We start from the raw sequence: 55,510 nt of genomic DNA, 5'->3' as shown, positions 1-55,510 counted from the left end.
AGCGCGATGCCGACGCTTGCGGCCATGATGAGGGCCAAGGCAATGACGATGCCGCTGGCAGCATTGTTGCGGCTGGCAAAGAACACGAGATAGCAGGACAAGGCCGCTTCGGGCACCTGTTGGCTCATGGAGAGCACCACGACGATCACGCAGCAGAGCGCGGTGCGCAGGGACGCGCCAAGCCGCCCTTGATGGGGGCGCAGTTCTTCGATCAAGACGTCGCGAAGCTTGGGCCTAGGGCTGACGGGGAGCATCGCGGCGATCCGAAGGTCTGTCCACGACGACAACTGCCGACGCCCCGACGCGCAGCAGTGAGGAGGGTGGCTCATGCATTTCCAGATAAACCGGGAAACGCTTGGCCACCTTTACCCAGTTGAGTGAATTGGCCAGCACGGGTAGCCCCAGAATGGTGGTTTCATCGGTGGAGCGGACGCCCCAACCGATCGCCGTGACCGTGGCGCGCACACTCAACTCGGCATCGGCCATGATGTAGACATCGGCCTCATCGCCGAGGGAGATATTGGGCAGTTCGGTTTCGCGGAAAAACGCCACCGCTTCCCATTTGGAGGTGTCGATCATGGCAAAGGCGGGCACGCCGGTCAGCACATATTCGCCCGGCGCCATGGTGAGGCCCGAGATGATGCCGTCGATGGGCGCGCGCACGGTGGTGTTGGCGAGGTCCCGTTCCGCCAGGGCCACGGTGGCGGTGGCGGTTTCGACCTGGGCTTGCCGCGTTTCCACCGTGCCGATCACCTCGGTGGCGCCTTGGGATTGCTGAAGTGCCTGCTCGAGGCTCACCAGGGAATCGTTGTAGGCGGTGCGGGCTTCATCGACCTGCTGGGCCGTGACAAAGCCGCGCTTGAGCAGGGGCTCGAGCCGGTCAAGGGTCTGCTTGGCGAGGTCCGAATTGTACTGGGCGCGTTCGATCTGTTTTTGGGTGACATCGGCATTGGCTTGTTCGGCCGAAATGTTGCGCTCGCCCTGGGCGAGTTCGGATTGAGTGGCGCGCAGCTCGGCCTGGGCTTGTTCAAGTCGCAACCGGTAAGGCTCCGGATCGATCTGGAACAGGGTATCGCCTTTGCTGACGGCGGCGTTGTTGCTGACCGGGATCTCGATGATGCGGCCCGGCACATTGGGGGAAATCTGCACGAGGGGCGCATCGATCTCGGCGAAATCCGAGCTTGGATTGGCGGCGCCCTCGCTCCAGGCCAGATAAATCATCCCGGCGGTGAGGATGAAGATGGCATAGCCTACCAATCTGCCGAAGATCTTTGCCAGCATCACAGATATCCCGACCAGAGGAGCCAGCAGCCGATGCCGGCGCTGATCGACAAGCAGAGATAAACCAGGGGCGGGGCGGGCAGGTTTTGATCAATGTGGAGAAGAATGAAGAGGGCGCGCACGACCACCGCAATGATGATGCCGGCTACGGCGCAGATCACCCAGGCGGGAAAATAGGAGCCGAATATGGGCACGGATGGGGCGTGAGGGACGCGGGCGCAGCCGGGGAGGGCAACGGCTAAAATGACAGCTGTGCCCCACCCCCTCGATTGCACCCCAAGCTCCCGTGTTCCGCTCGCGGTGAGGACGGCCGGAAGCGGCCGGACCACGCCAATTGCAGTTCATTTCTAGCAATAGGGCGAGCGGCGCGGCTGACGGAAATCAAGCGCCGTAGCGAATGCGGGTGCGAGCTGGGTGGCGTAGCGGGGTGGTGTGGCGCTGCTTTGCCCGCGGTAACCAACCGCGCGGCGCTACGCTTGACAGGGTCCGCCAGCAATAATAGCTGACTGTTCAGGAATTAATCGGGGTTGGTCATGGCGCGCCACAGGACTATCGAGGAAAACACCATCCTCGACGCGGCCGAGCGCGTCATCGCCCAGAATGGCGCGGCCAATTTCACCCTTGAGGACGTCGCGGTGGAGGCGGGGATCAGCAAGGGCAGCGTCGTGCGCGATTGCGGCAGCAAGCAGGACCTGATCCGCCTCATTGTCAAACGCCGTTTCAACGAATGGCAGCGCATGCTCGACCAAGCCGAACTGGATCAGCCGGTCCAGGGCGCCTCAGGGCGCATTGCCGCCCATGTGGAACTGACAATGGCCGCCCTGCCGCAAGAACAGCGAGCCGTGGCGCGCAATCTTTGCGCCTCGCTGACCAATGATCTGGAGCTCACCAAGGTCATCAGCGAACACTATGAACGCGAGATCCAGGCGGTTTCAGCCCCCGGCGCCACGGCGGGCGCGCGGCTGGCATTCCTCGCGCTTGAGGGCATGCGCTCGCTCGAATGGTTTGGCACCCATAGCTGGCCCGATGGCGAGCGGCAGGAGCTGCTCGCCGAGATCGGCAAGCTGGCGCAGCTGGACGATCTCGACCCCCACTGAACCCACCACCATCTTCTGACCAACCAGGACTACAACTCCCGTGAACTTTGTGAAACGCGTATCCGGGGCCGCCTTGGCCATCGGGCTGGTAGCCGTTCTTGCCGCTTGCAGCGATGCTGATGGACAATCTGAAGCGGCGGCTCCACCGGCGATGCCGCCGGCCGGGGTGAGCGTTTTGACGGTCAAGCCCGAGCGGGTGGCGCTGGTCAACGAGTTGCCGGGCCGCATCGTGCCCACCCGGATCGCCGAGGTGCGGCCGCGGGTGTCGGGCATCGTGGTGGAGCGGGTGTTCGAGCAGGGCAGCCAGGTGGAGCGGGGCGATGTGCTGTACCGCATCGATCCGGCCAGCTTTGCGGTGCAGGTCGCGAGTGCCGAGGCCAACCTGGCCAGCGCCAAGGCGGGGCAGTTGCAGGCGAGCCAGCAGGCCGAGCGGCAAAATACGCTGCGCGAGCGAAATGTGGCCAGCCAGCAGGTGCTGGAAAGCGCAACGGCTGCCCTGGCGCAGGCCAATGCCAATGTGGCGGCGGCCGAAGCCAATCTGGCGGGGGCGCGCCTCAACCTGGAATATACCGAAGTGCGGGCGCCGATCAGCGGGCGCATCGGGCGGGCCTTGATCACCGAAGGGGCGCTGGTCACGGCGAACAGCCCCGAGAGCCTCGCGACCATTCAGCAGTTCGACCCGGTTTATGCCGATTTCACCCAGTCCTCGGGCGAACTCATCGCCCTGCGCCGCGCGCTGGAAGATGGCACGCTGGTCAGCGCCGGCGAGGACGCAGCCAGGGTCACGCTCAAGCTCGATGATGGCAGCCAATATCCCCATGAGGGCAAGCTGCTGTTCCAGGAAGCGGCTGTCGATGCCAGCACCGGCCAGGTCACGATGCGGGCCGAAATTCCCAATCCCGATGGCGACCTGCTGCCGGGGCTTTATGTGCGGGTGCTGATCGAGCAGGCCTTTGACCAGGACGCGATCACCGTGCCGCAGCAATCGCTGCTGCGCGATGCCGGTGGCAATTCGCAGGTTTACGTGGTGGGCGAAGACAATGTTGCGCAACTGCGGGTGGTGCAGGTCGGCCGCTCGCTGGGCAACCGCTACCTCATCGCGCAGGGTCTTGAGGTCGGCGACAAGGTCGTAGTGGAGGGTTTCCAGAAGATCGGGCCGGGCGCGACGGTCAATCCGCAAGAATGGCAAGCGCCGGTGGCTGACGCCGCCAAGGCGAACTGAGGACTGATATGGCTGGGTTTTTTATTGAGCGGCCGGTTTTCGCCTGGGTCGTCGCGATTTTCATCGTGGTGGCCGGCGTGCTCGCCATCCCCAATCTGCCAGTGGCGCAATATCCCAATGTGGCGCCGCCCCAAGTCTCGGTTTACGCCACCTATCCCGGCGCTTCGCCCGAGGAAATCTACCAGAGCGTAACGCGCCCGCTCGAGGACGAGCTCAACGGCGTCGAGGGGCTGATCTATTTTGAATCGACGTCCGATGCGTCGGGCATGATCACGATCAATGCCACTTTCGAGACCGGCACCGAGCTGGCCAACGCGTCGATTGACGTGCAGAACGCGGTGCGGCGGGTGGAATCCCGGCTGCCCCAGATCGTGACCCGGCTGGGCGTGCAGGTGCAGGAAGCCAGTTCGGGCTTTTTGATGATGGTGGCGCTCGTGTCCACCGACGGCAAGATGGATGCCGTGGGGCTGGGCGATTATCTCAGCCGCAATGTGACCAGCGAAATCGCCCGCATCGAAGGCGTTGGCCGGGCGCAGGTGTTTGCCTCGCAGCGCGCCATGCGCGTTTGGCTCGACCCCGACAAGATGCTGGGGTTGAACCTGACCTCGGCCGATGTGACCGCGGCGATTGCCAGCCAGAACGCCCAGGTGGCCGCCGGCCGGATCGGGGCGCAGCCCAATCCGCTGACGCAGCAGATTTCCGCCAGCGTCCTGGTGAGCGGGCAATTATCGACGCCCGAGGCTTTTGGCTCGATCGTGTTGCGCGCCAATCCTGATGGCTCCTCGGTGCGGCTGCGCGATGTGGCGCGGATCGAGATCGGGGCGGAAAGCTATGGCTTTTCCACCCGTATCAACGGCCAGCAGGCGGCGGCCTTTGCCGTGCAGTTGGCCCCCAGCGGCAATGCCATGGCGACCGCCGAAGCGGTGGAACACAAGATGGAGGAACTCGCCCAGTTCTTCCCGCCGGGGGTCGAATACCGCATTCCCTACAACACCGCGCCCTTTGTGGAAGTCTCGATCGAGAAGGTGATCCACACCCTGATCGAGGCCATGGCGCTGGTCTTTGTGGTGATGTTCATTTTCCTGCAAAGCTTCCGCTACACGCTGATCCCGACCCTGGTGGTGCCGGTGGCGCTGGCGGGCACCTGCGCGGTGATGCTGGCGGCGGGCTTTTCCATCAATGTGCTGACGATGTTTGCCATGGTGCTCGCCATCGGCATTCTCGTGGACGACGCGATCGTCGTGGTGGAAAATGTCGAGCGCATCATGGCCGAGGAAGGGCTGCCGCCCCTCCAGGCCACGCGCAAGGCGATGAAGCAGATCTCGGGTGCCATTATCGGCATCACGCTGGTGCTGTCGGCCGTGTTCGTGCCGCTGGCGTTTACGTCAGGCGCGGTGGGCGTGATCTACCAGCAGTTCAGCCTGACCATGGTGATCTCGATCGTCTTTTCGGGCATTCTGGCCTTGTCGCTCACCCCGGCGCTGTGCGCGACGCTGCTCAAGCCGATCAAGCCGGGCCACCACGAAAAACGCGGACCCTTTGGCTGGTTCAACCGCACCTTTAATCGCGCAACGGGCGGTTATTCCAAGGGCGTGGGCTGGATGGTGCGCCGCACCGGCCGGTTCATGGTGATCTACCTGGCGCTGATTGTCGGGCTGGGCTGGGCCTATATGCAATTGCCCACCTCGTTTTTGCCCAGTGAAGACCAGGGCTTTTTGATCGCCGACATGCAGGCGCCTCCAGGGGCCAGCAATAACCGCATGGCCGAGATCACCAAGCAGGTGGAAGGCATTTTCCTCGCCGAAGACGCGGTGGAAGACATTATCGCCATCAACGGCTTCAGCTTTTCGGGCGCCGGCGACAATGCGGGCCTGGCTTTCATCACGCTCAAGGACTGGAAGGAGCGCGACGAAAACAACTCCGCCGACGCCATCGCCAATCGGGTCAACGGCCAGTTGTTCGGCCTGCGCGACTCCATCTCGTTTGCGCTGTCGCCCCCGCCCATTGCCGGGCTCGGGACCTCCAACGGGTTCACCTTCCGCCTGCAGGATCGTGGATCGCAGGGACAGGCGGCGCTTGCCGCCGCCGGTCAGCAACTTATGGGGCTGGCGTCGCAAAGCCCGGTGCTGCGGGGATTGCGCGTCGAGGGCATGCCCAACACGGCGCAGATCAATTTGATCGTGGATCGTGAAAAGGCCAATACCTTTGGCGTGAGCTTTGCCGATATCAGCTCGACCATCTCCACCAATCTGGGGTCGGCCTATGTCAACGATTTCCCCAATGCGGGGCGCATGCAGCGCGTGACGGTGCAGGCCGATGCCGGGCAGCGCATGGATGTGAGCGATCTGCTCAACCTCACCGTGCGCAATTCCAACGGGGGCATGGTGCCGCTGTCGACCTTTGCCAAGGCCGATTGGCGGCTGGGGCCGGCGCAAATCGTTGGCTATAATGGCTATCCGGCGGTGCGCATCGCGGGCTCGGCGGCCCCGGGCTTTACCTCGGGCGCTGCCATCGCCGAGATGGAGCGGCTTGCCGCCCAGTTGCCGGCCGGCTTTGGTTTTGAATGGACGGGCCAGACCCTTCAGGAAATCCAGTCGGGCTCGCAAAGCATGTTCCTCATGGCCCTGACCGTGGCCTTTGTGTTCCTGCTGCTGGCCGCACTCTATGAGAGCTGGTCGATCCCGCTGTCGGTGATGCTGGTGGTGCCGCTGGGGGTGATCGGGTCGGTGCTTGCCGTGATGCTGCGCGGCATGGCGAGCGACGTGTATTTCACCGTGGGCCTCATCACCATTATCGGCCTTTCCGCCAAGAACGCGATCCTGATCATCGAGTTCGCCAAGGATAGCTGGGCCGAGGGCAAGCCGTTGCTGGAGGCCACGATCGAGGCGGCCCATCTGCGGTTCCGGCCGATCATCATGACCTCGCTGGCCTTTACCCTTGGCGTGGTACCGCTGGCGATCGCCACGGGCGCCAGCTCCTCGAGCCAAAACGCTATCGGCACGACGGTGCTGGGCGGCATGATCGCCGCCACGCTGCTGGCCGTGCTGTTTGTGCCGGTGTTGTTTGTGTTCATCATGAAGCTGGTGCGGGCCAAGCCCAAGCGCATCGGGGTTGATGAGCCCATTACGCCCGCCGCCGCCAGCGCGCCGGCTGTTGCGGCCGAATAAGACAGGAAGGGGCAGGCAAGACCTGCCCCTTTGTTGTTGCGATGGGCTGCTAGGGCTGGTTGCGCAGCTCGCGGAAGGTGAGGGAAAACCGGGTTTGCTCCACGGGTGGAATGGAGTGCTCCCATTCGGTCCGGGCCGCGCCCGAGAGCAGATAGGCCGAGCCGGGCTCGGCCGTGATCGAGACGCGCTCCCATTTGGCGCCCGCCTTGCGCCGGAGCCTGAAGGTGCAGGCCGACAGCAACGATACCCCCACGATCGATCCGAAGACGGCCTTGTCCTTGTGCCAGCCGATGGGTGCACCCGGCCCATATTCGGTGACGAGAACCTGTTGCAGCCGGTCCGGCTCGATGCCGGCAAAGGCCGCCGCCTGATCGCGCAGCGGCAAAAGGAAAGGGGGAATAGGGTCAGTCCGCGCCAGCCGCTCGGTCGAGAAATCATAGCGCCAGCCAAAGGAAACCACCCGGCGCTTGCCCTCAAAGCCATGGAAGTCGAAGGCCTGGAACGGCAGTTGCCGCACCTGCCCGAGGACCTCCTCCTGCATGGCAGGCGGGATGGCCTCGGGGAAATAGCGGAAGCCCTCAGGGAGAACCGGCCCAGGCGAGCCGAAAAGGTCGGGTTGCGAGATCATGGGCGGAGGCTACCCGGAACGGCGGTGTGCGTCCATTGCAGGCACAATGAGGGCGCGCGAGCTCGGCCCGCGCCCAGGTCGCGGTGAAGGACCTCAACTGCTGGGGATCGAAGCTGGCGCTTCGCGGGTTCAGTACGCACGCTCTTGGCAGCAGCTGCGGAAGGCGAACCGAAAAGGGCTCCATCGATGTCGAGACAAGGCATTCAAAACATCAGCTTCGTGGCATTGGTGGTCGCGATCACTGCAGCCTTTGTTTGGCTGCTCCTGCCTTATTACAGCGCCATTTTGTGGGCGGTGATCCTCGCCATTCTGTTTAATCCGCTGCAGCGGCGCTTGACCGTTTGGTTTGATGGCCGGCGCAGCCTTGCGGCCGTGGTCAGCGTACTGGCCTGTATATGCGTGGTTTTGATCCCGGCCAGCCTGGTCATTGCGTCCTTCTCGATTGAAGTCTCATCCTTGATCCGGCGGCTCCGAGAAAGCGATTTTAGCCTCGCCGATGCCTTGGCCCAGGTACAGGCGGTTTTGCCGGATTTTGCCAACAAGGCCCTGGCCGACATGAATCTGGGCAATCTGCGCGAGATCCAGGACGGCGTGCTTTCAGCCCTTTCCAACACCGGCCAAACCATTGCCAGCGGCGCCCTTGGCATCGGGCAAGGCACGCTACAGTTCGTTATTGGCCTGGCGATCATGCTCTACCTGTTGTTCTTTTTGTTCCGGGATGGCCCGTCCCTGGTGCTGATGATCCGCAACTCAGTTCCCCTTGACCGCACCCGGACCGACGACATTGCCGCCAAGTTCGTTTCGGTGGTCAAGGCGACGGTGCGGGGCAATGTGCTGATCGCCCTTGCCCAAGGTGGGATTGGTGGGGTTACGTTCTGGTTGCTTGGCATCGAAGCGCCGCTGCTTTGGGGCGTGGTGATGGCGGTGCTGTCGCTGCTGCCGGCGGTTGGCGCCTTTCTGGTTTGGGCGCCGTTTGCTGTTTATCTCGGCCTGACCGGCGAGATCACCAAGGCGATCATCCTCGTTCTTGTTGGTGCGCTGGTGATCAGCATGATCGACAACTTCCTGCGGCCCGTGCTTGTGGGCCGCGAAACCAGGCTGCCCGACTATGTGGTGCTGATTTCCACGATCGGGGGTTTGTCCTTGTTCGGGGCAAACGGCTTTGTGCTGGGACCGCTGGTTGCGGCGCTGTTCATGGCCGTGTGGTCGCAGTTCACCGATGATCGGCTGAGCGAGAGCAGCGAGGACACAGCCGAGACGGTTTGAGCGGTGGCGACATGGACGACCCCAGGACGGGGTTGCCGCCCTTAGCTGCCGAGCTTGTGGAAGGAACGATCCCAGTGGATCAGTGCGGGTGCAGGAGCGGTGGTGCTGGCGAGCACGCGGCCAATGACCAGCACATGGCCATGGCGTTCGATGGCTTCCTCGAGAACGCAATGCACCGAGGCGATTGCGCCTTCAAGGGCAAAGCCTGCGCCGGGGTATCGACGCCAGGCTGCACCGGCAAAGCGGTCGCTGCCGTGAGCCTGGGTGCGGCCCGCAAAAACCTCAGCCAAATGCGCTTGATCATGGGCCAGCAGATTGACCGAGAAGCCCTTGTTGCTTTGCAGCAGTGGCCAGGTCTTGGAGCGGTTGTCGACCGAAACGAGAAGCCGGGGCGGATCCACGGAAAGCGAAATCACCGAGGTGGCCGTGAAGCCACCCCGTTCTTTGTCGTCGCCGGCGGTGACGATGCTGATGCCCGCCGCCAACTGCCGCATGGCCAGCCGGAAATCCTCTTCAACCGTGCCGGCGCTGACTTCGAGACGATCCAACATCACGCAGCCTTCGGGGCTGGAACTGGTTCGCCCAGCGACAGCATCAACCGGTTCGCCCAGTTGAAAAAGGCGGCGGTGGAAATCACGTCGGTGATCTCGAAGTCGTCGAGCCCGGCTGCGCGCAGCCGCGCAATCTCGCCATCGCCAAAAGCGGTGGGTGTATCGGTCAAGGCTACGGCGGCCGCAGTTACCGCGTTCCAGCGCTCGCCCAGATCGGCGCCGGTGCCGTCATCAAGCAGGCGCTGCACGTCGTCCCGGCGCTTGGAATGGGTCGACGCGAAGCGGGAATGGACGGACGCGCAAAAGATGCAGCCATTATGGCGAGAGGTTGCCGTGGCGGACAATTCCCGTTCCGCCCGCGGCAAGCCGCCATTGGGATTATAAAAGATGTCCTTGTCGGCCTTGGTGCGGGCGCCCAGCACCTCGGGGTCATGGGCGAGCAGCATGAAGTAGGAGGACTTGGCGCGCGAGGCATCGACAAGGCCCGTCCAATGGCGGTCGGTGAGGGCGGCCTCATCGAGCGGCTCGAGCCATGGGGCCCAGCCCAGCTCGTCCTGGGTGAAGGCGTTGACGGCGGCAGGTTGGGCAGTGGGTTCGGTGATCTGGCTCATGGCAGCCTCAAGGGTTGGAGCCGGCCGCAACGGCCGCGGTGAAACTAGTGATGGTGGTGTCATTGGCCGGCTCGATTGCCGCGGCACCGGCCAGCGCCGAAAGCCCTTCGACGAGGCGCAGCTGGAAGGCGAGATAGGAAACCAGCTGGGACAAGGTCACGACCCCGGCCGTGCTCCAGCCGGCGGCGAGGAGGGCCTGCAGCGCTTCCTTGCTGGAATCGCGGGGGCGGAACACCAGAAGATGGGCATGGTCGAGTGCCGCGGCGAGCCGTTCGCCGAGCAGGCGGCGGACCTCAGGCGAGACGGCGAAATGGAGCCCCACCTTGTTTTCGCTGGACAGGGGCCCGGCCGGGTAGATGCCATAGGGCCCGGTGGTCGCGCCGCGCTCGACCTCGTTGTTGATCGCCGCGGCGATGGCGGGGCCGCCATCGAGCTGGGTGAGCTTATGGGCATAGTGGTCGGCCAGCACGGGCTGGCCTTGCAGGCCCGACACAAAGCTGGCGACGGCGAAACGCTCAAGCAGCGATACCTGGCTGGCATCGGTCGGCTCAAACAGGGCGACATAGGCCTGCTGGACATTGTCCCGGGCCACTTCGCGGTGCCGCCGCAGGGCGTCGAGATGGGAGCCCGGGATAATGGACAGCACCTGGTCGATCAGGTCCGGCGCGGGGTTGCTCATGGTGTTCTCCTCAAGAAGGGGTCAGCGGGCGATGGCGATGCGGGGCGCTGCCTGGGGTTCGGCACGCCAGCCAAGGGCGGGCGCCACCACCTCGGCGGTGAGTTCAAGCGAGCGCAGGATCAGAGGATGAGGGGGATCGACCGAGTGCACCTGGAAGGAGATGTCGGTGGCGCGATCGAGCACCGGGTCCTGGGCCAGGCTATCGATCACCTCGGCAGTATTGCCGACATGGGTGTCAAAGGCGCGGATCAGTTCGGGAAGTGTTTGGCCGGGCTGGGCGTGGCCCGAGGCCACAAACCGCTCGGCAATGCGCCGCAGCCCGATATCGGCCCATTCCAGAGCCGTGGCCTGCTCATCGGCGACAAACAAGGTGCGTGAGGCCAGGATGCGCGGCTCAGCGCCAGGAGGCAGGGCCGCAAGATAGGCATCGATGATGGGCTGCTGCAGCTCGGCCAGGCTCGCTTCGGGATTGTCCTTGGGCCGCGGCTGGGTGCGCGACAGCATGAGCCCGTCGCCCGCGGCGCCAGCGCGCTGCCCGCCCTCCACCGAGAAGGTTGCCTGCCAGATGCGCCCGGCCAGCGAGCCGCCGCCGGGGTAAAGCTGGTTGCCGCCCTCCAGTGCCTCGCCGGCCAGCGCCTTGCGCAACAACGTAAGGTTGGCGCCATGCACCGGGCCGCGCTGGGCGCTGTCGAGGCCAAAGGGAGCAAAGGAGCTTGGGGTGCCGCCGCTGCCGACCCCAAGCTCAAGCCGCCCATCGCTGAGCAGGTCCAGCACCGCGGCGTCTTCGGCAACGCGGATCGGCGCTTCGAGCGGCAGCGTGATGATGCCGGTACCCAGGCGGATGCGGCTGGTGTGCGCGGCGACATGAGTCAGGAACACGAAAGGCGAGGGCAGGCCCCCTTCATCATGGCTGAAATGATGCTGAGCGACCCAGGCCGAGTCAAAGCCGTGGCGTTCCGCCGTCTGGATCTGCTCAGTTGCCAGGCGGTAGCGTTCGAAGGGCGGTGCATCGTCGAGAAGTCGGGAGAAAAAGCCCAGACGTTTGATTTTGCTCATTCTGCAGCTCGCTTGTAGAGGGTGGAAAATGAAGCGGCGGGTGCCAGGCCGCGGCCCGGGATCGCGGCAAGGAGGTCGCGGGTGTAAGCGGCCTGCGGGTGGGCGAAGACATCGAGGACGGCGCCGCTTTCCACGGCGCGGCCGGCCTGCATCACCGTCACCGAATGGGCGATCTGGCGCACCACCGCGAGATCGTGAGTGACGAACAGATAGGTCAAGCCGAACTGCCCCTGCAGCTCTTCGAGGAGGCGCAGGATCTGGGCCTGCACCGTGACATCGAGAGCGGAAACGGCTTCATCGAGCACGAGGACACGCGGCTGCAGGATCAGCGCGCGGGCAATGGCCACGCGCTGGCGCTGCCCACCCGAGAGGGCCCGGGCAGTGCGGCCGATACTGTCGGCGGGCAGGCCGACCTGTTCGAGCATGCCCTCGACGCGCTCGATGCGCTCGCCCTTGCTGACCCGTTCAAAGTTGCGCAACGGCTCGCCGACAATCTCGCCGATGGTTTGGCGTGGATCGAGTGAGGCGAACGGGTTCTGGTACACGAGTTGCACGTCCCGGCGGAAGCGGCGCAGCGCTTCGCCACTCAGGTCGGACAGGTTGGTGCCGCCGATCTCGATTTCTCCCGCGGTTGGGCGCTGCAGGCCAACGACACAGCGCGCCGTGGTTGTCTTGCCTGAACCCGATTCGCCAACCAAGGCATGGGTGGTGCCAGCCGCGATGCTGAAGGAAACGTCGTCGACGGCGAGGAAGGGCCGCCCGCCGATGTTGAATTGCTGCCGCAAACCCTCAACGGTCAGCAGTGCCGGCGCAAGGCTGGGGGCCGAACGGGGTTGGGCCGGGCGCAGCGAAGGGGCGTCGCCGAGCAGTTGCCTTGCATAGGCGCTTTGTGGGCTGGCCAGCAGGGACCTCGCGGGGCCCTGCTCCTGCACCATGCCGCCCTGGAGGACGATGATGTGATCGGCGCGGTCGGCCGCGACGCCGAGATCGTGGGTGACGAGGAGGACGCCGGTGCCGGTTTCCTGGCGCAGCTCGTCGAGCAGATCGAGGATGCGGCGCTGCACCGTGACGTCGAGCGCACTGGTCGGTTCATCGGCGATGATCAGCGCGGGGCGCAGTGCCACGGCAATGGCGATCAAAACGCGCTGCTTCATCCCGCCCGAGAGTTCGTGCGGATATTGGTGGACCCGCAACGCCGGCTCGCTGAGGCCGACCCGCGTCAGCAGCTCGAGGACACGCTCCTGGCGTTCCCGCCGGTCGCGCATGCCGTGGAGCTTGAGGATTTCGCCGACCTGCGCGCCGATGGTGCGCACCGGATTGAGCGAGGTGCCGGGGTCCTGGGGCACCAGACTCATCACCTTGCCGCGAATGGCGTCGAGCCGCCGGCCGGACCAATGGGTGATTTCGGTGCCGTTGAGTCGGATGGAGCCGGCATCGATCCGACCATTGTCGGGCAAGAGGCCAATCACAGCCTGGGCTGTCGTGGTCTTGCCCGAGCCCGATTCCCCGACCAGCGCCACCACCTCGCCGCTGTGCAGGGTCAGCGACAGGTTCTGGACCACGCGGCGCCAACCATTGGCAAGCCGGTAGGAGAGGCTGAGCCCTTCGACGTTGAGCACTGGCGTTTCATGCTGTCCCGCAAAGCTGATCGTGCTCATGGCGTCCTCTGCAGCGATTGGCTGATGCGGTTGGCGGCAAGCACGACCAGGATCACCGCAAGGCCGGGAAAGGTGGTGAGCCACCAGGAGGTCGTGAGATATTTGCGGCCCTCGGAGATCAACAGGCCCCATTCAGGGGTGGGCGGGGGCGCGCCATAGCCGAGAAAGCCCAGCGTCGAAATCGCGAGGATGGCGCTGCCGAACTGAAGCGCGGCATAGGCAATCACCGTACCCATGGCATTGGGAAGGACATGGCGCCACAACACGCTCCAGAACCGGCCACCACTGCCAAAGGCGGCTTCGACATAATCGGCGTGGCGCACCCGGATGACCTCTGACCGCATCAGCCGGGCAAAACCGGCAATTGTGGTTGCACCGACCGCCGCGGCCACGTTCACCGTGCCAAAGCCCAGGATGATGATGATGGAGAGCTGGAGCAGCAGGCCGGGCACGGAGAGGAGGACATCCACCAGCCGCATGATCACGGCGTCGACCCGGCCACCGGTCGATCCGGCGACCAGCCCCAGCGTCGTGCCGCCAACCAGGCCGACGAAAACGGCGACCAGGGCGCCCGATAGTGAATTGACCGAGCCGTAGATGATCCGGGCCAGCACGTCGCGGCCGATCTCGTCCGTGCCGAACCAGTGGGAGGCATCGGGTGCCCGCAGCTGGTTGCCGGCGTTGCCGATCGTGCCGCTATGGTGGGTGAACAGTGTCGGAGCAACGGCCCAGGCGATGGCAATGGCGATGATCGCCCAGGCCAGGAGGAGGGTGGGCTGCAGTTGCAGCCGGTGCTGGCGCGGGGTTGCGGCGCCAAGAGTGAACAGGTCGAGCGTGGTCATGCAGTTGCTCCCACGGGACGGTTGAGCCTGGGGTCGATCAGCGGCGCCACGAGGTCAACGAGGAGGTTGATCAGCACAAAGCCGAGCGCCGCGAGCACGACGATGGCCTGCAGCACGGCGGTATCCTGGTTGCTGACCGCTTGTTCGGTCACCCGCCCCAGCCCATTGATGCCGAACACGGTTTCAGTGACTACGGCGCCCGCGAGCAGTTCCCCGAACAGCACGCCGGCAATGGTCAGCACCGGCAGCAGGGCATTGCGCAGCACGTGGTGCCAGAGAACAAAGCGGCGGCTGGCGCCCTTGGCCCTCGCGACGGCGACAAAGGGCTGGGTTTCGATCTCATCGAGGCTGCGGATCAGGATCTGCGCCAAGGGGGCGGCGATGGGCACGGCCAGCGTCGCCACCGGCAAGATCAAGGCCTGGAATTCGGAGGGATTGATGATCGGCACCAGCCGCAAGCGGAACGAGAACAGCTGGATCAGCATGATGCCGAGCCAAAATACCGGCACCGAGATCATCAGCGAGGGCACCATCTGCAGTGCGTTGCGCAGCCAGTTGAACGGCGCCAGCGTCGCAGCAAAAGCTACAAGGCCAGCAAGCAGAACGGCACAGACGAGAGCGAGGCTGGCCAGTTTCAGTGTCGGCCAGGCATTGGCGGCAAGGACCGTGTTGACCGGCACGCCGGCCTGTACGGAATAGCCGAAACTGCCCTGGAGGAAGTTGACCAGGGTGTTGCCATATTGGGCCCAGATGGGGGCGTCGGCACCGTAGCGCAAACGGATTTGAGCGATCTGCTCGGGCGACAGACCCATTTCGGGGTTCTGGTACTTGATCAGGATCGCATCGCCCGGCAGCGCCTGCAGCAGCAGGAACGAGGCGGTGAAGGCAAGCAGGAGAACCAGGACGGCCTGGCCGAAGCGCGTTGCAATCATGGTGGTCATGGGGACCTCCGGGCTGATGAAAAACGCCGCCCCGGCCAGGGAACAACCGGGGCAGCGAGGGGGATCAACGAGGCGCCAGCCAGACGTTGTAAAAGCTGGGGCGGGCGACTGCGTCAAAGCCGATGCCCCGGACATAGGGCGCTCCGGCAAAGACCTGCGGCTCTTCAAAGATCGGGATCACATAGGCCTGGTCGAGCAGATAGGCCTGGACATCGGCAGTCAGGTCCAGCCGCCTTTTCGTGTCCGGCTCGGCGGCAATGGCGAGCAGCAACTCGTTGAGCGCGGGATCCTCCCAAGTGGCATTGGGGTTGGTGCCGCCCTTTTGCAGCAGGGAGTCCCGGTTGGTGGGGTAAAAGTTCGACTTGATCACGTCCGGATCGGCACGACCCACCATAGCGGGACGGAGCGGGGTCTTAAGGGGATCAAGATTGTCCTGGGTGGCGCTGCCGGAGTCGCCCGCCAGAACATTGAGTTTGGCACCCACGCCGGCCCATTGCTGGCTGAGGAGCTGGAGGGTGGCGCGGTTCTGCGGCTGGGGCAGCGACTCATAGGCGCTGAGTTCGAGCTTGACCCCGTCCTTTTCGCGAATGCCATCGGCACCCACAACCCAGCCGGCCTCATCGAGCAGGGCCTTGGCCTTTTCCGGGTCAAAGGCGAGCTTGTCGGAGAGGTCCACATAGCCCGCGGCAGTCGAGGCGATCACCGAGGTGGCCTGCGGGTAATGGGAGGAAAACAGGGTGGAAACGATCTCGCCGGCATTGGTGGCGGCGGTCAGCGCCTGACGCACCTTGATGTCCGCCACGATCGGGTTCTCGGGGCGGAAAGTGACGTTGTTGTTGACGCCGCGCGTTGGGGCGGAGTGGATCAGATAACCCTGAGCTTCCACCTGGGCTTCATCATAGGCCTGGATCTGGCGAATGAAATCGGCCTGCCCGGACAGTAGCGCGCCGATACGCACGCTGTCCTCGGGCGTGACGATGAGCTGAATTGCATCGAGATAGGCGCGGCCGGTGTGCCCGATATCGGGTGGGCCCCAGGCATAATCCTCGCGCACCTTGAGGGTGAGGCTTTGGCCCAGCACTTCGCTTTCCACCACGAAGGGGCCCGAGCCGATGATCTTGGTGGCGTCGCCCAGTTCGTCATAGGGTTGCTCGAGAACGGAAGGGGCGACGATGCCCGAGCCGATCACCGAGGTCGCCTGCAGGAAGCCTGGCGCAGAGGCCCTGAAGGTGAACTTGACGGTCAGCGGGTCGATGACCTCGCTGCTTCGATAATTGTTGATGGCTTCGGCCACCGGATAGCCTAGGTCCTTGTTGCCCAAGCCGAAGGTGTCAAAGTTCTTGGCAACTGCGGCAGCATCCAATGGCGTGCCGTCCGAGAAGGTGACGCCCGGGCGCAGCTTGAATGTATATTCGGTGGCGTCCGCGTTGATCTGCCAACTCTCGGCCAGCCAGGGTTCGATCTCGAGCGTTGCCGGGTTCTGCCAAGTCAGCTTGTCGGTGATCTGGTTGAGGATGCCGCTATTGGGATAAAAACCGCCGGCGGGCGGGTAGAGATTGGTGTGCGCCTGTTGTTCCAGATAGACCAGCGTTCCGCCCTGCACGGGCGCGTCTTGCGCGAGGGCAGCACCGGTCGAAACGCTGCCCAGCAACAGGGCCACAAGTCCCCACCCAAGGGGACGCTGCAACAGTGCTAAAGGTTGAAGAGACACGTTGGCTTCCTTCTCAACACGGGCTCTACAAGGATCCCCCATGTCTCTAGCCTGCGCCGATCGGGGCTTTGTCTCAACAATCCCTAGGAACTCAGTCGTCTATTTTGCGCTGGTGTTGAGCAACGGTTTTTCGTGCGGCCCGCGCCCCCTTAGAATTGCCGCGACGAGCAGGAAGTGGCGGCCCTGCTTAGAATTGGGATGGTAACGCTATGCTGGACACGGAACTTTGGATCGCGAGCGCGCAGCAAGAGGGAAGCTCGCTGGAGGCTGCGCTCGACCAGTTTGACCGCCTGCCTTCGCCAAACCTGGTGGAGATCATCGGCAGGTGGAGGGGCGCTTCAATACCAACGGGCCATGTTCTCGATGGCATGCTGGAAGCCTTTCAGTGGTACGGCAAGGCGTTTCTGGACGAAGAACGGGTGTTTCCGCTGCTGTTTGGAACCAGCTCGCCTGTCGCGCTGAATCCGCGCTTTTTGCCGCTTAACAATGCTACAGCCCGCCTGCAACGGCTGGGCCCCGTCCGGTTGCTGTTCCGGCTGGGCTATCGCGCCATGGCGACGGATAAACCCACTGCGCGCTTGCGGACGCTTACCTGCCGGGGTGTGCCTACCATGTCGATGATCTATGACCGGCAGCCCATTATTGACTCCTTCCGGAGGGTCACCCCTGACCTCCTGCTCGGCATGATGGATTGCCGGGGCTTTGAGCCGCTGTTTTTTGCGTTGCACCGGGACAAGGGCGGCAGGGTCGGGGCCCGGTAAAACCGGGGTTACCCCGTTACCTCCTCGATAGGCCACACCCCATGTGCAACTCGCGCGGGGTCAGGCGGAACTTGCACTCGAGCGGTCGTAGGTTGCTTCGAGTTCCATGGAGCTTACTAAGTGCCTGACGTAATAGGGCACGCGCTCCGCGGCCATCGGCCTTGCCAACAAATATCCCTGAGCAACATCACAGCTGTTGGTGCGCAGGATGTCCCAGTGCTCAGTCGTTTCCACGCCTTCGGCAACGACCTTGATGCCAAGCGCATGGGCCAAGCCGATGACTGCCTTGACGATGGCCGTTGCGTTGGGATCCACGCCGAGATTTTTGACAAAGGACTGGTCGATCTTGAGCCAGCTCACCGGGAACTTGTTCAGATGGGTCAGGGACGCGTATCCGGTGCCGAAATCGTCCAGAGAAATGCTCACGCCGCCTTCCTGCAGACGCTGCAGGGAACGAGCGACTGTCCCTGAGTCGTCTTCGAGGAACACCGTTTCGGTCACTTCGATCTCAAAGCAACTCGCCGGAAGTCCAGCTGTCTGGAGCGATTTCAGAATGGTGGTCGCCAGGTCCATCCGGAAGAATTGCTGGGCCGAAACATTGATGGCGACGCTGCTAAAATCGATGCCTTGATCCCGCCAGAGCTTCATATCGGCAACGACCCGTTGGAGCATGCGCTTGCCCAAGGCGACCGAAAGCAGCGGATCGTCGAAGGCTTCCTTGATCAGGCCCGGTGGCTGGACGCCGTGGCGGGGCGAACTCCAGCGCAGAAGGGCTTCAAACCCGCACAACTCGCCGGTACTCAGCGACACCTTGGGTTGATAAAAAGGGAAGACGGCGTCGCGCTCAAGCGCGTCTCGGGCGCATGACAGCGCCGACACACGCTGTTGGAGCCGGTGCCTGGCGGCTGGGTTGAAAAAAGCCAGACGGTTGCCGCCGGAATTTTTCGCGTCATACAAGGCCATGTCGGCGTTCTTCATCAGCTCGGCCGGCTGCGGGTCGCTCTGGGGATACATGGCAATGCCGAAGCTGGCTTTGCATGATAGCTCGGCGCCCAGGTAGGAAACGGGCTCTGCCAGCACGTCCCGCATCCTCAAGGTCAACTCAGCCAGGGTAGTTTCGCTGACATCGGCGGTTTGCAGAACGGCAAATTCGTCCCCACCGATACGAGCCACGCATCCTGGGACAACGGCTTCAAGCCGTTTAGCCACGGTCGTGAGCAGAGCGTCGCCCGCGGCATGCCCAAGGGTGTCGTTGATGTCCTTGAAGTCGTCCAGATCTAGATAAACCACAGCCACGCTTCCGCCGTTGCGGACAGCAGCATCGAGGTCGCTGTCGAGGCGCTGCAGGAAATGCGCCCGGTTCGACAATCCAGTGAGGGCGTCGTGGTGGGCGAGATGGGCGATCCTGTCTCTCGCCGTCCTCACCTCGGTGATGTCCCGGAAGAAGATCGACAGTCCGTCCCCATAGGGGCTGACATAAACCTCGAACCAGACATCGAGCCCTGGAACGAAGGTCTCGAATTCCGCCGGCTGTCTGATCTCGGCTACGGCTTGCAGGCGCTCGCGAAACTCGCTGTCGGGATCAAGCGTCAGCGCCTTCCACAGGGTTTGGCCGAGCCGCAAGTTTTCCGGTTTACCCGTGGCATTGAGCGCCCGCTGGTTGCGATAGGTCACGCGCCAGTTCTCGTCGACAACGACCACACAGTTGCCGGTACTTTCAAGCAATGCTGCGAGACGCGCTTCGCTCTCCTTGAGTGCGCTGGCCGCCGCCTTGTAGGCCTGGACATCTTCGGCGGTACCATACCAACGCACCACGCGACCTTCCGAGTCGCGCCGAGCGGCAGCCCGGACGCGGATCCAGGTGTGGTTGCCATCGCGGCGGCGGACGCGATACTCGATGTCGAGCGGTTGCCCTGAGGTTACTGCGGACTGCCAGGATGCCACCGCTGCGTCCACGTCGTCCGGGTGAAGTGCCCTGGACCAGCCTTTCCCCAGCGTTTCTTCGCGGGTCATGCCAATGAGTCTGGGCCAGCGGGGGCCGATTTCCAGCAGGTTGCCGTCAACGTCGGCGGTCCAGGGGATTTGCGGGCTCAGTTCAATCGCATGGCGGTAATGGTCCTCGCTTTCGCGCAGGGCAGCCTCGGCGAGCACCCGGGCAGTGACGTCCTGGCAGATCCCCTTGACCTCGATGACCTCTCCGTTGGTGCCCAGGACAGGTTGGGTCCTGGACCACAAGTGCAGGAACTGACCGTCACCCAGAACAACCCGTGCCTGGGTGCTGTGCGGCTGCCGTTTGTCGATTGTTGCCCGCAGGTTCTCCCGGACGGCCTCCCGGTCATCGGGATGGATGCACTCCAAACTGCTTTGCAGCGTGACCTGGAACGTGGCGGGGTCACGTCCCAGCAGGTGAAAAACCTCCTCCGAGCAGGAGAACTTGCCGGTGTGAGGCTCCCAGGACCAAAAGCCCAGCTTGGCCATCCTTTGTGCTTCGGCAATTTCGGACAGCTCAGCGTTCAACTCAGTCGACATGGTCATCGCCTATAGGGGAGGTGCCGTTTCCAATCGGAGACTGCTGTCCCAGTAGGCTCCATGTACGAACAAAACGTACATTTTATCGGTAATTTTGTTGATTGCCCGTGTCACCTTGTTGCTGTTTCACGTGAACAATTCAGGACCAACACTGCTGATACAGGTGCTGATGTCCGCAAAAGGGAACCATGCGGGGAAGCCGCCGGACGGCTTGGCCCTATCAAGGAAGCAAGTATCCGGCAATCGAGTAGATTTGCTTGCCGGCGATTATGAGTGGTCAAACGGCACGGGTGTAATGAACCGGCTCCATCTGTGGGGAGGCCAGCATGTGCACGCGGTTTGTTTATCTGGGGGGAGACGATCAGGTCGTGACCGGACGCTCCATGGACTGGAAAACCGATATCGCCACCGATCTTTGGGCGTTCCCGCAGGCAATGCAGCGCTCGGGCCAGGCAGGGCCCAATTCGATCCAGTGGACCTCCCGCTATGGCAGCGTTGTCGCTTCGGCCCATGACAACTCGACTACGGACGGGATGAACGAGGCGGGCCTCGTTGCCAATCTGCTGTGGCTGGCCGAATCCACCTATCCCGATTATGACGGCACGCGGCCAGGCCTGACTATCGCCGCCTGGACGCAGTATGTGCTCGACAATTTTGCGTCGGTGCAGGTAGCGGTCGAGGCGCTGGCGCAAGAGCCCTTTGTCATCGTCACGGACAAAGTGCCGGGCGACGACAGGATGGCCACCCTGCACCTGGCCTTGTCGGATGCCAGTGGAGACAGCGCGATCATCGAATATGTCGGTGGCAAGCAGGTCATCCACCACAGCCGCGATTATCAGGTGATGACCAATTCACCGATCTTCGAAAAGCAGCTGGCGATGGAGGAATATTGGGAGCAGATCGGCGGCACCGTGTTTCTGCCCGGCACGAACCGGGCGTCGGACCGCTTCGCGCGCGCTTCCTTTTACGTGCAGGCCATTCCCAAGACCGACGATCCGGTGCAAACCATCGCGGCTGCCTTCAGCGTGATCCGCAATGTGTCGGTGCCCTTTGGCATCAGCACGCCCGATCAGCCCAATATTTCCTCGACGCGCTGGCGCACGGTTTCGGACCACAAGCGCAAGCGCTACTTCTTTGAATCGGCAATGACGCCCAATATCTTCTGGGTCGATATAGCCAAGCTCGATCTTTCAGCCAGTGGCAAGGTGATGAAGCTTGATCTGGGCCCCAACGAGATGAACATCTATTCGGACAGGGCCAACAATCAATTCCAGCCCGCCGAACCGTTTCAGTTCGCTGGCCTTCCCTAGCCCCTTGCGAGGGGGCTGGGTACAGGGCGCCTGATCAGTCTGCGGCCGGCGAGTCGATGACCCAGGTGACACCAAAGCGATCCATCGTCATGCCAAAGCCCGGTGACCATGGCTGCGGCTCGAAGGGCATGAGCGACGTTCCTCCCTCGGACAGCGCCCCAAAGATGCGGCGGGCTTGCTCGACGGAATCGGCGGCAATGGTGACGCTGTAGCCGCTGCGGTCTGAAAAATCCTGCAGGTCCTGGCCCATCAGAGCCTGATCGCCGATATCGATCCATGCATGCACGATCCGGTCAAGACGGTCCTCGGAGATGCCCGGCGCAAGTTCGGGCATGTCGCGGTGACTGATCATGGCGCGGATCTCGCCACCAAGAATGCTCGCATAGGCGGTGAAGGCTTCTCGGCAATTCCCGTCGAAATCAATGTTGGCAACGACTTTCATGGCATGTTCCTCCTTTCGGTGACGACCTTAGCAAGGCCATCTGAACACGGATGTGACTGTGCTGTCCGCGATGGTCTGCTCATGCAATCCACGACGAACGAGGCCGGCCAGTTGCTACGGGCAAGGAACGGGATGCAGTTTCACTTGTTAGTGTGGGACCCCCCAAGGAGAATAATATGCAGTTGCCCCATGGCACGATTGTTGCCGTTGCTGACGGCGAGAAACTAAACCTGTTCCGGAACACAGGAGATGAAGGCCGCCTGCAGCTGGCCGCCGAGCCAAAGGCGCCCGTGGATGCAAGCGGCTCCGGCTCGGGTGGACATCAAAGCAGCTCGTCCAACCCAGACAACGGTCAGCAGGCAGAAGACGGATTTTCCGCCGGCGTTGTCGACGTGCTCAACGGCATGGCGCTGAGTGGCGCCGCCAAAAACATGGTTATTGTTGCGGCTCCCCGTTCCTTGGGCGAGTTCCGCAAGCGATACCACAAGTCCCTGTCAGCCATCCTGCTCGGCGAGCTCGACAAGGACCTGACCGGACACAGTCTGGCAGAAGTAGAAGCGGCTGTGGGCGCTCACTAGACCCCGGGACGCCTGGTTCAGCTTCGGCATTAATGGTTGGCAGGCGAGCCGAAGTTAGACGGAGTGGCTGGAGCGGAGTTCTTTGAGGCTCCTGAAGGGGTGCGTGCCGAGGTGCGCGCCCCATGTGCTCGCCGTCAGCGCCGGGCTCGTTGCCCGATTGGTTCAGGGTGAAAATGCTACGGCCGGGCGGACGCTGCAGACGAGTTTTTCCATTGAATCCATGGAGCAGGCCCACAGGCTCCTCCGGAGCTAGCGGCCCACGTCGAGGACCTCAACTCTGCCGATTGGTCATGGAGTCTCATGCCCCTTCAGAACCGCGTTACGCCCTATGGGGAAATCGTCGTTGATCCATCAAGGGGTGCTTTGATGGGAAACCGTGGAATACTGCACAAGGACGGCAGGGAACTCGGGACTGCACGATGGCGTCACCCCAATTGGGTCACCTGTGTGCTTTGCTTTGGCACTCGGCGCCGTCAGCTGATGGCCCCCGACAGCTATACCGAGCTCTTTTTCCTGGATGAGGCGACCGCCTTGTCGGCCGGGCATCGACCTTGTGCGCAATGCCGCAACAAAGACTATAAGCGCTTCCTTGCAGCTTGGGCGAAGGGGCATGGCCTTGACCAGCCGCCTACCGCAAAGGAACTGGACGCCAAACTCCATGCCGAACGGGTTTCGCCCAAGCGGCAAAAGCTTACACGCAGGGCGCCGGCTGCGTCACTGCCGCAAGGAACAATGATAACCCTCGAGGGGCAGCCGTTCCTGATCTGGGGTGCCGGAATGAAATCCTGGTCTTTTCTGGGCTACGGCGACACCCACAGCCTGCCTCGCGACAGCGTCGAGGTCTTGACGCCATGGGGAACGGTGCTTGCCTTGGCCGCCGGGTTTGTTCCCATGGTTGATGAGAGCGCTGGTCACAGAGGGGACGAGCTTGGCAGCAGTCCTCCCCGAGACTGGGGAGACGACGAGTTTGAGGGCAATCAAGGTCACCCTCCTGGCCGGCTTTGACGAGCCGATCTCATTCTGCCGGGATTTCGGCCTGGACTGGAACGGCCCCAAACGCGCAGGCGGACTGGCTTGCTTGGACCAGCCAGCCCGGGATGTCGATCAGTTCTTGTTTGCGCGCCAATCACGCAGGCGATCGACGCCGGCGAGGATGGTTTGCGGCGTCTTGGCAAAGCACAGGCGCAAGAGGCCGCTGGAGCGGCCGTCGCTGTGGAAGGCCGATAAGGGGATGGCGGCGACGCCGGCTTCCCGCACCAGCCGTTGCGCGAATGCGACATCGTCCCCGGCGGGATCATAGGCCGAAATATCGATGTTGAGGAAATAAGTGCCCTGGGCATCCAGCACGGTGAACCCGGCTTGCCGGAGCGATCCGGCCATCAGGTCGCGCCGCTGCTGCAGCTTGCTACGCAATCCGTCGAAATAGTCAGCGTCCAGCCGCAGGCCGTAAGCAACCGCCGTCTGCAAAGCAGGCGGGGTGGTGAAGGTCAGGTATTGATGGGCGTTGGCAATGGGGCCGAGCAGGCGAGCATCGGCGGTGACATAGCCGACCTTCCAGCCGGTGACGGAAAACGACTTGCCGGCCGAGCCGATGCGCACGCAACGCGCACGGGCCTCCGGCAGGCTCATCAGCGGAGTATGCCGGCGGCCGTCGAAGGTCAGGTGTTCGTAGACCTCGTCACAGATCGCAACCAGATCGTGCCGGTTGATCAGCTCGCTGATGAATTGGAGGTCATCGAGCCCCATGAGGTGGCCGGTCGGGTTCATCGGCGTGTTGAGTACAATGGCGCGGGTTTTGGCGGTTACGGCGGCTTCAAGCGCCTCGCGCGGCAAGGTCCAGTGCGGCGCTTCGAGGGTGACCGGCACCACATTGGCGCCGGCGCGCTGCACCAGCGGGCGGTAGGAGTCGTAGGCGGGCTCCAGCAGGATGACTTCGTCGCCGGGGTTAAGCAGCGCCAGAAAGGCGGCGGCCAGGGCCTCGGTAGCGCCAGAAGTGACGATCACCTCGGCCTGCCAATCGACCTCGAGCCCGAAGTGCCGCTGAGCGTTCTCGGCCACGGCCTGGCGCAGCGCCGGGAGCCCGCGCATGGGCGGGTATTGGTGCGGGCCGGCCAGCATGGCCTGGGCGGCGACCTCGACCACTTCACGCGGCTCCAGGTCTTCGGGAAAGCCTTGCCCGAGATTGATCGCGTCATGCTCGGCCGCGAGGCGCGACATAGTCTCGAAGATGGAGACGCCGAGTTGGGAGAAAACTTCGTTCATGAACGGGATCCGGATGCCGGGTGCGGCGGCTTTTGAGGGACGCTACGCACCCCTGCCATGGACTCCGGCTTGGCCGCAAGGGGAAGAGGCCGTCGCCGAGCAAGCCCGGCGACACCCCTTTGTTCGGCTTACCAGCTCGCCAGGACGGCGCCGTTGAAGGTGGTGTCGACGAACTCTTTGATCTCATCGGAGTGGTAGGCTTCAACCAGCGCCTTGACCCATTCGGCGTCCTTGTCCTCGCTGCGCACAGCAATGATGTTGACGTAAGGGCCCTTGGGGCTTTCGCGCAGGATGGCGCCGTTCACTGGATCAAGCCCAGCCTGCTCGGCATAGTTGGTGTTGATGCCAGCCGCGTCGACATCGGGCAGGGTCCGGGGCAGTTGGGCGGCGTCGATCTCGAGGATCTGCAGGTTCTTGGGATTGTCGACGATATCAGCGACACTTGCTGCGGTACCGACGCCGTCCTTGAGCTTGATTACCCCGTTTTCCTGGAGCAGCAGCAGCACGCGGCCGCCATTGGTGGGATCGTTGGGAATGGCGATCGAGCCGCCTTCGGGCAGGTCCTCAATGGACTTCAGCTTTTCGGAATAGATGCCGATGGGGAAATTCACGGTGGTAGCGACTGAGACGATGTCGTAGCCACGGTCCTTGATTTGGTTGTCGAGATAGGGCTGGTGCTGGAACGAATTGGCATCGAGTTCACCCGAAGCGAGCGCTTCGTTGGGCACAACGTAGTCGGAGAACTCGGTGATCTCGAGTTCGATGCCTTTGGGGGCCAGCACTTCCTGAACCGCTTCGAGGATCTGGGCGTGTGGGCCGGGCGTGACGCCGATCTTGTAGGTTTCGGCAAAGGCCGGCGCTGCCGAGAGCGTCAGGGCAAGCGCGAGGGCAGGCAGGAAGGTCTTGGTCATAGAGGCATCCTTGTTGAAAGTCAGAAGCGGGCGCGCTTGTCGAGCCGGCGCGCGAGGAAGTCGCCAAGGCTTTGCACGCCCTGGACGAGAACAATCAGCACCAGCACCACGACGAGCATGACGTCGGGCATGAAGCGCTGGTAGCCAAAGCGAATGCCGAGATCCCCGAGGCCGCCACCCCCCACAGCCCCGACCATGGCCGAGTAGCCGATCAGGCTGACGACGGTGAGCGTCAGGGCGGAGACGATGGCGGGCAGTGCCTCCGGCAGCAGCACTTTTTGCACGATCTGAAGCGGGGTCGCGCCCATGGCGCGGGCGGCCTCGATCAAGCCTTGGTCTACGCCGCGAATGGCCGCTTCGATGACGCGGGCAATAAAGGGCGCGGCAGCAATGGTCAGCGGCACGATGGCGGCGCTGGTGCCGATGGAAGTGCCGGCAATCAGCCGCGTGAGGGGGACGATGGCGACCACGAGGATGATGAAGGGGGTGGAACGGGCCGCATTGACCACGAGCCCGATCGCGTTGTTGATCGCCGGGGCGGCAAAGAGTTCGCCACGCCGACTGGTGGCGAGGAACACGCCGAGCGGCAGGCCGATCAGGGTGCCGATCAGCCCAGCCACCCCAACCATGTAAAGGGTCTGGCCAATCGAGGAGAACAGCAGCTTGAGGATCTGGGGGGAGAAAACTTCAGGCCACATAGCCAAGCACCTCCACATCCAGACCCAGCTTTTGCGCCGCTTCGCTGAGGGCCGCGACCTGGGTGGGCACGGCGGGGACTCCCACGATCAAGGTGCCAAAGGGTTGCCCGGCGATGTGATCGACCTTGGCCTGGATAATCCCCAGATCCAGATCGAGTTGCCGGGTCAATACGGACAGAAAGGGCTGGGCCGCGTCGCCACCGGTAAAGGTCAGGCGCACCAGCGCCTGCGACGCGCCTGCGGGATCTGAGGCAAGCTTGCTGGCGAGATGGGCCGGCAGTTCGGTGCCCGTGAGGCTGGCGACAAAGTTGCGCGTTGTTGGGTGCCTTGGCCGGGTAAAGAGGTCAAAGGTCGACCTTTCCTCCACAATCCGGCCGCCATCGATCACCGCCACCCGATCGGCCACCGACTTGATGACGGACATTTCATGGGTGATCAGCAGCACGGTCAGGGACAGTTCGGCATTGACGCGGCGCAGCAGCGCCAGGATTTGTTCGGTGGTTTCCGGGTCAAGCGCCGAGGTCGCTTCGTCCGACAGCAGCACCTTGGGATTGGTCGCGAGGGCACGGGCAATGCCGACGCGCTGCTTTTGGCCGCCGGACAGTTCGGCGGGATAGCGCCGCGCCTTGTCGGCCAGCCCTACAAGCTCGAGTAACGGGGTGATCCGCGCCTTGATCTGGGCTGAGGGCACGCCGGCAATCTCGAGCGGCAGCGCGATGTTGTCATAGGCGGTGCGGCGCGCCAGCAGATTGAAATGCTGGAAGATCATGCCGATGGAGCGGCGCTGCTCGCGCAGGGCGTGTTCGGGCAGGGCGGAAATTTCAACGCCGTCCACGACGACCTGTCCGCGGCTTGGGCGTTCGAGCCCGTTGACCAGCCGGATCAAGGTGGATTTGCCGGCCCCGGAGCGCCCGATCACCCCAAGGATCGAGCCTTTGGGCACTTCAAGCGTGATGGCTTCCAGAGCACTGACGGCACCGCCGCCGGAGCGCGCCGGATAGGTCTTTTCGACGTCCCGCAGCGCAATAAGGGGTGCGGCGTTTTCCGCAGCGGATGGGGCGGGTTGTAGGTGTAGATGAAGGTTCACTGGGTATCCTGGAATCAGGGCGTAGATTGGCGACTCGGCACCTCAGAGTCGAGCCAAGGCTTGCTTTGCATCGAGCCGGCAGGAAAACTTCGTTGGCACCACGCCCTAATTCTTAGTTCGGCATTCCTGCGGCTGTGTCCAGCTCTGGTGCATATAGCGCTGGGCAGGCTTGTGCCAACCAGAGTTTGCCCCCGTGCTTGCATAACCACGGTGCCGCAGGCGATCACGCCGGCGGAATGCGTCGGCCTAACTGGGTATCAAAGGCGGTTTGCGGAGCCTAATCGATGGCTAAAGCTGAGCCAGCCTGGATGGACTTCATGCCGGGTCTGCTGCTCGGCCCAACGGCGCAGAATGCGGTCCGCCACCTTTGGGACAGCGTAGGAAGTCCGGAACCCCAACCTTGCCGTGTGGGTTTGGACAAGCACCGGCGATGCCAGCAGTTGACAGCGGAGCATTTCGGTCGCCTGGCTGATCGCGTTCCTTGTTCCGCTCCTTGGGACAGCAACGGCTTAACCGACCAATCCGCTAGCGCAGCTTGAAGAAAGAGGGGTGCGAAGGTCACTTCGCACCGCCATTGCTTGTGCTGGGGAGTTGCACCCGACCTGAATTCGACCTTTCATGATGGAGAAGATTATGGCCAAAACGGCATTGGTGGTTGGCGCAAGCGGTATCGTGGGAAGCGCGACAACCGCTCTGCTGGTTTCGGAGGGTTGGACAGTCTACGGGCTGGCCCGGCGTCCCCTTGCACAGGCGGGGGTTACACCCGTTACTGCGGATCTGCAGGACGCCGGAGGGACGGCGGCAGCCTTGAAAGACCTCAAAGTGGATGCGGTTTTCATCACCACGTGGCTGCGCCAAGACAGCGAGGCGGAGAATATCCGCGTCAATTCAGCCATGGTGCGCAATCTGCTGGACGGATTGCGGTCAAGCAACAGTACCCGCCATGTGGCGCTCGTCACCGGGCTCAAGCACTATCTTGGCCCCTTTGAGTCGTATGGCAAAGGTGTGCTGCCACAAACCCCGTTCCGGGAAGATCAAGGCAGGCTGGACGTCGCTAATTTTTATTATGCACAGGAAGATGAAGTGTTTGCCGCCGCCGCGCGCGACGGCTTCACCTGGAGCGTTCATCGCCCGCATACCGTCATCGGCAAAGCTGTCGGTAATGCCATGAACATGGGAACGACCCTGGCTGTTTACGCCTCGCTCTGCCGCGAACTCGGACGTCCTTTCCGCTTCCCGGGATCAGCGGCGCAATGGAACGGACTGACGGACATGACGGATGCGCGCCAGCTCGCGCACCAGCTGCTGTGGGCCGCAACCACCCCGGCCGCCGCCAATCAGGCGTTCAACATTGTCAATGGTGACGTGTTCCGGTGGAGCTGGATGTGGGCTCGGATTGCTGAGTGGTTCGGCCTAGAGCCCGCGCCGTTCGACGGCACAGTGTTGACGCTGGAGCAGCAGATGCAAGGCGACGCCCCCATCTGGAAGCAGCTAGCCGAGCGCCACGGCTTGGTCGAGCCGGAGCTTTCGCGGCTGTCTTCCCCCTGGCATACCGACGCCGATTTGGGGCGCCCGATCGAGGTCGTCACCGACATGGGCAAGAGCCGCAGTTTGGGCTTTACCCGCTATCAGCCAACCGATCAGGCCTTTTATGACCTGTTCACCCAGTTGCGCGCTGATCGCCTGATCCCATAGATGCAACCGGACCAATTTGCTGTTTGGGGTCAGCCAGGAGCAGAAGCATGTCACGGCACCTGCTCTGGACCCTGAACTGGTGCATGAAGCGCTCCCCGAGCTGGGCATGTTCGCCGCAGGGCAGGATTGCGGCCAAGCGCGAGCACTCCCGGCGACTGCCCGACATCTCGGTCGGAAGGCATCTTGCGCCGGCCGATCAGCGCAGGAAATGAGCGACCCGGAAGGGCCACAGTCCCTGGTGCTGAAAATGGATACTGGGGCTAATTCTACGGGGTACGCAAATGGGGTACGTGTTGGGGTACGCGACTGATTTTGCGGGCCTGCTACTCCCTGAAGTTGCAGGGCTTTCATGCGTCGCCGGAAAATGGTGGAGCTGAGCGGGATCGAACCGCTGACCTCGTCATTGCGAACGACGCGCTCTCCCAACTGAGCTACAGCCCCGTTCCGACCGGGTTGATATGCACCAAGATCGGGCCGCAGAGCAAGAGGATTGCGTGGCTCGGCAGCGGCTCAGTGGGGCTCCTTGGCGTCCGCGGTGCCGAGGAGCCAATAGCCGGCGGCCTTGATGTATTCGGGGTTCCAGCCACGCTCGTCGGTGAGGTGCGCGCGCACGGCTTTGCTCATGCTGGTTTCGCCCGCGATATAGGCGTAAGCCTCGCCGGCCGGGAATTCGAGCGCCGCCACGGCATCGAGCAGCAGGCTCGTCGTGCCGGCGGGCTGGCCGTTGCGATGCACGTAGTGAAGGGTCAGGTCCGCCTGGGTGGTGAAGCGCTGCTCTTCGGCAGCGTCGGCCACTTCGATCACCGCGATCACCCGGGCGCCGGCAGGGAGTTCTTCGATGCGGCGGCCAAGTGCGGGCAGGGCGGTTTCATCGCCCACCAGCAAATACCAGTCAAAGGCGTCGGGTACAACCAAAGAGCCGCGCGGGCCACCGATCACGAGTTTGTCGCCCAGCTTCACCTTGGCGGCCCAGCTCGAGGCGGGGCCATCACCATGGAGCACGAAATCGAGCTCGAGCGTGCCTGCCGCCACGTCGAAATAGCGTGGGGTATAGTCGCGCATTTCAGGGCGCTTGCCGGGGAGGAATTCAGCACCCCGCTCCCCGATCGGGGCGGTGTAGGGCTCGACCCCGTCCGGGAAAAAGAACGCCTTGATGTGATCGGCATGGCCAAGCGAAGCAAATCCGGTCAGGTCCCCGCGCAGCGAAATCCGGCGCATGCGCGGGGTGATGTCGGTGACCCCAACCACATCGAGCAGGCGCATCCGGGTCTCGTGGCGAACACGAATTGGGGCGCGGGGATCGCTGGTGGGGGCAGTGTCGGACATCGCAGTCATTCCTGAATAGTTCGGTCAGGATTTACTCCGCTCGGGAACCCTGGGCAAGCCTTGCGCCGTTCTGATGGGGAGACGTGGTTTCGATCACCCCCCAGATGCAGGAGAAACATCATGCGCAGCATCATCTACGACAGCTTTGGCGTGCCCGAGCAGGTGCTCCAACTGGGCGATCGCCCCAAGCCCGAGCCGGGCCCCGGGCAGGTGCGGTTGCGCATGGTGCTGTCGCCCATCCACAATCACGACCTGATGACCGCGGCCGGGAGCTATGGCTTCAAGCCGGAACTGCCCGCGACAGGCGGCACGGAGGCACTTGGGGTGGTGGATGCCTTGGGGGAGGGCGTCACCACTCTGCAGGTGGGGCAGCGCGTCACCGGGGGCGGGCAGGCGACGTGGGCCGAGTATTTTCTGGGCGACGCGGCCCGGCTGGTGCCGGTGCCCGACAGTGTCGACGACGAAACCGCCTGTCAGCTCGTGTCGATGCCGCTTTCAGCCAAGATGATCATCCATGAGCTCGGGCTCAAGCGCGGGGACTGGCTGGTGCAGAATGCCGCCAATGGCGCGGTGGGCAAGCTCGTGGCGCGGTTCGGGGCCGAGCAGGGGATTGGCGTCATCAGCCTGGTCCGGCGCGACGAGGCGGTCGCCGAGCTCAAGGCGCTGGGCATTGAGCATGCCGTTTCAATCGCCAGCGAAGGCTGGCAGGACAAGGCCCGGGCGATGATCGGGGAAGGCAAGGCGCTGCACGGCATCGATTCGCTGGGTGGCGATGGGCCGGCTGATCTGGCGGAGGTTATGGCTGATGGCGGCACGATCACCAATTTTGGCGCCATGACCGGCCGGCCGCTGCGCATTACCCCGGCGCTGCTGCTGTTCCGGCAGATGACGATCAAGGGGTTCTGGGCCGCCAAGCCCAAGACGCCGGTGGCCGAGATCGCGCGGATGATCGGCGAGCTTGTCGCCGATGCCGCCAATGGCAAGCTCACCCTGCCGGTGGATGGTATTTATCCGCTTGAGGAGATCGCCGCGGCGGTCAAGGCCAGCGGCGAGCCCGGGCGCAAGGGCAAGGTGGTGCTGCGGCCTTAAACGAGGCCCAGCATCCGGTCCTGCTCGCGACGCAGCGCGAACAGGCGGGTGGAGGTGTCCGGCTGGCTGTTGGCTGAAGTCAGCAGCTCCCCCTTCTTGACCGGCGCGGTCACCTTGCCGCCTTCGAGCAGCCCCACCGGCACGGCCCCTTTGGCGCGGCTATCGGTGATGGTCATGGTGAAGGAGCGGTAGCAGGTTTCCCCGATTGCATCGAAGGTTTCGCCCACGGCGAGGTCGCGCTTCGCCACGGCGCAAACCTCGGCCACGGGCTGGGGCAGGGGCACCATGTCGGGCTTGCCATGCAGCATGATGCGCGCGCAGGTCAGCGGCACTTCAAGGCTCGTCAGGTGATAGGGCCGGAAGAAGCTGTAATAGGGTCCGTGGCCGATATGGAGATCATCCATGCGCTCGATGATGCGGGGATGCTCGGCCTTGACGATCACGAAAACGCCAGGCGCCACGCCCTTGCCGACGGTGAAATCGACGACCCCCATCTTGTGGAGGATCCCCCCGTCTTCGCGCGGGATCAAAATCTTGGCCATGTCGTCGCGATCGGCCTTGGGGCCGTGCATGCCCGGCACATCGGGCACGAGGCCGGTGGCATTGGCGATGGCGCACATTTCCACCATGGTCTTGGAGCCATCGACGAACTCCACCAGCATGCGGGGGTTCATGTTGCGGCGCTCGGCTTCTTCCCGGTACTCGTCGGGGATGGCATCGTGGCGGAGGGGATTGTTCTTGCCCTTGCCGGCGGCGACGATGGGCAGGCCCAGCGCGGAAACGAACTCGATCAGCTCCATGCAGGAGGACGGCTCGTCTCCCGCGCCCACGGAATACACAACGCCGAGCCGGTCGGCCTGCGCCTTGAGATAGGGGCCGATGGTGACATCGGCTTCCACATTCATCATCACCAGATGCTTGCCATGCTCCATGGCCAAGAGGTCGTAATCGGCGGCGACGCCGGGCTTGCCGGTGGCGTCGATCACCACATCGATATTGGGGGTGGTGACGAGGGTTTCGGCCGAGGTGATGGCGATCTTGCCCGCTTCGATGGCGGCGGTGGCCTGGGCGGGACTGTCGGCGGTGCGCCCCTTGCTGTCTTCGCCATAGGCGATCTGCATGGCGGCAAGCGCGGTATGGGGGCGACGGGTGGCGATGGCCGCCATTTCGATGCCCTGCATCAGCGACATCTGGGTCACAAGATCGGTGCCCATTTCCCCCGAGCCGATCACCCCGACGCGGATGGGCTTGCCGCTTTCGGCTCGCGCCTGGAGGTCACGAGCAATGCCGGTGAGGGTGATGGAAGCGGTCATGGGTTCAGGTCCAAAAAGTGTTGATCTCCCCTAGCATCGGCAGGAGCAGTTTGAAACAGCGGTGACCCGTCGGGGTGCGGAAGCGCGTGCGCTTGCTGGCAGGGCGGCATCATGCTTTGTGGGCCGGCAACTGGAGGCAAAGGCGATGGCGCGGATCGGTTTGGTGGCCCATGACGACAAAAAGGACGAGATGGCCGCCTGGGCCCATGCCCACCGGGCCAAGCTCAGCCAGCACGAGCTCTGGGGTACGGGCACGACGGGCGGAAGGGTGATGCGGGAAACCGGCTTGCCGGTGGCACTGCTCAAAAGCGGGCCCTTGGGTGGCGATCAGCAGCTGGGCGCGATGATTGCCGAAGGCCAGCTCGATGTGCTGATCTTTTTCATCGATCCGCTCTCGGCCCAGCCGCATGACGTTGACGTGAAGGCGCTGACGCGGTTGGCGACGCTTTACGATGTTCCCTTTGCGCCCAATAAATCTACCGCAGACGCGGTTCTGGCGGCGCTTTAGCGCCCCCCGGCGCGGTTGACCGGTCCGCAAGCTTGTGCGCAGATGCGGCCAAACGGCCCCGGTTCGCGGGGCAATTGGCTATCCAGTGATCAAGGGTCAGAACCGCGTGTCCGTTGACGCAGTGATTGACGTTCGTAACGTCTCCAAAAGCTTTGGCGGTCTTCAGGCCGTTAGAAACTGCTCGCTCCAGGTGGAGCGAGGCTCCATCACGGGCCTGATCGGGCCCAATGGCGCGGGCAAGTCGACCCTGTTCAATATCGTGGCGGGCAATATTGTCCCCGATAGTGGTTCGGTGATCTTTGATGGCAAGGATGTGACGGGCCTCAAGCCGCATCAGCTGTTTCGCACCGGCATGTTGCGCACCTTCCAGATCGCCCATGAATTCGGGCAGATGACGGCGCTCGAGAACCTGATGATGGTGCCGGGCGATCAGCCGGGGGAGAGCCTCTTTAACAGCTGGTTCCGGCCCGGCCTGGTGCGCTCGCGCGAGCAGGAGGTGCGCCAAAAGGCGCTCGATGTGATCGACTTCCTCAAGCTTGGGCATGTGCGCAACGAGCTGGCGGGCAATCTTTCGGGTGGACAGAAAAAGCTGCTCGAGCTGGGGCGCACCATGATGGTGGATGCCGAAGTGGTGTTGCTCGACGAAGTGGCGGCGGGCGTCAACAAGACGCTGCTCAATGATCTGGCCGCCAATATCGAGCGGATGAACCGCGAGCTCGACTACACTTTCTTTGTGATCGAGCACGACATGGATCTGATCGGGCGGCTGTGCGATCCGGTGATCGTGATGGCGCAGGGCGAAAAGATCGCCGAAGGCCCGATGGCGCAGATCCGGGCCAATCCCGCGATCGTGGAAGCCTATTTCGGCACGCCGGTGGAGGCGGTTTGAATGGAGCTTTTGCGTGTGAATACCCGGCTGCAAGCCCGCGGGGAGAGCCGGCTATGGCATTGATCGAACTCAAGCATGTGGTGGGCGGCTATGGCGGCGCACCGATCCTCAACGGGGTGGATCTGAGCATCGAGCCCCACGATATCGGCGTCATTGTCGGGCCAAACGGGGCGGGCAAATCGACGACGCTCAAGGCCATTTTCGGCCTCTTGAAGGTCACGGGCGGCAGCATTGAATTCGGCGGCGAGAACATCGCCAATTCCCTGCCCGACAAGCTCGTGCCCAAGGGGCTCAGCTTCGTGCCCCAGGAAAAGAACGTCTTTACCTCGATGAGTGTCGAGGAAAATCTCGAAATGGGGGCCTTTACCCGTCGGGATGATTTCCGCTCCACCATGGAGTGGGTCTACGGGATGTTCCCGGTGCTGGCCGAAAAGCGGCGCCAGCCGGCGGGGGAATTGTCGGGCGGGCAGCGCCAGATGGTGGCCATGGGCCGCGCCCTGATGAGCCAGCCCAAGCTCTTGATGCTCGACGAGCCCTCGGCGGGCCTGTCGCCGCGCTATGTGATCGAGATCTTCGAGACCATTGTGCGCGTCAACAAGGAAGGCGTCGGCATCTTGATGGTGGAGCAGAATGCGCGCCAGGCGCTGGCCTTTGCCACCAGAGGCTTTGTGTTGGCAGGCGGGCAGAATCGCTTCAGCGGCACCGGCCCCGAACTTATCGCCGATCCCGAAGTCGCCAAAAGCTTTTTGGGCGGCTGAGATGGACCTCCCCTCCGCCGATCATCGCTCCACCATCCACCCCCTCATCGAGTGCTGGCAGCCCGCATGACCGAACTTGTTTTCTTTATCAACCAGGTGGTGATCGCCGGCGCGGTGCTGGGCTCGATCTATGCGCTGGGGGCGATCGGCATCACGCTGATCTTTGGAATTTTGCGCTTTGCCCATTTCGCCCATTCCGAGCTGATGACCTCGGGGGCCTTTATCGCCTTTTTGCTGGCGGGGGCCTTTGCCGCCTGGGGGATCGTCACGCCCATCCCCACCGGCTTTGTGGTGCTGCCCATCGCCATGGTGCTAGGGGCGCTCTTCGCGCTGGGGATCGACAAGGGGTTCTATGCGCCGCTGCGCAAGCGCGGGGCCCGGCCGGTGACGCTGCTGATCGCTTCCATCGGTGTGACGCTGATGGTGCAGGGCCTGATCCGGCTGTTTTTCGGCGCCGGCTCCTATTCCTTTTTTGAAACCGAAACCAAGGAAGTGTTCCGCATCGACATGTCGGCCTTGGGCTCGACGCGGCCGCTGGTGATCACCGAGCCGCAGGCGCTGATGATTGTCGTCACCGCCATTTCGGTGATTGCGCTGCACCTGTTCCTCACCCGCTCGCGCCTCGGCAAGGCGATGCGCGCCATGGCCGACAATGCGGATCTCGCGCAGGTTTCGGGCATCAACACCGCGCTGGTCGTCCGGGTGACCTGGGTGATCGCAGGGGCGCTGGCGACCATGGCCGGCACCATGCTGGCGCTCGATGTGACGCTCAAGCCCGACCTCGCCTTCAACATCATCCTGCCCATCTTTGCCGCCGCCATTGTGGGCGGGCTGGGTCAGGCTTATGGCGCCATTGCCGGGGGCCTCCTGATCGGCTTTGCCGAAACGCTCGCCGTTTTCAACTGGACCATGGTGCTGCGCCCGCTCAACGCCATCCTGCCCGACTGGCTGCAGCTGCCCGCCACGCTGGCGCTGGTGCCCACCGAATACAAGCTGACCGTGGCCTTCGTGATCCTCGTGGTTACGCTGCTGGTGCGCCCCACCGGTATCTTCAAGGGAGCTTCCTCATGATCGCGCGTTCGGCTGCGCTGTTTGGCGGCCTCTTTGTCCTCATCCTGCTGGTGGGCTGGGTGCTCGGCGCGCCCTTCACCTCGAGCCGCCTCGTGGAGGCGGCCGCCTATGCGCTGATCGCGCTCGGGCTCAACATCCAGTGGGGCTATGGCGGTCTGTTCAATTTCGGCATCATGGGCTTTTTGATGCTGGGGGGCGCGGCCGTCACCTTTATCTCCTATCCCCATGACCCGGCGTTCTGGGCCTCCGAAGGGCCGATGCTGCTGGGGCGCGCGCTCCTCGCCTTTGCCGCGGGCGCGCTGCTGGTGATCGGGGCGCAGCAGTCCCATCATCTGGGCGTGCGCGGTCGTGCCAAGATGGTGCTGATCGTTCTTGCCTGGTTTGTGGCCTATTGCGTTTACCGCAGCCAGATCGATCCGGCCGCCGCCTATATCGAGGCGACCGGCAATGGCTTTGTCGGTGGGCTGGGGCTCCATCCCGTGCTGGGCTGGGCTTTTGGCGGTGTGCTGGCAGCGGGCGTGGCCTTTGTCATCGGCAAGATCTGCCTTGGCCTGCGCTCGGATTACCTGGCCATCGCCACGATCGGCATTTCCGAAATCATCCGTGCGCTGATCAAGAACATGGACTGGCTGACGCGCGGCACGTTGACCGTCTCTCCCATTCCATGGCCGGTGCCGCTGCCGCAATATTACCAGGCTGAGGGCTGGGACGGTACGTCGGCGCTGCTGCTGGCGCGCGGCGGCTTCCTGCTGCTGGCGATCCTTGTGCTCGCAGTCGTCATGTGGCTGGTGTCGCGCGCTTACGCGGGGCCCTGGGGCCGGATGATGCGCGCCATCCGCGACAACTATATTGCCGCGGCTTCCATGGGCAAGGATGTCACCGGGCGCCAGCTCGAGATCTTTATCCTCGGCTCGGTGCTGATGGGCATTGGCGGGGCCATGCTCGTTTCCTTCGTGCAGATTTTTGATCCCTCCTCCTACCAGCCCATCAACCACACTTTCCTGATCTGGGTGATGGTGATCGTCGGTGGCGCCGGCAACAATTGGGGGGCGCTGTTTGGCGCCGTGCTGATCTGGCTCATCTGGGTGGTGAGCGAACCCCTGGCGCGCGCCGTGTTCGACTTTGTCAGCTATTGGTCGAGCTCGGTCGGCTGGGGCGCCATTCCCGATATCGAGTCGCGTTCGGCGCAGATGCGCGTCTTCGTGCTTGGCCTTGTGATCACCATTGCCCTGCGCTTTGCGCCCAAGGGCCTGATCCCCGAAACCGTGCGCCGCGACGCCTAGGCGGGCGCGGCGACAAGGGGAGAAGCGCGGTGTTCTGGATTGCGGCGACGCTGACGGCTGCGGCCCTGCAGACCGTGCGCAATGGCGTGCAGCGGGGCCTGACCGGCACGCTGGGCACGATGGGCGCCACCTATGTGCGCTTCCTTTATGGCCTGCCCTTTGCCATCCTGTTCCTCCTCCTCGTGGCACTGGGTAGCGGCGAGCCGCTCCCTGCCATCGGCGGCTGGGCCGTGCTGTTTGCCCTCGGCGCGGGGCTGTCGCAGATCCTCGCCACGGCACTGATGCTGTGGACGATGAAAAGCCGCTCCTTTGCCGTTACCACCGCCATCATCAAGACCGAACCGGTGCTGGTGGCGCTGGCGGGCCTGCTGCTCCTGGGCGAAGTGCTGCCGCCCCTGGCCCTGTTCGGGATTGTCGTCGCGACGCTCGGCGTGCTGCTGTTGTCGCGGCTGGGTGGGGCGCAAGCGGCGGGACCCAAATCGGTGCTGACCGGGATTTTGGCCGCTGCATTCTTTGCGCTTTCCGCCGTGGGGTTCCGTGCCGCGATCCTTGAGCTGCCATCGGGCTCCCCGGTGCTGCGTTCGAGCGTCGTGCTGGTGCTGGGCCTCGGGCTGCAATCGGCGCTGCTGGTGGGCTGGATGCTGCTGTTGGATCGCGCTACCCTGCGCAAGGTCGCGGGTGCCTGGCGCCAGTCGCTGCCGGCCGGTTTTGCCGGTGCCGCCGCTTCCCAATTCTGGTTTATCGGCTTTGCGCTGACGAGCGCCGCCAATGTGCGCACCCTGGCGCTGGTCGAGATCCTGTTTGCGCAGGCTTTTGCCTGGGTCACCAGCCGGGCGGTGCCTGAGCGGCGCGACCTCTTGGGCATGGCGGTGCTGGTCGTGGGGCTGCTGCTGTTGCTGCTCAACAGCTAGGGCGCTAGCGCCTAGAGCGTGCCCGAGCCATAGACCACATTGGTGGCGTTCTGCGATTCAGCCCATAGGCGCTCGGCCGCCTCTTCGTCTTCGCCAAGCTTGGGCCATTGCACCAGCGCCGGCTTGCCGCGCCAGCCGCCCAGCCCCGCCGGGCCCACAAAGGCCAAGGGCGGCAGATCGTCTTCCACCGCGGCGGCCACGCTGGGCAGCGCACCGGCGGCCGCCGATTGGCTCAAGATGCCAGTAAAAAGGCCCGTGACCCGACCGATGCCGCGTTTGCCCGTGATATTGGCGAAGAGGCCGGTATTGGCAAAGCCAGGATGGGCCACCGTAACGCGCAAGTTCCAGCTCTCGCTATCGCTCAGCTTTTGCAGATGGCGCGCCCACAGGAGGTTGGCCAACTTGGATTGCCCGTAAGCAGCCATGGGCTGGTAGTTCTGGTCGCTTTGCAGGTCATCGAAGTTCATCTTGGCGTGCCGGGCGGCATTGCTGGACACTGCCACCACCCGCGCACCATCGGTTTTCAGCAACAGCGGCAGCAGGTGACCGGTCAGCGCGAAATGGCCGAGGTGATTGGTGCCGAACTGCAGTTCGAATCCGTCCACCGTGGTCTGCCGCTCGGGCGGCATCATCACCCCGGCATTGTTGATGAGAATATCGAGCCGGGCATATTGGGCTAGCACCCGTGCCGCGCAGGCGGCAACGCTGGCAAGGTCCGCCAGATCCAGCTGCTCGAAATCGAGTTTGCCGCGGGGGGACGTAGCAGCGATGGTGCGGATGGCCGCGGCGCCTTTTTCGCCGTTGCGGCCCGCGATGATCACTGTCGCGCCGGCACCGGCCAGCATGCGTGCGGTTTCGAGCCCCAGACCGCCCGTGGCGCCGGTGACAAGGGCGACCTTGCCGGTTTGGCTGGGAATATCGGCTTCGCTGCTGATCTGCATGGTGAGTGCTCCGGGGTCAGGGCGGCAAGGGCGCGCCAGTCTCGCCAACAGGAAACCGCTTGATGTCGGCAGGTTCCCAAAGAAAAAGGCCCGGGGTGATCCCGGGCCTTCGGAAGGAGCGCTGAAAACCGAGCTTACTCGATCTCGCCCTTTTCAACGAAAGCGCCGTTTTCCACCGCCAGTTCCACGATGATGCCGTCCACGTCGCCAGCTTCATCAAAGTCGAGCGCGCCGCCGGCGCCCTCGTAATCGATGTCCTTGCCTTCGGCGATCAGCGCCTTGGCCTTTTCCCATTCGCCGGGGAGGATCTTTTCGCCAGGAGCGGAGGCCACTTCGCGCAGCGCGCCCACGAGGCCTTCGCGGTCGGTGGAGCCGTTCTTTTCGATGGCGAGCGCCAAAAGGAAGGCGGCATCATAGGCCTGGGGAGCATAGGTGGCGTTGGCTTCGAGGCCCGCCGCGGTCGCCAGGTCCACATAGGTCGTGGTGGCTTCGCCAGCCGGAGCACCGGCGCGGGTGGCGATCATGCCCTCGACCGAGCCGGCATCTATGCCGGTCAGCAGGTCGTCGCCGACCATGCCGTCGCCGCCCACGAAGAGGGTGAAGTTGCCCGATTCCACGGCCTGGCGCAGGATGGTGTTGCCCGAGGCATTGGCATAGGCCAGCACGACCAGGTTCTGCGAGGCGACGAGATTGCCCAGCTCGGCGCGATAGTCGGCCTTGCCTTCTTCATGGGCGAGGTTGGCAGCAACGGTGCCGCCCGCGGCGGTATAGGCGGCCGCAAGCGCGTCGGCCAGGCCCTTGCCGTAGTCATTGTTCACATAGGTGATGGCGATGTCGTTGATGCCCTTGCTGATCAGCAGGTCGGCCATCTTGACGCCCTGCATGGCGTCCGACGGGGTGGTGCGGAACACGAGGTCGTTGTCCTCGAGCGTGGTCAGCGCCGGCGCGGAAGACGCGGGCGAGATAAACACGACATTGCCCGACAGGCCCGAGCCATTGAAGGCGCCGATGGTTTCGCCGGTGCACAACGCGCCCACGACACCAACGACGTTTTCCGTGTTGATCAGGCGGTCGGCGGCGCCGGCAGCAGCGGTGGCGTCGCAAGCGCCGTCCGCCGAAACGAGGGACAGTTCACCGTCCAGGATGCCGCCTTGTTCGTTGACCTGCTTGACCACGAGTTCGGCGCCGGCAAAAATTGGCGGGGTCAGGCTTTCGATGGGTCCCGTGAACCCGCCGACGAAACCGATCTTGGCGCCGGTTTCCTGAGCAATGGCGGGCGCTGCAACGAGGAGCGTCGAAGCGGCCACGGCCAGGGTCAGGGTCTTCTTGAAATTCTGCATTGTGATCCCTCTGCTTGGGTTGCGCCGCCCAGCAGCCTTGGTGGCGGCTTTTTGTGGTGGAACAACGACAATCGGGGGCACAAAGCATGCCCCTCGGGCGCGACTGTTGCACATCTGCCCGCCCCGAGTCATCCGCAATTGGTGAAGCGGCAAGCCCCTGCGAAGTGTTGCTTAACGCGCGGCCCTTGCGCATAGAAAAGCGGGCGCCGCAGGAGAAACAGCAGCATGAAACAGTGGTGGACGAGTGCGCTCCTGGCGGCGACGGTGGTGTTGGGCACCAATCCCGCATTAGCGCAGGTCACAACGCTTGAGACCCCGGGCGGGACCGCATCCGCCCAGGCACCGGCGCCATCCACCTGCGGCAGCCAGCCCATGACGATTGCCCGCATGAGCTGGCCTTCGGCGGCGCTGCTGGCCGAGATCCATGCGCGGGTGTTGCGCGACGCCTTTGGCTGCCAAAGCCAGGTGCTGCCCGGCGACATGGCCAATGTGGGCTCGTCCATGGGTTCAACCGGGCAGCCGGCCATTGCGCCCGAGATGTGGGTCACGCGCATCGCCGAAGTGTGGAACACCGGATTGGAAGCGCAAAAGCTGCGCGCCGCCGGTGACACCTATGGGGAGGAAGCGTTCGAGGGCTGGTTCATCCCAGATTACGTGGCTGCGAGCCGTCCTGAGCTGGAAAGTGCGGCGGGCCTCGCCGAAGCGCTGCCTGCCTTGGGGGGCGATGGTCCGGTCAAGTTTATCTCCTGTCCAGCCGACTGGGCCTGTGCCCTGATCAACCGCAATTTGATCCGGGCGCTGGGCCTCGAGGACCTGCTCGAAGTGGTCGAGCCGGCCAACCGGTTCGAAATGGATACCCTGATCGCCTCGGCGGTGAGCGCCAAGGAGCCCTTCGTATTCTATTATTGGCAGCCCAATGCCGTTTTGGCGCAGTTTGACTTCGCCGGGCTCGACATGGGCGCCTATGACGAGGCGGCGGCGCAATGCCTGGCGCGACTCCAGTGCCCCGAACCCAAGCCGTCGGCCTTCGTGCCTGACGTCGTGGTGGGAGCTCTGGCCGAATGGGTGTTCACCGAAGCACCCCAGATTGCCGCCTATTTCAGTCGGGCCAGCATGCCGGTGTCGGAGATGAACACTCTCCTCGCCCAGATCAACGAACCCGGCGCCACGGTAGAAGCGGTGGCCGACCGGTTTGTGGCCGAGCGAGGCGAGCTGTGGCGCGATTGGGTTGGCACGCCGCCCGCGCCCTAGCGCTGGGCCCGCCCGCGCCCCGGCGCTGGGCCTGCCCCACCCCCCAGCGCGGTGCATGGCCCTTATCCTTCCGTCTTGGTTGCATGGCTTGCCGGGGCGGATATAGTTCGCCCATGCCCCTAGTCGGGCGCCAGCAGGAGCAGAGCCTTGGATTTGAAGCGGATCAACGATCGCATTACCGTATCGGGCCAGATCAATCCCGAAGATGTAGCAGCGCTCAAGGCCGCGGGGTTCACCACCATCATCAATAACCGCCCGGATGGGGAATCGCCCGACCAGCCGGAAGGCGCCGCCATCGCCGCCGCCGCCGAGGCTGCCGGCCTCGTCTATCACGCCATTCCCCTTGGGCGCGAAGGCGTGTCGCCCGACATGGTGGAACAGACCCAGGCCGCGATTGCCGCCAGCCCCGGTCCCGTTTTCGCCTTTTGCCGCTCGGGCACGCGTTCGACGACGCTGTGGGCGCTGTCCCAAGCCGGTCAACAGGATGCGGGCGAGATCATCCGCCAGGCCGGGGAAGCGGGCTATGACATGTCCCACCTCGCCGGACATCTGAACAGCAAGTGATTGCGCATTGGGGTCCCGGTTCAACCGGGGCCCCTTTGCATTTCTGAGCCGCGTTGTTGCGCCCCAATCCCCTCTGGCCGGGAATTTAAATCGATGCCAATCAAGAAAATCCTTGTTGCCAATCGCAGCGAGATCGCCATTCGCGTGTTCCGGGCCGCCAATGAACTCGGGCTCAAGACCGTTGCGGTGTTTGCCGAAGAAGACAAACTGGCGCTGCATCGCTTCAAGGCCGACGAGGCCTATCTGATCGGGGTGGGCAAGGGGCCCGTCGAGGCCTATCTGCAGATCGACGAATATATCCGGGTGGCGCGCCTGTCGGGCGCCGATGCCATCCACCCCGGCTATGGGCTCCTCTCGGAAAGCCCGGAATTCGCCGATGCCTGCGAGGCGGCCGGGATCGTTTTCATCGGCCCCAAGGCGCAGACCATGCGTGATCTCGGCAACAAGGTTGCCGCCCGCAACATGGCGATCGCCGCCGGAGTGCCGGTGGTGCCGGCCACCGACGCGCTGCCCGATGATCTCGATGCGGTCAAGGCCAGGGCGGCCGAGATCGGTTATCCGCTGATGCTGAAAGCCAGCTGGGGCGGGGGCGGGCGCGGCATGCGCCGGATCATGGATGAATCAACGCTGCTGGCCGAGGTCTCGGAAGGCAAGCGCGAAGCCAAGGCGGCCTTTGGCAAGGACGAGATGTATCTTGAAAAGCTCGTCGAACGGGCCCGCCATGTCGAGGTGCAACTCGTGGGGGATGATCACGGCAATCTCGTGCATCTTTTCGAGCGCGACTGCTCGGTGCAGCGGCGCAACCAGAAAGTGGTGGAGCGCGCGCCCGCCCCGTACCTATCGGAAGAGGTGCGCACCAAGCTCACCGATGCGGCGCTGCGGCTGGGCAATGCCGCTCGCTATCGCGGCGCGGGCACGGTCGAGTTCCTGATGGATGCCGACACCGATGAGTTCTACTTCATCGAGGTCAATCCCCGCATCCAGGTGGAGCATACGGTCACCGAGGAAGTGACGGGCATCGACATCGTCAAGGCGCAGATCAAGCTGCTCGACGGGGCGGTGATCGGCACCCCGGAATCAGGCGTGCCCCTCCAGGCCGACATCAAGCTGCATGGCAATGCCATCCAGTGCCGGGTGACGACGGAAGATCCCGAGCAGAACTTCATTCCCGATTATGGCCGCATTACCGCTTATCGCGGTGCCACCGGCTTTGGCGTGCGCCTCGATGGCGGCACGGCTTATGCGGGGGCGGTGATCACCCGCTACTACGACCCGCTGCTGGAAAAGGTCACCTGCTGGGCCCCGACGCCCAAGGAAGCCATTGCCCGCATGCATCGCGCCCTGCGCGAGTTCCGTATCCGGGGCGTATCGACTAACCTGGCCTTTCTCGAAAACATCATCACCCACCCAGATTTCGTCGAGAACCGCTATACGACGCGCTTCATCGACACGACGCCGGCGCTGTTCGACATTGCCCGCCGCAAGGACCGGGCGACCAAGCTCCTCAGCTACATCGCCGATGTGACGATCAACGGGCATCCCGAAGTGCGCGACCGCCCGCGTCCGCCCGCCGATGCAGCGGCCCCTGTCGTGCCGCAGTTCGCGCCGCCTGCCGCAGCCGAAGGCAGCCGCCAGGTGCTGGAGCGCGAAGGGCCAAAGGGCCTTGCCGAGTGGATGAAAGGGCAGAAACGCGTCCTCTTCACCGACACCACGATGCGCGATGCGCATCAAAGCCTGCTCGCCACGCGGATGCGCTCGTTCGACATCACGCGGGTGGCGCAGGCCTATGCCAATGGGCTGCCGAACCTGTTTTCGCTGGAGTGCTGGGGCGGGGCGACCTTTGATGTCGCCATGCGCTTCCTCAATGAAGACCCCTGGGAGCGGCTGGCGCAAGTGCGCGATGGCGCCCCCAAAATCCTGACGCAGATGCTGCTGCGCGGCTCCAACGGCGTGGGCTACACCAATTACCCCGACAATGTGGTGCGCTTCTTTGTGCAGCAGGCCGCCAAGGGGGGCGTGGATGTGTTCCGCGTCTTTGATTGCCTCAACTGGGTCGACAATATGCGCGTCGCCATGGACGCGGTGCTCGAGGCCGACAAGGTCTGCGAAGGCGTGCTCTGCTATACCGGGGACATGCTGGACCCCGACCGGTCCAAATATGACCTCAAATACTATGTGGCGCTGGCCAAGGAATTGGAAGCGGCCGGCAGCCATGTGCTGGGCATCAAGGACATGGCTGGCGTGCTCAAGCCCGCCGCCGCGCGCAAGCTCGTGGCAACTCTGAAGGACGAAGTGGGTCTGCCCATTCACCTGCATACCCACGACACCTCAGGGGCGGCCGCCGCGACGGTGCTGGCGGCGGTGGAAGCAGGCGTTGATGCGGTGGATGCGGCGATGGATGCCCTGAGTGGCACGACCTCGCAGCCCACACTCGGCTCGCTCGCGGCAGCGCTGGCGGATGGCGAGCGCGACAGCGAGCTCGACGCCAAGGCCATCCGGCAGATCTCGTTTTACTGGGAAGCCGTGCGCACGCAGTATCGTGCCTTTGAAAGCGATCTGCGCGCGGGGGCTTCGGAAGTCTATCTGCATGAAATGCCGGGCGGGCAGTTCACCAATCTCAAGGAACAGGCCCGCTCACTTGGCCTCGAAACCCGCTGGCACGAGGTCGCCCAGACCTATGCCGACGTCAACCAGATGTTCGGCGATATCGTCAAGGTCACGCCCAGCTCCAAGGTCGTGGGCGACATGGCTCTTGCCATGGTCTCGGCCGGCCTCACGCGCGCCGAGGTGGAAGACCCCAGGCGCGACATCGCCTTCCCCGATTCGGTGGTGGGGTTCTTTGCCGGCGATCTCGGCCAGCCGCCCGGCGGCTTTCCGCCTGCCTTGCAGAAAAAGGTGCTGAAGGGCCGCGAGCCGCTGACCGAACGGCCGGGCTCCTATCTGCCCCCGGTGGATCTGGAAGCCGAGCGGACCCGCATTGCCGAGGAAGTGGGGCACGAGGTCGATGATTATCGCCTGGCGTCAGCGCTGATGTATCCGAAAGTCTTTGCCGACTTCGCCAAGACCCAGGACCGCTACGGTCCCACCGCAGTGCTGCCCACCCCGGTGTACTTCTATGGGCTGGTTGAGGGCCAGGAACTGCTCGTCGACATCGAAAAGGGCAAGACGCTGGTGGTCAACTATCTCGGCCGCGCGGAAACCAACGAGAAGGGCGAAGTGCGGGTGTTCTTTGACCTCAATGGTCAGCCGCGCACCATCACCGTGCCCGATCGCCTCAAGGCCGGCGAGGTCAAGCTGCGCGCCAAGGCGGCGCTGGGGGATAGCAAGCAGGTCGGTGCGCCCATGCCCGGGGTGATCTCGACCCTCGCGGTCAAGGAAGGGCAGTCGGTGTTTGCCGGGGATGTGCTGTGTTCCATCGAAGCCATGAAGATGGAAACCGCCATTCATGCCGAAGCCGATGGCGTCGTCGCCGAAGTGCTGGTCAAGCCGGGAGATCAGATCGACGCCAAGGACCTGCTGGTGCGCATGGAGTAGCCGCGGAAGCGATCCCGCGGCTCGATGGAGCTACTTCTGCCGCTGTCCCGGCTTGAACCGGGCCAGTGGGTCAAAGCCGGCGGGCCTTGCCGTCGATGACATTGCCCTGAGTAGGACGAGCGGCGCGGGCACCGGCCCGGGCCTTTTCGCCGCGCACTTCGAGCGGCAGCATACCGACGATCCAGCTTACCAGCAGGGGCACGATGACCATGTCATCGACGATGCCAAGGAAGGGCAGCACGTCGGGGATCAGGTCGACCGGACTGATCAGGTACAGCGGCACCAGCAGCATGGCGAATTTGAGCGCCAGCGGCGTTTCCGCGTGCCGGAAGCCGCGCCAAAGCAGCAGCAGTTCCTTGCGGAAGATAAAGAACCGGCCCACGGTGAAGCGACCGAGCAAATTGAGGGGCGAGAAGAGGTTTTTCATCATAGCTCTTAAATGGCCCTGGCTCGCTTTAGTTCAAGACCTCCCCGTTCACGTAAGCGTCGGATTGCGCTTGTAGGCTGCTCGCCTTATTTGTGGCTCAGCAAAGAGGTGTTTCATGTCGGGCCCGGCACTGCGCAGGCAATCGGTTGGAGTCAATGTTGGCGGGGTCCTGGTCGGCGGGGGCGCACCGGTCGTGGTGCAATCCATGACCAATACCGATACCGCCGATATCGATGCGACCGTGCGGCAGGTGATGCAGCTGGCGCGAGCGGGCTCCGAAATCGTTCGGATCACCGTGGACCGCGACGAGTCGGCGGCGGCCGTACCGCATATTCGCGACCGCCTGGCCTTCATGGGCTATGACGTGCCGCTGGTGGGTGACTTCCACTATATCGGCCACAAGCTTCTTACGGATCACCCGGCCTGCGCCGAGGCGCTGGCGAAATACCGCATCAATCCGGGCAATGTGGGCTTCAAGGCCAAGCGCGACACGCAGTTCTCGACGCTGATCGAGCTCGCCATTCGCTACAACAAGCCGGTGCGGATCGGGGTCAATTGGGGCTCGCTCGATGAAGAGCTGCTCACGCGGCTGATGGACGAAAACGCGATTTCAGCGGCGCCGATTTCGGCCGCCGCCGTGCAGCGCGAGGCGATTATCCAGTCGGCCCTGCTGTCGGCGCGCCGCGCCGAGGAAATTGGGCTCGGGCGCGACAAGATCATCCTCTCCACCAAAGTCAGTGATGTGCAGCATCTGATCGCCGTCTATCAGGATCTGGCGGCACGCTGCGATTATGCGCTCCATCTCGGGCTGACCGAGGCAGGCATGGGCTCCAAGGGCATTGTGGCCTCCTCGGCCGCGCTTGGCATTCTCCTCCAGCAGGGGATTGGCGACACGATCCGCATTTCGCTGACCCCCGAGCCGGGTGGGGATCGCACCACCGAGGTCAAGGTGGCCCAGGAGCTGCTGCAGACCATGGGGTTCCGCCAGTTTCTGCCGGTGGTGGCTGCGTGCCCGGGCTGCGGGCGCACCACCTCCACCACGTTCCAAACGCTGGCCAAGGACATCCAGGATCACCTCTCCGCCTCCATGCCCGAATGGAAGGAACGCTATCCCGGCGTTGAAACCCTGTCGGTCGCGGTGATGGGCTGCATCGTCAATGGCCCGGGTGAATCCAAGCACGCCAATATCGGCATCTCGCTGCCCGGCACCGGGGAAACCCCGGCGGCGCCCGTCTTCGTCGATGGCCAGAAGGTTGCGACGCTGCGCGGAGCCGATGTCGCCGACCAGTTCAAGGTGATGGTGGCCGATTATATCGAGCGCAAATTCGGTGCCGGCCAGCAAACGGCGGCGGAATGACTGAAGAGTCTGAGGAGCGGCAAGGGCGCCGCAGCGCCCTGCAGCTGCTTTATGGCAACAAGCGGCGCTGGATCTATATCGGTGCCCTGATCGTGGCGCTGCTCGTGCTCAAGGCGCTGGGAGTGCTCGACTAGGGCGTGACCGCCTCGGGGACAAGGCAGGCATCCACCCATTGGTTGCCGCAGAGTTCGGCCAGCCGCTCGACGCTGAGGCGCACCGAGGAATGGGTGTCCCCGCCGGCCGGAATGACTTCGTCATAGATCTTGAGCGATTGATCGAGGAAAATCGGCAGCGGCTGGGGCAGGCCGAAGGGGCAAACGCCGCCCACCTTGTGGCTCGTGAGCTGCTCCACCTCCTCGGCTCCCAGCATGCGGGGGCGGCCGCCGAGCGCGGTTTTGGCCTTGGTGTTGTCGAGCCGCGCATCGCCACGCGTCACGAGTAGCAGCACTTCCCCCCTCACCCGGATGCACAGCGTCTTGGCGATCTGTCCGGGCGCGCAGCCATGCACCGCCGCCGCCAGATCGACCGTTGAGGTCGCCTCGGTCGTTTCGATGATGGGCAGGTCGGGGGCACGCAGCGCCAGGTCGGCGCGGACAGATTGCAGGGTCATGAAATCCTCAGAACAGGCGGGCGAGCCGCGAGGCGAAATCGTCGCGCAGCTTGTGGTGCAGGGGCGCCGCAAGCGCGCGGCGCAGGATGGATGGATTGGGATCGCGCACCCCGTCCAGCGCCATCAGTTCGGCGACGGTGATGCGGGCCCCGGCAAAGGGGGTGTAGGTGACCGCCATTCCCGCGGCGACTTCGCCAGTCGCCAGCACGCGGCAATAGGCGCCGGGGCGGTTGGCGCGATGAAAGCGCTTGGCCCAGCGCGGATCGCCCATGCGGGCGCTGAAGGTCAGGCAGGGCGTGCGGTGGGAGGTGACTTCGAGCTCCACCGCCCCGAGGCCGAAGCGATCACCGACGGCGATGGCGCGACCTTCGAAGCCCTCGAGCAGCAGGTTTTCGCCGAAGGTACCGGGCAGGGGCTCATCGCCCAGTTCTCCGGCCCACCAGCGATAATCGTCGGCGAAATAAAGGTAGACCGCCTGATCGACGCCACCATGATGCTTGCGGTCCATCACCGCATCGCCGGCCAAGCCGAGCGTGTCGATGGCGACAGGGTCCTCCACCGCGGTCTTGAAGATGCCGGTCTTGGCCTTCTTGCCCGGGATCGGCTGGGGCGTTCCGCAGCAGACGGCAAGCAACTGGGGCACCCGCTAATGCTCCCGGCTGGCGAAATAGCGGGCCGTGGCGCGCAAGCCGTCGGCTTTGGGGCCGAAGGTGCGCAGGGCCAGCAAAGCCTCGTTGACGGTGCGCGACAGGGCCGTGCGAGCCCCATCAAGTCCAAGCGAGGCCACAAGGGTCTGCTTGCCCGCCTCGGCATCCTTGCCGGTGGCCTTGCCCATGATTTCGGGCGAGGCGGTGACATCGAGAATATCGTCGGCGAGCTGGAAGGCGCGACCGGCCGCTTCGGCATAAGCGGTGAGGGCCGAAAGGGCGCGGCCATCGGTCGTGCCGAGCAGGGCTCCGATCCGCACGCTGGCGCGGATCAGGGCGCCGGTTTTCATCGCCTGCATAGTGGCAATTTCGGTAGGGGTCAGGGAAGCGCCTTCGCCGGCAATGTCGCGCATTTGCCCCCCAACCATGCCCCCAGCGCCGCTCCCGGCAACGAGCTCCCCAACCAGGGCAATGCGCACCGCAGGATCGGGATGGCATTCGGGGCTGGAAAGGAGCCCAAAAGCATGGGTGAGGAGCGCATCTCCCGCAAGGATCGCGGTGGCGTCGTCATAGGCCTTGTGCACGGTGGGGCGGCCGCGGCGCAGATCATCGTCATCCATGGCTGGAAGATCGTCATGCACCAGGGAATAGCAATGCACCAGTTCCACCGCGAGGCCCGCCATCAGCGATTGGGCAGGTGGCACATTGAACACCGCCGAGGCCTGGCGCACGAGCAGGGGCCGCAGCCGCTTGCCGCCGGCGAGGCTGCCGTGGCGCATGGCAGCGATCAAGCGCTCGGGAGCCGGGCCGGGGCCCGAAAGGCGGGTCGCACCGAGCGCCCGATCCAGCGCGGTTTCCACGGCAAGCGCACAATCGGCAATGTCGGCGGCAAAATCGTACATGGGTTTGTTGCTAGCCGTTCGCCGCCCAAGCGGCAAGGGGGCGGGGGATGCGAGGCGCACCCGGCAAAACAAAGGCCCGGCTGGTGGCCGGGCCTTTGCAGAAATGGGGAGGAGGTCGTGAGCTTATTCGCTCTTGGTCTCGGCAGCAGCGGCTTCCTGCTCGGCAGCAGCAGCAGCAGCAGCGGCTGCAGCTTCCGCGTCCTTGGCAGCCTGCTCGGCGGCAAAAGCCTCGGCAGCGGCGACCTTTTCGGCGTCACGCGCATCGCGAGCAGCCTGGGCCGCCGTACGCTCTTCAGCCTCGATCTTCTTGGTGCGGGCGTTGGTCGATTCGAAAATACGGGCCGACTTGCCGCGACGATCGCGCAGGTAATAAAGCTTGGCGCGACGCACCTTGCCGCGCTTGAGCACTTCAACCGAAGCGATATTGGGCGAATAAAGCGGGAACACGCGTTCCACGCCTTCACCATAGGAAATCTTGCGCACGGTGAAGCTGGCGGTCAGGCCGCCACCGTTGAGAGCGATAACGACGCCTTCGTAGGCCTGCAGACGCTCTTTTTCGCCTTCGCGGATCTTGACCCACACCTTGACGGTATCGCCATGGGTGAATTCGGGAAGAGTGCGCTTGGCGGCGAGCTGCTCAACATGCTCAGCATTGAGCTGCTGGATGATATTCATGATCCGTCCTGATCTTTTCACTGGGGCAGTTGTTCGAGCCTTGCGGCGCGATGCCCGGTCTTGGTTACAACGGAGAGTTTGGTCTTCTTGTTGTCGTCGGCAGCGGGTCCGATAGCCCACCGTCCAGTCGTGGCGGCGCTATAGGGGATTTTTGCCACAAAGTCCAGTCGTCCCGGGCACATCCGGCACCCCGTTCAATCCAGCAGGTCCGGGCGCCGCGCCCGGGTCAGCTCCAGGCTTTGCGCGTGCCGCCATTCGCGAATGCGCTTGTGGTCGCCCGACAGCAGAACGGATGGGATTTCGGATCCTTCCCAGCTCTGCGGGCGGGTATATTGGGGATATTCGAGGAGCCCGTTTTCAAAGCTTTCCTCGGCATGACTGTCCGCCCCGCCGAGCACGCCTGGGATCAGGCGCACCACGGCTTCGAGCAGCACCATGGCCGCAACTTCCCCGCCCGCGAGAACATAATCGCCGATGGAGATTTCCTCGAGCTGACGATGCTCGATCACGCGTTGGTCGATCCCCTCGAAGCGACCGCAAAGGATCACGGCGCCCGGGCCCAGCGCCAGTTCGCGCGCCCGCTTTTGCGTCAGCGGCGCGCCGCGCGGGCTCATCAGGATACGCGGGCGCGGATCCCCAGAGGGCGTCACGGCATCTATGGCGCGCGCCACGATATCGGGTTTGAGCACCATGCCGGCGCCGCCCCCCGCCGGAGTGTCGTCCACGGTGCGGTGCCGGTCGGTGGCGAAATCGCGCAGCTGGGTGGCCTTGAGCGACCACAGCCCATCATTGAGCCCGCGCCCCAGCACGGAAGCGCCGAGGGGCCCCGGAAAGAGATCGGGAAACAGGGTGATGATCTCAGCCGAAAAGCTCAATCGGGCTCTTCCTCGCCCTCGGGTGCATCGAGGGGAACCACGATGGTGAGATAGCCGTCGCCCAGCCGGACATCGGGCACAACGGCCTTGGTGAAGGGGTAAAGAAAAGTGTCGCCGGAAACGGGATCGCGGATTTCGATCAGATCGCCGGCGCCAAAATTGGGCAGCGCCACGACGGTGCCGAGCACGGTGCCATTTTCCAGCCGCGCTTCCAGGCCCAAGAGGTCGGCGTGGTAGAACTCGTCCTCATCATCGTGCTCGGGCAGGCGAGCCCGGTCGATAAACAGCGACACGCCATTGAGCGCTTCGGCGGCATTGCGGTCGGCAATGCCCTTGAGGCGCGCAATGGCAACATTGTTCTGCAGGCGCAGGGCCTCGATGGTGATGGTGAGGCCGGGGCGATCGGTTTCGAGGGCGCCATACTGGGCAATGGACTGGGGTTCGGCGGTAAAGGTGGCGATGCGCACCTCGCCCTTGATGCCGTGTGCGGCCCCGATCTTGCCAAGCAGCAGGCGGTTATTGGTTGGGGTCATGGCTTACCTCGCTGGGGATGGCTCCCCATAGCAGGCGGCACGACGCTTGGGAATTGCCTGCGAGGGGAGCGGGAACCAAGGGGGCGTCCGGCAATTGTGCACACACAGTTGAAAGGAGCCCAGCAATGGCGAGAGTTCTGAGCGGTCGGGAAGAAATCCGGCAATGGACGCAGGCGCGAGCCGGCAACCCCATCATGATGGAAACGCCCGATGTGCGCGAAAGCCGCTATTTGCTGCAGCTGACCTTTGGCCAGCATGCGCTCAATGCCGAGCGCAATGAGGGGCCGGACGTGAACCCCTATGGCGGCTGGGAGCTGGTGGATTGGGATGACTGGTTCGTGCAGCTGGACAAGCAGCGCCTCGCCTTGCGCGTCAATGAGGACGAGCCCGGCACGCTCAGCAATGATTATGAATTCGTCCCGCGTGAGGGCAGCGAGGAAGACCAGACCACCGACGCCGCCCGCAAGCCGGCCGCGATCACGGTGCAGTCGCCCAATCCGGACGACCGGGCGTCCTAGTCCCTAATTACTGGCGTTGTCGATGGCGTCCAGGTCGTCGTCGGAAAAGCCGAAATGGTGGCCGATCTCGTGCACCAGCACGTGGGTGATGATCTCGCCCAGCGTGTCGGTGTCGTTTTCGGCCCAGAAATCGAGAATGGCGCGGCGATAAAGCGTCACATTATTGGGCATCTGCCCGGTCTGGGGCACGGCACCGTCCTCGGTCAGGCCAATGCCCTGGAACAGCCCCATCAGCTCATAGGGGCTTTCCATGCCAAAGCCTTCGAGCACATCGTCCTCGGCCCATTCGGCCACCGAACAGGTGACATCGGCCGCAAGGGTCTTGAACGGCTCGGGAAGGCCCGCAAGGGCTTCGCGGGCCAAAGCTTCGAAATCATCGAGGGAGGGCGCCAGGCGCTCTCCCCAGGGATTTACTGCCACTCGCGGATATCAACGAAATGGCCGGCAATGGCGGCCGCGGCGGCCATGGCGGGCGACACCAGATGGGTGCGGCCCTTGAAGCCCTGGCGGCCTTCGAAATTGCGGTTGGAGGTCGAAGCGCAGCGCTCCTGGGGCTTGAGCTTATCGGGGTTCATAGCGAGGCACATCGAGCACCCCGGTTCACGCCATTCAAAGCCAGCAGCCTTGAAGATCTGGTCCAGCCCTTCGGCTTCGGCCTGATCCTTGACGAGGCCCGAGCCGGGCACGACCATGGCCGAAACGCCGGCAGCCACCTTGCGGTCACCGATCACGGCGGCGGCAGCGCGCAGATCCTCGATGCGGCCATTGGTGCACGAACCCACAAACACGCGCTCCACCGGAATATCGGTGATCTTGGTGCCGGGCTTGAGGCCCATATAGTCGAGCGCCCGCCACTTGGAGGCGCGCTTGTTTTCGTCGGCGATGTCGTCGGGATTGGGGACGACGCCGGTCACCGAGATCACGTCCTCGGGCGAGGAGCCCCAGGAAACGATCGGGGGCAAGTCGGCGGCATTGAGCACCACGACCTTGTCGAAATGGGCGCCTTCGTCGGTGTAGAGCGTCTTCCAATAGTCGAGCGCCATGTCCCAGGCCTGGCCCTTGGGCGCGCGGTTGCGGCCCTGAACATAATCAAAGGTGGTCTGGTCAGGCGCGATCAGGCCGGCGCGGGCGCCGCCCTCGATCGTCATGTTGCAGACCGTCATGCGGCCTTCCATCGAGAGAGCCTGGATGGCTTCGCCGGCAAATTCGATGACGTGGCCATTGCCGCCAGCGGTGCCGATCTCGCCGATGATCGCCAGGATGATGTCCTTGGCGGTGACATGGGGCGGCAGCTTGCCATCCACGCGCACCAGCATGTTCTTGGCTTTTTGCTGGATCAGGGTCTGGGTCGCCAGCACATGCTCGACTTCCGAGGTGCCGATGCCATGGGCCAAAGCGCCAAAGGCACCGTGGGTCGAGGTGTGGCTGTCGCCGCACACAATGGTCATGCCGGGCAGGGTGAAGCCCTGTTCGGGGCCCACGATGTGCACGATGCCCTGGCGCTTGTCGAAGGGGTCGAAATATTCGATGCCGAAATCGCGGGTGTTCTCGGCCAGCGCGGCGATCTGGATGGCGCTTTCCGGGTCGGGATTAGGCAGCGAACGGTCGGTGGTGGGGACATTGTGGTCCACCACCGCCAGGGTGCGCTCGGGATGGCGCACCTTGCGCCCGTTCATGCGCAGCCCCTCAAAGGCCTGCGGGCTCGTCACTTCGTGCACGAGATGCCGATCGATATAGATCAGCGAAGTGCCGTCAGCATTGTTCTGGACCAGGTGGTCGTCCCAGATTTTGTCGTAGAGCGTGCGGGGTGCCATGGGCGAGCGTTCCGGATAGGGGCTGTACTTTGGAGCCGTTCTAAGCCCAAGCCCCCGCACCGGTCAAGCAGAACCGTACCCGAGAGTACGGTTACTGTTCAGTGACGGAAATGGCGCATGCCGGTGAGCACCATGGCGATACCCGCGGCATCGGCCGCAGCGATCACCTCATTGTCGCGCATCGAGCCGCCGGGCTGGATCACCGCAGTGGCGCCAGCCGCAACCAGCGCTTCGAGGCCGTCGGCAAAGGGGAAAAAGGCATCGGAGGCCACGACGGAGCCCTGGGTCAGCGCGCCATCGATCCCGGCGGCCTGGGCGGCGTCGATCGATTTGCGATGGGCAACGCGGGCGGAATCCACCCGGCTCATCTGCCCCGCGCCAATGCCTACGGTAGCGCCATCCTTGACGTAAACAATGGCATTGGACTTGACGTGCTTGGCGACCAGGGCGGCAAGCTTGAGGTCGCGCATTTCGGCCTCGGTGGGCGCGCGCTGGGTGACGACCTGAAGCTCGCAATCATTCACATTGCGATTGTCACGCCCCTGCACGAGCAGGCCACCGGCGACTGAGCGGACGGTCAGCCCATCGGCCTTGGGATCGGCCACGCCGCCGGTCAGCAGCAGGCGCAGGTTCTTCTTGGCGGCAATGATGGCTTCCGCTTCCGGCGAGGCAGAAGGGGCGACGATCACTTCGGTGAAGGTCTTGACGATTTCCTCGGCCGCCGCCGCATCGAGCGGCTGGTTGGTGGCGACAATGCCGCCAAAGGCGCTGACCGGGTCGGTGCGCAGCGCCGCGCGATAAGCCGAGAGCAGATTGGGGCCAACGGCAACGCCGCAAGGATTGGCATGCTTGATGATGGCAACAGCCGCGGTCTCGGCGGGGTCGAACTCGCTTACGAGCTCAAAGGCTGCATCGGTGTCGTTGATGTTGTTGTAGCTCAGGGTCTTGCCCTGCACCTGCCGGGCGGTGGCGACGCCGGGGCGGTTTTCGCCCGTGGTGTAGAATGCCGCCCATTGATGCGGGTTTTCGCCGTAGCGCATGACTTCGCGCAAGGTCCCGGCAAAGGCGCGATAGGGGATTTCGGGATAATCGAGCGTCTGGGCAAACCAGGCGGAAATGGCGCTGTCATAGGCCGCGGTGCGGGCATAGGCCTTGGCGGCGAGCTTCTGGCGGAGGCTAAAGGGCACGCCGCCAGTAGCGCGCACCGCTTCGAGAATGGCGGGGTAATCGGCCGGGTCGACCACCACAGTTACGAATGCATGGTTCTTGGCCGCCGAGCGCACCATGGCGGGGCCGCCAATATCGATGTTCTCGATGATCGCGTCATAGCCCGCGCCCGAGGCCACGGTCTGCTCGAAGGGGTAGAGATTGACGGCGACGAGGTCGATCGG

General features: G+C 63.9%; 54 protein-coding genes and 1 tRNA gene (2 of these 55 cut by a window edge). 22 read left to right on the top strand and 33 right to left on the bottom strand.

The window, feature by feature from the left end:
* The 3 genes in view from HRQ64_RS00545 to HRQ64_RS00535 are tightly spaced (each overlapping or abutting the next) and all read right to left on the bottom strand, a layout consistent with a single transcriptional unit that may run on beyond the window.
* Positions 1-254, bottom strand: partial view of an FUSC family protein gene (locus HRQ64_RS00545; protein ID WP_172121603.1) — the beginning only. The gene continues 1,747 nt to the left of window position 1, outside the view; the window shows 254 of its 2,001 coding nt (coding positions 1-254); it begins with the start codon at positions 252-254; its stop codon lies beyond the left edge, outside the window.
* The gene (gene mdtN / locus HRQ64_RS00540; RefSeq protein ID WP_172121602.1) at positions 235-1,281 is read right to left on the bottom strand and encodes a multidrug transporter subunit MdtN; all 1,047 of its coding nucleotides are present in this window, start codon (positions 1,279-1,281) and stop codon (positions 235-237) included. The genes HRQ64_RS00545 and mdtN overlap by 20 nt, the downstream gene beginning before the upstream one ends.
* Entirely contained in the window at positions 1,281-1,475 is a 195-nt protein-coding gene (locus HRQ64_RS00535) for a YtcA family lipoprotein (protein ID WP_349236651.1), read from the bottom strand. Before HRQ64_RS00535 ends, mdtN begins: the two co-directional genes overlap by 1 nt.
* A 339-nt stretch (positions 1,476-1,814) precedes the next feature.
* Between HRQ64_RS00535 and HRQ64_RS00530 the strand changes: the two genes are divergently transcribed.
* From HRQ64_RS00530 to HRQ64_RS00520, 3 genes are read left to right on the top strand one after another with little or no spacing between them, the layout of a single operon-like run.
* Positions 1,815-2,378, top strand: a complete 564-nt coding sequence (locus tag HRQ64_RS00530) for a TetR/AcrR family transcriptional regulator (RefSeq protein WP_127754854.1) — start codon at positions 1,815-1,817, stop codon at positions 2,376-2,378.
* Positions 2,379-2,418: 40 nt separating this feature from the next.
* Positions 2,419-3,600, top strand: coding sequence for an efflux RND transporter periplasmic adaptor subunit (locus tag HRQ64_RS00525; protein ID WP_164854919.1), 1,182 nt, complete (start codon positions 2,419-2,421; stop codon positions 3,598-3,600).
* An 8-nt stretch (positions 3,601-3,608) separates the two neighbouring features.
* Positions 3,609-6,767 (top strand): efflux RND transporter permease subunit, encoded by a 3,159-nt coding sequence (locus tag HRQ64_RS00520; protein WP_172121601.1) that lies wholly within the window; start codon positions 3,609-3,611, stop codon positions 6,765-6,767.
* A gap of 49 nt (positions 6,768-6,816) precedes the next feature.
* Here the strand turns inward: HRQ64_RS00520 and HRQ64_RS00515 are convergent, their stop codons facing one another.
* The gene (locus HRQ64_RS00515) at positions 6,817-7,395 is read right to left on the bottom strand and encodes an alpha-ketoglutarate-dependent dioxygenase AlkB (protein ID WP_172121600.1); all 579 of its coding nucleotides are present in this window, start codon (positions 7,393-7,395) and stop codon (positions 6,817-6,819) included.
* A gap of 186 nt (positions 7,396-7,581) precedes the next feature.
* Here HRQ64_RS00515 and HRQ64_RS00510 point away from each other — a divergent pair, with 186 nt between their 5' ends.
* Positions 7,582-8,661: an AI-2E family transporter gene (locus tag HRQ64_RS00510; RefSeq protein WP_172121599.1), complete on the top strand. Its 1,080-nt coding sequence runs from the start codon at positions 7,582-7,584 to the stop codon at positions 8,659-8,661.
* Positions 8,662-8,702: 41 nt separating this feature from the next.
* On the opposite strand, the gene HRQ64_RS00505 is transcribed toward HRQ64_RS00510, so the two are convergent.
* From HRQ64_RS00505 to HRQ64_RS00470, 8 genes are all read right to left on the bottom strand, one after another.
* Positions 8,703-9,212: a flavin reductase family protein gene (locus HRQ64_RS00505; RefSeq protein WP_172121598.1), complete on the bottom strand. Its 510-nt coding sequence runs from the start codon at positions 9,210-9,212 to the stop codon at positions 8,703-8,705.
* Positions 9,212-9,823 (bottom strand): alkylhydroperoxidase domain protein, encoded by a 612-nt coding sequence (locus tag HRQ64_RS00500; protein WP_172121597.1) that lies wholly within the window; start codon positions 9,821-9,823, stop codon positions 9,212-9,214. The genes HRQ64_RS00505 and HRQ64_RS00500 overlap by 1 nt, the downstream gene beginning before the upstream one ends.
* Before the next feature lie 7 nt (positions 9,824-9,830).
* On the bottom strand, positions 9,831-10,502 hold the full coding sequence (locus HRQ64_RS00495; protein WP_172121596.1) for a CMD domain protein: 672 nt from the start codon (positions 10,500-10,502) through the stop codon (positions 9,831-9,833).
* A 21-nt stretch (positions 10,503-10,523) separates the two neighbouring features.
* Positions 10,524-11,558: a putative FMN-dependent luciferase-like monooxygenase gene (locus HRQ64_RS00490; protein WP_172121595.1), complete on the bottom strand. Its 1,035-nt coding sequence runs from the start codon at positions 11,556-11,558 to the stop codon at positions 10,524-10,526.
* Positions 11,555-13,216: an ABC transporter ATP-binding protein gene (locus tag HRQ64_RS00485; RefSeq protein WP_172121594.1), complete on the bottom strand. Its 1,662-nt coding sequence runs from the start codon at positions 13,214-13,216 to the stop codon at positions 11,555-11,557. The genes HRQ64_RS00490 and HRQ64_RS00485 overlap by 4 nt, the downstream gene beginning before the upstream one ends.
* Complete coding sequence (locus HRQ64_RS00480) at positions 13,213-14,058, bottom strand: ABC transporter permease (RefSeq protein ID WP_172121593.1); 846 nt, start codon at positions 14,056-14,058, stop codon at positions 13,213-13,215. Before HRQ64_RS00480 ends, HRQ64_RS00485 begins: the two co-directional genes overlap by 4 nt.
* The gene (locus HRQ64_RS00475) at positions 14,055-14,999 is read right to left on the bottom strand and encodes an ABC transporter permease (protein WP_172121592.1); all 945 of its coding nucleotides are present in this window, start codon (positions 14,997-14,999) and stop codon (positions 14,055-14,057) included. Before HRQ64_RS00475 ends, HRQ64_RS00480 begins: the two co-directional genes overlap by 4 nt.
* Positions 15,000-15,063: 64 nt before the next feature.
* A complete protein-coding gene (locus HRQ64_RS00470) occupies positions 15,064-16,659 on the bottom strand; it encodes a TIGR04028 family ABC transporter substrate-binding protein (RefSeq protein WP_349236650.1) in 1,596 nt (531 codons plus the stop codon).
* A gap of 260 nt (positions 16,660-16,919) precedes the next feature.
* On the opposite strand from HRQ64_RS00470, the gene HRQ64_RS00465 reads away from it, so the two are divergent.
* Positions 16,920-17,471, top strand: coding sequence for a GXWXG domain-containing protein (locus HRQ64_RS00465; protein WP_172121590.1), 552 nt, complete (start codon positions 16,920-16,922; stop codon positions 17,469-17,471).
* 60 nt (positions 17,472-17,531) lie between these two features.
* Here HRQ64_RS00465 and HRQ64_RS00460 read toward each other — a convergent pair whose 3' ends face one another.
* Positions 17,532-20,000 carry a GGDEF and EAL domain-containing protein gene (locus tag HRQ64_RS00460; RefSeq protein ID WP_172121589.1) on the bottom strand — a complete coding sequence of 823 codons (2,469 nt, stop codon included), beginning with the start codon at positions 19,998-20,000 and terminating at the stop codon, positions 17,532-17,534.
* A gap of 326 nt (positions 20,001-20,326) precedes the next feature.
* On the opposite strand from HRQ64_RS00460, the gene HRQ64_RS00455 reads away from it, so the two are divergent.
* Positions 20,327-21,310, top strand: a complete 984-nt coding sequence (locus HRQ64_RS00455; protein WP_172121588.1) for a linear amide C-N hydrolase — start codon at positions 20,327-20,329, stop codon at positions 21,308-21,310.
* A 34-nt stretch (positions 21,311-21,344) separates the two neighbouring features.
* Here the strand turns inward: HRQ64_RS00455 and HRQ64_RS00450 are convergent, their stop codons facing one another.
* On the bottom strand, positions 21,345-21,752 hold the full coding sequence (locus tag HRQ64_RS00450) for a VOC family protein (RefSeq protein WP_172121587.1): 408 nt from the start codon (positions 21,750-21,752) through the stop codon (positions 21,345-21,347).
* Between the two features lie 176 nt (positions 21,753-21,928).
* Between HRQ64_RS00450 and HRQ64_RS00445 the strand changes: the two genes are divergently transcribed.
* Together HRQ64_RS00445 and HRQ64_RS00440 are read left to right on the top strand one after the other, a co-directional pair.
* On the top strand, positions 21,929-22,330 hold the full coding sequence (locus HRQ64_RS00445; RefSeq protein ID WP_172121586.1) for a host attachment protein: 402 nt from the start codon (positions 21,929-21,931) through the stop codon (positions 22,328-22,330).
* Between the two features lie 300 nt (positions 22,331-22,630).
* Positions 22,631-23,335, top strand: coding sequence for a hypothetical protein (locus tag HRQ64_RS00440; protein WP_210258475.1), 705 nt, complete (start codon positions 22,631-22,633; stop codon positions 23,333-23,335).
* 99 nt (positions 23,336-23,434) lie between these two features.
* On the opposite strand, the gene HRQ64_RS00435 is transcribed toward HRQ64_RS00440, so the two are convergent.
* From HRQ64_RS00435 to HRQ64_RS00420, 4 genes are all read right to left on the bottom strand, one after another.
* A complete protein-coding gene (locus HRQ64_RS00435) occupies positions 23,435-24,592 on the bottom strand; it encodes an aminotransferase (protein WP_172121585.1) in 1,158 nt (385 codons plus the stop codon).
* Between the two features lie 128 nt (positions 24,593-24,720).
* Positions 24,721-25,503 (bottom strand): MetQ/NlpA family ABC transporter substrate-binding protein, encoded by a 783-nt coding sequence (locus HRQ64_RS00430; RefSeq protein ID WP_172121584.1) that lies wholly within the window; start codon positions 25,501-25,503, stop codon positions 24,721-24,723.
* 20 nt (positions 25,504-25,523) lie between these two features.
* Entirely contained in the window at positions 25,524-26,201 is a 678-nt protein-coding gene (locus HRQ64_RS00425; RefSeq protein ID WP_172121583.1) for a methionine ABC transporter permease, read from the bottom strand.
* Entirely contained in the window at positions 26,191-27,228 is a 1,038-nt protein-coding gene (locus HRQ64_RS00420) for a methionine ABC transporter ATP-binding protein (RefSeq protein ID WP_172124705.1), read from the bottom strand. Before HRQ64_RS00420 ends, HRQ64_RS00425 begins: the two co-directional genes overlap by 11 nt.
* 693 nt (positions 27,229-27,921) lie before the next feature.
* On the opposite strand from HRQ64_RS00420, the gene HRQ64_RS00415 reads away from it, so the two are divergent.
* Positions 27,922-28,983, top strand: coding sequence for an SDR family oxidoreductase (locus tag HRQ64_RS00415; protein WP_172121582.1), 1,062 nt, complete (start codon positions 27,922-27,924; stop codon positions 28,981-28,983).
* A 365-nt stretch (positions 28,984-29,348) separates the two neighbouring features.
* On the opposite strand, the gene HRQ64_RS00410 is transcribed toward HRQ64_RS00415, so the two are convergent.
* Together HRQ64_RS00410 and HRQ64_RS00405 are read right to left on the bottom strand one after the other, a co-directional pair.
* Positions 29,349-29,424: transfer RNA gene (locus HRQ64_RS00410), tRNA-Ala, on the bottom strand.
* Positions 29,425-29,493: 69 nt separating this feature from the next.
* The gene (locus HRQ64_RS00405) at positions 29,494-30,309 is read right to left on the bottom strand and encodes a siderophore-interacting protein (protein WP_248307144.1); all 816 of its coding nucleotides are present in this window, start codon (positions 30,307-30,309) and stop codon (positions 29,494-29,496) included.
* Between the two features lie 120 nt (positions 30,310-30,429).
* Here HRQ64_RS00405 and HRQ64_RS00400 point away from each other — a divergent pair, with 120 nt between their 5' ends.
* Positions 30,430-31,398 carry a zinc-binding dehydrogenase gene (locus tag HRQ64_RS00400; RefSeq protein WP_172121580.1) on the top strand — a complete coding sequence of 323 codons (969 nt, stop codon included), beginning with the start codon at positions 30,430-30,432 and terminating at the stop codon, positions 31,396-31,398.
* On the opposite strand, the gene HRQ64_RS00395 is transcribed toward HRQ64_RS00400, so the two are convergent.
* A complete protein-coding gene (locus HRQ64_RS00395; protein ID WP_172121579.1) occupies positions 31,395-32,711 on the bottom strand; it encodes an NAD(P)H-dependent oxidoreductase in 1,317 nt (438 codons plus the stop codon). The genes HRQ64_RS00400 and HRQ64_RS00395 overlap by 4 nt on opposite strands.
* A 145-nt stretch (positions 32,712-32,856) precedes the next feature.
* Here HRQ64_RS00395 and HRQ64_RS00390 point away from each other — a divergent pair, with 145 nt between their 5' ends.
* The 6 genes from HRQ64_RS00390 (at position 32,857) to HRQ64_RS00365 (ending at position 38,131) form a co-directional block, all read left to right on the top strand.
* The gene (locus tag HRQ64_RS00390; RefSeq protein ID WP_172121578.1) at positions 32,857-33,219 is read left to right on the top strand and encodes a methylglyoxal synthase; all 363 of its coding nucleotides are present in this window, start codon (positions 32,857-32,859) and stop codon (positions 33,217-33,219) included.
* Between the two features lie 106 nt (positions 33,220-33,325).
* Positions 33,326-34,108, top strand: a complete 783-nt coding sequence (locus HRQ64_RS00385) for an ABC transporter ATP-binding protein (RefSeq protein ID WP_172121577.1) — start codon at positions 33,326-33,328, stop codon at positions 34,106-34,108.
* Positions 34,109-34,161: 53 nt separating this feature from the next.
* Complete coding sequence (locus tag HRQ64_RS00380; protein ID WP_172121576.1) at positions 34,162-34,866, top strand: ABC transporter ATP-binding protein; 705 nt, start codon at positions 34,162-34,164, stop codon at positions 34,864-34,866.
* Between the two features lie 66 nt (positions 34,867-34,932).
* A complete protein-coding gene (locus HRQ64_RS00375; RefSeq protein ID WP_172121575.1) occupies positions 34,933-35,937 on the top strand; it encodes a branched-chain amino acid ABC transporter permease in 1,005 nt (334 codons plus the stop codon).
* Positions 35,934-37,220: a branched-chain amino acid ABC transporter permease gene (locus tag HRQ64_RS00370; RefSeq protein ID WP_172121574.1), complete on the top strand. Its 1,287-nt coding sequence runs from the start codon at positions 35,934-35,936 to the stop codon at positions 37,218-37,220. The genes HRQ64_RS00375 and HRQ64_RS00370 overlap by 4 nt, the downstream gene beginning before the upstream one ends.
* A 29-nt stretch (positions 37,221-37,249) precedes the next feature.
* The gene (locus tag HRQ64_RS00365; protein WP_172121573.1) at positions 37,250-38,131 is read left to right on the top strand and encodes an EamA family transporter; all 882 of its coding nucleotides are present in this window, start codon (positions 37,250-37,252) and stop codon (positions 38,129-38,131) included.
* A gap of 11 nt (positions 38,132-38,142) precedes the next feature.
* On the opposite strand, the gene HRQ64_RS00360 is transcribed toward HRQ64_RS00365, so the two are convergent.
* Positions 38,143-39,072, bottom strand: coding sequence for an oxidoreductase (locus HRQ64_RS00360; protein WP_172121572.1), 930 nt, complete (start codon positions 39,070-39,072; stop codon positions 38,143-38,145).
* Between the two features lie 134 nt (positions 39,073-39,206).
* Positions 39,207-40,412, bottom strand: coding sequence for an ABC transporter substrate-binding protein (locus tag HRQ64_RS00355; RefSeq protein WP_127754768.1), 1,206 nt, complete (start codon positions 40,410-40,412; stop codon positions 39,207-39,209).
* 225 nt (positions 40,413-40,637) lie between these two features.
* Here HRQ64_RS00355 and HRQ64_RS00350 point away from each other — a divergent pair, with 225 nt between their 5' ends.
* From HRQ64_RS00350 to pyc, 3 genes are all read left to right on the top strand, one after another.
* Positions 40,638-41,663, top strand: a complete 1,026-nt coding sequence (locus tag HRQ64_RS00350) for a glycine betaine ABC transporter substrate-binding protein (protein WP_172121571.1) — start codon at positions 40,638-40,640, stop codon at positions 41,661-41,663.
* Between the two features lie 147 nt (positions 41,664-41,810).
* Positions 41,811-42,227 (top strand): TIGR01244 family sulfur transferase, encoded by a 417-nt coding sequence (locus HRQ64_RS00345; RefSeq protein ID WP_127754766.1) that lies wholly within the window; start codon positions 41,811-41,813, stop codon positions 42,225-42,227.
* Between the two features lie 93 nt (positions 42,228-42,320).
* Positions 42,321-45,761, top strand: a complete 3,441-nt coding sequence (gene pyc, locus HRQ64_RS00340; RefSeq protein ID WP_172121570.1) for a pyruvate carboxylase — start codon at positions 42,321-42,323, stop codon at positions 45,759-45,761.
* Positions 45,762-45,831: 70 nt separating this feature from the next.
* Here the strand turns inward: pyc and HRQ64_RS19930 are convergent, their stop codons facing one another.
* Positions 45,832-46,191: a YkvA family protein gene (locus HRQ64_RS19930; RefSeq protein ID WP_210258474.1), complete on the bottom strand. Its 360-nt coding sequence runs from the start codon at positions 46,189-46,191 to the stop codon at positions 45,832-45,834.
* 112 nt (positions 46,192-46,303) lie between these two features.
* Between HRQ64_RS19930 and ispG the strand changes: the two genes are divergently transcribed.
* Positions 46,304-47,545, top strand: coding sequence for a flavodoxin-dependent (E)-4-hydroxy-3-methylbut-2-enyl-diphosphate synthase (gene ispG / locus HRQ64_RS00330; RefSeq protein WP_172121569.1), 1,242 nt, complete (start codon positions 46,304-46,306; stop codon positions 47,543-47,545).
* Positions 47,542-47,679 (top strand): hypothetical protein, encoded by a 138-nt coding sequence (locus HRQ64_RS00325; protein ID WP_164854910.1) that lies wholly within the window; start codon positions 47,542-47,544, stop codon positions 47,677-47,679. Before ispG ends, HRQ64_RS00325 begins: the two co-directional genes overlap by 4 nt.
* Here the strand turns inward: HRQ64_RS00325 and HRQ64_RS00320 are convergent.
* The 6 genes from HRQ64_RS00320 to rimM form a co-directional block, all read right to left on the bottom strand.
* Positions 47,676-48,155, bottom strand: a complete 480-nt coding sequence (locus tag HRQ64_RS00320) for a YbaK/EbsC family protein (RefSeq protein WP_172121568.1) — start codon at positions 48,153-48,155, stop codon at positions 47,676-47,678. The two genes, HRQ64_RS00325 and HRQ64_RS00320, sit on opposite strands and share 4 nt — an antisense overlap.
* 7 nt (positions 48,156-48,162) lie before the next feature.
* Positions 48,163-48,798 (bottom strand): MOSC domain-containing protein, encoded by a 636-nt coding sequence (locus HRQ64_RS00315; RefSeq protein ID WP_172121567.1) that lies wholly within the window; start codon positions 48,796-48,798, stop codon positions 48,163-48,165.
* Positions 48,799-48,801: 3 nt separating this feature from the next.
* A complete protein-coding gene (locus HRQ64_RS00310) occupies positions 48,802-49,704 on the bottom strand; it encodes a polyprenyl synthetase family protein (protein WP_172121566.1) in 903 nt (300 codons plus the stop codon).
* A 123-nt stretch (positions 49,705-49,827) separates the two neighbouring features.
* Complete coding sequence (gene rplS, locus HRQ64_RS00305; protein ID WP_172121565.1) at positions 49,828-50,379, bottom strand: 50S ribosomal protein L19; 552 nt, start codon at positions 50,377-50,379, stop codon at positions 49,828-49,830.
* A 194-nt stretch (positions 50,380-50,573) separates the two neighbouring features.
* Positions 50,574-51,254, bottom strand: coding sequence for a tRNA (guanosine(37)-N1)-methyltransferase TrmD (gene trmD, locus HRQ64_RS00300; protein ID WP_172121564.1), 681 nt, complete (start codon positions 51,252-51,254; stop codon positions 50,574-50,576).
* The gene (gene rimM / locus HRQ64_RS00295; protein WP_127754758.1) at positions 51,251-51,787 is read right to left on the bottom strand and encodes a ribosome maturation factor RimM; all 537 of its coding nucleotides are present in this window, start codon (positions 51,785-51,787) and stop codon (positions 51,251-51,253) included. Before rimM ends, trmD begins: the two co-directional genes overlap by 4 nt.
* Positions 51,788-51,912: 125 nt before the next feature.
* Here rimM and HRQ64_RS00290 point away from each other — a divergent pair, with 125 nt between their 5' ends.
* Positions 51,913-52,305 (top strand): hypothetical protein, encoded by a 393-nt coding sequence (locus tag HRQ64_RS00290; protein WP_172121563.1) that lies wholly within the window; start codon positions 51,913-51,915, stop codon positions 52,303-52,305.
* 3 nt (positions 52,306-52,308) lie between these two features.
* Here HRQ64_RS00290 and HRQ64_RS00285 read toward each other — a convergent pair whose 3' ends face one another.
* The 3 genes from HRQ64_RS00285 to purH form a co-directional block, all read right to left on the bottom strand.
* Positions 52,309-52,725 (bottom strand): metallopeptidase family protein, encoded by a 417-nt coding sequence (locus tag HRQ64_RS00285; protein WP_172121562.1) that lies wholly within the window; start codon positions 52,723-52,725, stop codon positions 52,309-52,311.
* Positions 52,716-54,119, bottom strand: a complete 1,404-nt coding sequence (gene leuC / locus HRQ64_RS00280) for a 3-isopropylmalate dehydratase large subunit (protein ID WP_172121561.1) — start codon at positions 54,117-54,119, stop codon at positions 52,716-52,718. The genes HRQ64_RS00285 and leuC overlap by 10 nt, the downstream gene beginning before the upstream one ends.
* Positions 54,120-54,217: 98 nt before the next feature.
* Positions 54,218-55,510, bottom strand: the 3' portion of a protein-coding gene (gene purH / locus HRQ64_RS00275) for a bifunctional phosphoribosylaminoimidazolecarboxamide formyltransferase/IMP cyclohydrolase (RefSeq protein ID WP_248307143.1). It continues 300 nt past the right edge of the window; only the last 1,293 of its 1,593 coding nucleotides appear in the window; the start codon falls outside the window, past its right edge; the stop codon is at positions 54,218-54,220.

It is taken from the genome of Devosia sp. 919, from assembly GCF_013185965.1.
GTDB lineage: Bacteria > Pseudomonadota > Alphaproteobacteria > Rhizobiales > Devosiaceae > Devosia.
This window is presented reverse-complemented; position numbering and strand designations above follow the sequence as displayed.

Coding starts and splice junctions, on each gene's coding strand:
- HRQ64_RS00500 (WP_172121597.1), bottom strand. CDS start 9,823: ATGAGCCAGATCACCGAACCCACTGCCCAACCTGCCGCCGTCAACGCC.
- HRQ64_RS00380 (WP_172121576.1), top strand. CDS start 34,162: ATGGCATTGATCGAACTCAAGCATGTGGTGGGCGGCTATGGCGGCGCA.
- HRQ64_RS00370 (WP_172121574.1), top strand. CDS start 35,934: ATGATCGCGCGTTCGGCTGCGCTGTTTGGCGGCCTCTTTGTCCTCATC.
- HRQ64_RS00510 (WP_172121599.1), top strand. CDS start 7,582: ATGTCGAGACAAGGCATTCAAAACATCAGCTTCGTGGCATTGGTGGTC.
- HRQ64_RS00475 (WP_172121592.1), bottom strand. CDS start 14,999: ATGACCACCATGATTGCAACGCGCTTCGGCCAGGCCGTCCTGGTTCTC.
- HRQ64_RS00405 (WP_248307144.1), bottom strand. CDS start 30,309: ATGTCCGACACTGCCCCCACCAGCGATCCCCGCGCCCCAATTCGTGTT.
- HRQ64_RS00455 (WP_172121588.1), top strand. CDS start 20,327: ATGTGCACGCGGTTTGTTTATCTGGGGGGAGACGATCAGGTCGTGACC.
- HRQ64_RS00320 (WP_172121568.1), bottom strand. CDS start 48,155: ATGACCCTGCAATCTGTCCGCGCCGACCTGGCGCTGCGTGCCCCCGAC.
- HRQ64_RS00485 (WP_172121594.1), bottom strand. CDS start 13,216: ATGAGCACGATCAGCTTTGCGGGACAGCATGAAACGCCAGTGCTCAAC.
- HRQ64_RS00400 (WP_172121580.1), top strand. CDS start 30,430: ATGCGCAGCATCATCTACGACAGCTTTGGCGTGCCCGAGCAGGTGCTC.
- HRQ64_RS00495 (WP_172121596.1), bottom strand. CDS start 10,502: ATGAGCAACCCCGCGCCGGACCTGATCGACCAGGTGCTGTCCATTATC.
- HRQ64_RS00530 (WP_127754854.1), top strand. CDS start 1,815: ATGGCGCGCCACAGGACTATCGAGGAAAACACCATCCTCGACGCGGCC.
- ispG (WP_172121569.1), top strand. CDS start 46,304: ATGTCGGGCCCGGCACTGCGCAGGCAATCGGTTGGAGTCAATGTTGGC.
- HRQ64_RS00460 (WP_172121589.1), bottom strand. CDS start 20,000: ATGTCGACTGAGTTGAACGCTGAGCTGTCCGAAATTGCCGAAGCACAA.
- HRQ64_RS00390 (WP_172121578.1), top strand. CDS start 32,857: ATGGCGCGGATCGGTTTGGTGGCCCATGACGACAAAAAGGACGAGATG.
- HRQ64_RS00425 (WP_172121583.1), bottom strand. CDS start 26,201: ATGTGGCCTGAAGTTTTCTCCCCCCAGATCCTCAAGCTGCTGTTCTCC.
- HRQ64_RS00480 (WP_172121593.1), bottom strand. CDS start 14,058: ATGACCACGCTCGACCTGTTCACTCTTGGCGCCGCAACCCCGCGCCAG.
- HRQ64_RS00375 (WP_172121575.1), top strand. CDS start 34,933: ATGACCGAACTTGTTTTCTTTATCAACCAGGTGGTGATCGCCGGCGCG.
- HRQ64_RS00415 (WP_172121582.1), top strand. CDS start 27,922: ATGGCCAAAACGGCATTGGTGGTTGGCGCAAGCGGTATCGTGGGAAGC.
- HRQ64_RS00520 (WP_172121601.1), top strand. CDS start 3,609: ATGGCTGGGTTTTTTATTGAGCGGCCGGTTTTCGCCTGGGTCGTCGCG.
- pyc (WP_172121570.1), top strand. CDS start 42,321: ATGCCAATCAAGAAAATCCTTGTTGCCAATCGCAGCGAGATCGCCATT.
- HRQ64_RS00435 (WP_172121585.1), bottom strand. CDS start 24,592: ATGAACGAAGTTTTCTCCCAACTCGGCGTCTCCATCTTCGAGACTATG.
- leuC (WP_172121561.1), bottom strand. CDS start 54,119: ATGGCACCCCGCACGCTCTACGACAAAATCTGGGACGACCACCTGGTC.
- HRQ64_RS00290 (WP_172121563.1), top strand. CDS start 51,913: ATGGCGAGAGTTCTGAGCGGTCGGGAAGAAATCCGGCAATGGACGCAG.
- HRQ64_RS00350 (WP_172121571.1), top strand. CDS start 40,638: ATGAAACAGTGGTGGACGAGTGCGCTCCTGGCGGCGACGGTGGTGTTG.
- HRQ64_RS00465 (WP_172121590.1), top strand. CDS start 16,920: ATGCTGGACACGGAACTTTGGATCGCGAGCGCGCAGCAAGAGGGAAGC.
- HRQ64_RS00355 (WP_127754768.1), bottom strand. CDS start 40,412: ATGCAGAATTTCAAGAAGACCCTGACCCTGGCCGTGGCCGCTTCGACG.
- rimM (WP_127754758.1), bottom strand. CDS start 51,787: ATGACCCCAACCAATAACCGCCTGCTGCTTGGCAAGATCGGGGCCGCA.
- mdtN (WP_172121602.1), bottom strand. CDS start 1,281: ATGCTGGCAAAGATCTTCGGCAGATTGGTAGGCTATGCCATCTTCATC.
- HRQ64_RS00515 (WP_172121600.1), bottom strand. CDS start 7,395: ATGATCTCGCAACCCGACCTTTTCGGCTCGCCTGGGCCGGTTCTCCCT.
- HRQ64_RS00445 (WP_172121586.1), top strand. CDS start 21,929: ATGCAGTTGCCCCATGGCACGATTGTTGCCGTTGCTGACGGCGAGAAA.
- rplS (WP_172121565.1), bottom strand. CDS start 50,379: ATGAATATCATCCAGCAGCTCAATGCTGAGCATGTTGAGCAGCTCGCC.
- HRQ64_RS00395 (WP_172121579.1), bottom strand. CDS start 32,711: ATGACCGCTTCCATCACCCTCACCGGCATTGCTCGTGACCTCCAGGCG.
- HRQ64_RS00325 (WP_164854910.1), top strand. CDS start 47,542: ATGACTGAAGAGTCTGAGGAGCGGCAAGGGCGCCGCAGCGCCCTGCAG.
- HRQ64_RS00440 (WP_210258475.1), top strand. CDS start 22,631: ATGCCCCTTCAGAACCGCGTTACGCCCTATGGGGAAATCGTCGTTGAT.
- HRQ64_RS19930 (WP_210258474.1), bottom strand. CDS start 46,191: ATGATGAAAAACCTCTTCTCGCCCCTCAATTTGCTCGGTCGCTTCACC.
- HRQ64_RS00310 (WP_172121566.1), bottom strand. CDS start 49,704: ATGTACGATTTTGCCGCCGACATTGCCGATTGTGCGCTTGCCGTGGAA.
- HRQ64_RS00450 (WP_172121587.1), bottom strand. CDS start 21,752: ATGAAAGTCGTTGCCAACATTGATTTCGACGGGAATTGCCGAGAAGCC.
- HRQ64_RS00490 (WP_172121595.1), bottom strand. CDS start 11,558: ATGAGCAAAATCAAACGTCTGGGCTTTTTCTCCCGACTTCTCGACGAT.
- HRQ64_RS00505 (WP_172121598.1), bottom strand. CDS start 9,212: ATGTTGGATCGTCTCGAAGTCAGCGCCGGCACGGTTGAAGAGGATTTC.
- HRQ64_RS00430 (WP_172121584.1), bottom strand. CDS start 25,503: ATGACCAAGACCTTCCTGCCTGCCCTCGCGCTTGCCCTGACGCTCTCG.
- HRQ64_RS00360 (WP_172121572.1), bottom strand. CDS start 39,072: ATGCAGATCAGCAGCGAAGCCGATATTCCCAGCCAAACCGGCAAGGTC.